Below are 57,671 nucleotides of genomic sequence, written 5' to 3' on the forward strand. Positions count from 1 at the left end.
CGGTAACTCAGCTTGAAGGTGTCCATCAGCACGTAGGTTGGCGGTACCACATTGTTGAGGACATTGGTGGTCACCTGAGCGAAGGCGATGAACAGCAGGGTGGTCATCAGCAGAGGGGTGTTGTCGACGGCGTTGGCAAACACGCGTATCGGATCGGCTACGCCGGTCGCCTCGGACACCATGAAGCCAATCAGACCCATGAACAGCGTGCAGGGCAGTATCGACATGGCGTAGAGGGTGGTCAGCAGGCCGGGACCCGAGCCTTCGACGTGCTCTCGTGAGTAGTCACTGACGTTGAGCATCATGGTCGAGTAGATGCCCAGAAACAGCATGGTAGCCCCCCAGAAGGGCAGGCCCCATGAGCCCTCCATGGTGACCAGGTTGGCTGACAGCGTGTCACCGTAACGGGCCACGGTGCTGTAGAACATGTACACCAGCGACGCCAGGATGAAGGCGCTGCCCACGTTCTCAAGCCACTTGATGCCCTGAAAGCCCAGCACCGAGAGGCCGATCTGCAGAAACTGGAAAGCAATGAAGAACACGATCAGGTTGTCATAGCCGAACAGGGTGGCAGACACCAGATTCAGTGCGCCGGCCCCAATCCAGCTCTGGAAGCCGTACCAGACAATCGCCGGAACGGCTCGCACCAAGCCGGGTAAGCGGGTGCCCTGAAAGCCGAAGGCGCTGCGCGCCTGGACCATGAAAGGAATGCCGTACTTGTATCCAGCGGCACCGTTCAGGGCAAGGGCGATACCGATGATAAAGCAGCCGATGGCAATCGCTACCGTGGCCTGGATCAGGTTGAGCGTGCCGACGACACTGGAACCCATGGTAAAGGTACCAATGGAGACACAGCCTCCGAACCAGGCCAGCAGGTAGGAGGTGCGCCCCATGATGCGGGTTTTCTGAGGCGCAAGAGACTCATCGCCGAGGCTTTTGGTGGCGGCCGGGGCGATGCCTTGGGGGGCGTCCGGCCGAGAGGTGGAAGTGGTCATCGAGGACCTCGCTTATTGTGGATTATTATTGACCGCAGGCAGGGCCCGGAGCGGTAAGGGCCTGGCGGGAAGCAGGTGGCTGGTGCCTATGCTATTCCTGAGCAAATGTGAGGTGTGACAGGTGCTGATAGTGGCCGACGAAGGGCTTGGGCCGGGGGAACGCCAGGTCACCGGTCTTGCTGGTAGCAAGTCTCAGCCCGACCAATGCCTCGGCCAGCTTGACCGCTGACGTCACCCCTTCAACCACCGGCAGGCCGACCTCTCGGCTGATGGTGTCGGTCAGATCTGCCATGCCGCCGCAGCCGAGAACGATGGCGCCGATGCCATCCTCCTGCTTGGCGCGGCGCCCTTCTTCGATAATCTTGGCAAGGGCGCGATCGCCGTCCTGTTCAAGATCCAGCACCGGGATATCGGCCGCACGGACACGCCGACACTGGTGGCGGAAGCCGTACTGGTCCAGCAGGTGTTCGGCGATGATCACCGTGCGTGGCAGGGTGGTGACCACCGAGAAGCGAGTGCTGATCAGGCTTGCCATATGAAAGGCCGCTTCTGCGATGCCGATGACTGGCGCCCGAGTCGCTTCGCGAGCGGCCAGCAGCCCAGGATCACCGAAGCACGCCACCACGTAGGCATCGACCTGGGTCTCACGATCCATTCTCAGGACCTCTTCGACAACCCCGACAGCGCTGATGGCCTCGTCAAAGTGACCTTCAATGGAGACAGGCCCACTGGCGGGCTGCGAGGCAGTCACGCGAGTCGCGGGGCCGGCGATGTCCGTAGCGGCGAGACGGATGGTCTCTGTCATCGCATCAGTCGTATTGGGGTTGATCAGGTGTACGTGCATGCTCGCTACCTTCGTGAACGAATCGATATCTCTTTGTACACAAAATAGTGCTACATCGAATACGTATCAAGTCGAAAGATGCCAGGCAATGCCTGGTTTTAAATTACGTTAAAAAACAATGGTTAAGAGATTTTTTATGGCGCGACCACCGATCTCGCTCCGTCGTTACGGCATATTGATGACGATCTTTGTTAGCATGTGAGGACGAGACTGTTGGGAAAGTGTATACAATTGGTGGCGCAGCCTGGTCGAGGGCCGCTGGGCGCAGCGTTCTCACGGCGCGGCAATCTCAGGTCGCGTCGGCTGGCCCGTCGGTTCAAGCACTTAGGAGAATGCCTGAGAGCGGTGCTGGAGGGTGGCTTGAAGTATGGGTCTGAAGACCGGGATGGAAGACCCGACTGGAGCCGCGTTGTTGACGATGAGCGAGTCCGGTCTTCGACGATATCTTCGACGATAGAGTGGTTGCTCGTGGCTTGAGTACAGTCTATCTTTCTTTTGTATACATAATGAGGCGTGGCCGGGGGTGCCGGGCAGCAGTGCGCCATATCGGTGACATGACGCCCCTGTGTGTTAAGCGCTAGGTCTAAGCGCTAGATCTAACCGTTAGGTCTGCGCGCCAGGTCGAAACACTGTGTCGAAGCGCCTTGCCCCTGGCCCTATGTCCGCTGGACCGATCCGCCCGAGCAAGCGCTGGATGCGCCGACTGGCTTTCAGGAGAAGACATCATGACAACAACCGCCTATCCCAGGGATCTTGTCGGCTATGGCCGCACGCCGCCCCATGCCAACTGGCCAGGCAGGGCGAAGATTGCCGTTCAGTTTGTGCTCAATTACGAAGAGGGTGGGGAGAACTGCGTATTGCACGGTGATGCGGGATCCGAGCAGTTCCTGTCTGAGATCATTGGTGCCGACAGCTACCCAGACCGTCACTTGAGCATGGAGTCGATCTACGAATATGGCTCCCGGGCAGGTGTGTGGCGGGTTCTGAGAGAGTTCGAGCGCCGCGGCATGCCGCTGACGGTGTTCGGGGTCGCCATGGCGCTTGAGCGTCATCCTGAGCTGGCGTTGGCCTTCAAGGAACTGGGCCATGAGATTGCCTGTCACGGCTACCGCTGGATTCATTATCAGCAGGTGTCCGAGAAGGTGGAGCGGGAGCATATGCGCAAGGCCATCGAGATCTTCGAGCGGCTTTACGGCGAACGCCCGCTAGGCTGGTACACCGGGCGTGATAGCCCCAACACTCGTCGCTTGGTGCTGGACGAAGGTGGCTTTCTGTACGACAGCGACTATTACGGTGATGATCTGCCTTTCTGGACCTGTGAAGCGGACAGCCAGGGCCAGCAGCACCCCCATCTCGTGGTGCCCTATACTCTGGACAGCAATGATATGCGCTTTGCGGCGCCGCAAGGCTTCAACACCGCTGACCACTTTTTCACCTACCTGCGTGACGCCTTTGATGTCCTCTATGCCGAGGGTGATGAGTCACCCAAGATGCTGTCGGTCGGTCTGCACTGCCGCTTGATCGGTCGCCCAGGGCGGTTCCGCGCGTTGCAGCGCTTCCTTGACCATATCGAGGCGCATGACCGGGTGTGGGTAACGCGCCGAGTGGACATCGCACGCCACTGGGCTGAGCATTTTCCGGCGCCTTCCCCCGCGCCGATTGGCTGAAGACGTCGGATAGCGTCATGCTGCACGGGCGTTGAAGCCCGCCACGAGACCCAGGAATTCCCATGCTAGAACTGATTGCGCGGCCGCTGACGGCCGAGGCCTTTGCCCCCTTTGGCGATGTCATCGACGCACGCACGTCATCGTCTTTTCCGATCAATGCTGGGCGCACCCAGCGTCATCATGATCTGGTCGCGATCGAGACGCTGGGTGATAACGCCCGGCCCATGATCAGCCTGTTTGTCAGCCAGCCGATCGAGCTGCCGCTGACGCTGAGCTTTCTCGAGCGTCATCCGCTGGGCAGCCAGGCCTTCATGCCGCTGCACGAAGAGCGTTTCATCATTGTCGTTGCTCCCCCAGGGGATGCCATTGAACCTGACCAGGTGCGCGCCTTCGTGACCGACGGTCGCCAGGGTGTGAACTATCGTGCAGGTACCTGGCATGCCATCCAGTCGGTGCTGGACCGGGAAGGGGAGTTTCTGGTCGTGGATCGCGGCGGGGACGGCGACAACTGCGACGAGTTCTCCCTCGACCTGCGCGTGACACTGGACTGACAAGGAAACCAAGATGAGTGACTCTCGTCCCACACGACACTACTACGCGCCTCATGGCGGCCATCCCGGGCAGAAGGTCATGACCACTGACCGAGCGATGTTTACCGAGGCCTTTGCGGTCATCCCCAAGGGGGTGTATCGCGATATCGTGACCAGCAAGCTGCCGCACTGGAACAATACTCGCCTGTGGGTGCTCTCACGCCCCTTGTCTGGCTTTGCTGAGACGTTTTCTCAGTACATCATGGAGGTCGGGCCAGGCGGCGGCAGTGAGCGCCCCGAGTCCAATCCCCAGGCCGAAGGCGTGCTGTTCGTGGTGGAAGGCCAGCTTGAATTGACCCTCGCTGGCCAGCGGCACGTGATGACGCCTGGAGGCTATGCGTTTATCCCCCCCGGCAGTGATTGGCAGCTGCACAACTCCAGCACGGAAGCGGTGCGGTTTCACTGGATTCGCAAGGCCTATGAGGCGGTTGACGGTATCGATCTGCCGGAGCCGATCGTGACCAACGAGAACGACATCGCGCCGACGGTCATGCCTGACTGCAACGAGGTCTGGGCGACCACGCGCTTCGTTGATCCCGAGGACATGCGCCACGATATGCACGTGACGGTGGTGACCTTCCAGCCCGGAGGCGTGATCCCCTTCGATGAGACCCACGTCATGGAACACGGTCTCTACGTGCTGGAGGGTAAGGCGGTCTACCATCTCAATCAGCAGTGGGTCGAAGTGGAAGCCGGTGACTACATGTGGCTGAGGGCGTTCTGCCCACAGGCCTGTTATGCCGGTGGGCCTGGCCCCTTCCGCTACCTGCTGTACAAAGACGTCAATCGCCACATGAAGCTGCCTGTGCTGTCCTGAGGCCTGGTCCACGGATCTTCGTTGTCGGGTCCTGGTGTTGCCGCGAAGGCTAGCTTGTCGGACCTTCGCGGTGATGCTCCTCCCGCAGTAATGCCTCCATGGCGGCGGCTTCCATCGGTCGGTACAGCAGAAACCCCTGCACCAGCGGGACACCTAATGTCGCCAGAAAGGCCTGCTTGCGCTGATCGTCCACGCCTTCGCAGATGACCTGGAGGCGGAGGGTCTGGCACAGCTGGTAAATGGACGCCACGATGCTGGCCTGGCGCGGATGATGGATGTGCTCGATCAGGGTCTTGTCCAGTTTGACGAAATCGACCGTCAGTTGACTCAGATAGTTGAACGATGAGTAACCGCTGCCGAAGTCGTCCAGGGCGAACTGCACGTCCATGGATTGAAACAGGTGGATATCGGACAGTGTCTGGGGCAGGTCCGTCAGTAGCGACTGCTCCGTGATTTCGATACCCAGAGCATTGACGGGGACCTCGTTGAGCGCCGTATAGAAGCAGCGCCGGACGTTGTCGCTGGTAAAGAACAGCGGCGTCACATTGATGAACAGCCGCTTGTTGACCCCTTGTTCGTGCCATCGCAGCGCATGCTGGCAGGCTTCGCGAATCACCCAGCACTCTATGCCCTCCATCACGCCGGGATGATGGCGTAGCACGTCGAGAAACAGCGGGGCGTGGAGTCTTCCCTGGGCATCACGGTAACGCAATAGCGCCTCGACATGACGGATGCGGGACGTTGAGGCGTCAACGACAGGTTGAAAGACCAGCTCCAGTTCTCCCTCGCTCAGCCACTTCAAGGTGCGGTCGGCCTGCTTGACGCGGCTCCAACGGCTGACATTTTCTTCCATCAGCACGATATCCAGCGCATCGTCGCCGAAGGCAGAGTCACTGGCCTTGCGCGAGGGAAAGACGGGATAGTCATCCTGACTTGAGTGCTCTCGATACACGTAGCGTCGCCATGCCACCGTATAGATGGCGACGCCACAGCCGATGCAGGTCAGTTGCAAGAGAATGGACGGCAGGTACAAGCCATCGAAGGCCAGGTAGCTGGAGATCAGGTAAGGCACCGCCCAGTGGACGCTATTGGGGTGTGGTTCCACCCAGCCTGTTGCCATGGCGGTGTAAGCGATGACGGCATTGACAGTGGGCACGGCGATGAACGCCCACGCCATGCGCAGGTTGAACACCAGGGGGATGCCGAACACCAGCGTCTCGCTGATGTTGAACAGGGTCAGCGGCGCCGATATTCGCGCCAGCGCCTTGTACTCCCGGCGTGAACTGACCACCAGCATGACCAGCATGAGGCAGAACACCGAGCCTGCCCCGCCCGGGGTGGCGTACAAGGTGAAGAACTCTGGAGACGGCAGGCCGAGCAGCGCGCTCTTGTGATGCAGGTACTCATAGACGCCGAGCATGGTGGCATAGCCATGGATCGCAAACAGCGATAGCACCTGCAGGAACATCACGAACAGGATGACCTCGACCCCATAGGGAATGCGGTCGACGAGTGCAGCATGAATGCCAGGGGCGAAGCGGTCGGAGAGGGTGACGAAGGCAAGGCGTAGAAGGATCGCCAGTAGTACGCACAGCACACCTGGCAACACATAGCGCAGGTTGAAGGTGATCAGTTGACTCATGACGACCTTGCCTGCGCTCGAGTCACTGCCGTCCCGGCCAAATAGCTTGAACATGACGTGCGTCAACAGCAGGGTCGGATAGATGGCGATGGTCGCGCCCAGACTGCGGCTTTGTGGACCGGCCTCGGTACCCAGTTGGTCCCAACCGCAAAGGATCCAGAACACCGGCAGGGAGACCAGCATGACGGCTGGGGCGCGTACCCGATGATGACTGTTGAGCGACCAGCTCAGGGACAGCAGGATGACCTCGGGAAACAGCTCTCCCAGATAGCGCGCCAGATGGCTGATGTAATAGGCCATCCCGGAATCGATACCGGCAAAATGGAAGAGGTTGGCCGCGACGGTCAGCGCGGCCATGACAATCACATAAGGCAGTATCGACAGGTAGGCATTGCGAATCGCCAGCAGCGTCCGGTGGGCTGCCAGGCTGGAAAAACGCTCATCAAGGTCGCGGAGGTCGGGCATCGTCCGGGCAACTGCCTCCGTGGGTCATGCCGCGATGCATTGGCCCAGACCGCCAGCGACGGTGAGCAGCGCGTCTGGTCTGGACCGCAGCGGCGTGATGGCTCGGGCAGGCCAGCGTCTGTCCCAGAGGGTCCCTGATGTTCCGTCAGCGGCCGGAGTAGCCTGCATAGTTTCTGTCAGTATAGCGACGTCAGCTCTACACATATGTGCCGTTGCGAGCAGGCTCCGGTTGCAATTGCACACTGCTCTATGCGTTCCCTCTTCTCCCTCTTCTCCCTCTTCTCCTTCTTCTCCCTCCCTCCGCGAGGGTCATGTAGGCCGTGATGACGTGATGTTTCTGTCCCGGCTCGCCACTCCCTCTACGGTTTTGTGCGTTCCTGAAAGGTTTTTGGAAAATAATTCCAAATACATTTGCAGCGATGGTGTCTGCCTGCTAAACATAATGGAAAGAAATTCCACAAAAATAGAATTGTCCTTTATTGCGTCGCAACAATGTATACAATTTGATGCCTGGAGGTGTTCCATGACTCGCATGACCGCTGCGGATGCTGCTGTTCACGTATTGCTCAAGGAAGGAATTGACGTCGCTTTTGGTCTTCCTGGTGCGGCCATCAACCCGTTTTACGCCGCGATGCGGAGGGTGGGCGGCATCGATCATGTGCTGGCACGGCATGTGGAAGGTGCCTCGCATATGGCAGAGGGCTACACGCGGGCCCAGCCAGGCAATATCGGCGTCTGCATCGGCACGTCGGGCCCTGCGGGCACGGACATGATCACCGGGCTGTATTCGGCGTCTGCCGACTCGATCCCCATTCTTTGCATCACGGGTCAGGCACCTGTCGCCAAGCTGCATAAAGAGGATTTTCAGGCGGTAGATATCCAGGCCATTGCCGGTCCCGTCACCAAGTGGGCTGTCACGGTTCGGGAAGCGGCCCAGGTACCGCGGGCGTTCCAGCAGGCATTCCAGTTGATGCGTTCGTCACGCCCAGGGCCGGTCCTGATCGATCTGCCGATCGATGTGCAGCTCACCGAGATCGAATTTGATCCTGACACCTATGAACCCCTGCCGGCCTACAAGCCGACGGCCAGTCGTGTCCAGTGTGAAAAGGCGCTGGAGATGCTCAATGCTGCCGAGCGCCCCCTGTTGGTGGCCGGGGGAGGTGTCATCAATGCTGATGCCGCTAGCGAGCTGCAGACCTTGGCCGAATTGCTGGGTATTCCGGTCATTCCGACCCTGATGGGGTGGGGAGTGCTGCCAGACGATCATCCCTTGATGGCGGGCATGGTGGGGCTGCAAACCTCCCACCGTTATGGCAATGCGACCCTGCTCGAGTCGGACTTTGTCATGGGGGTCGGCAATCGCTGGGCCAACCGGCATACCGGTAATCTCGAGACCTACACCGAGGGACGAACCTTCGTCCATATCGACATCGAGCCCACTCAGATTGGCCGTATCTTTGGCCCTGACTACGGCATCGTCTCCGACGCCAAGGCGGCCCTCGTGACCATGATCGAGATTGCCCGGGACTGGGCCAAGGAAGGCCGCCTGAAGGAGCGCAGCAGCTGGGTGGCGGCCTGTCAGCAGCGCAAGCAGACCATGCTGCGAAAGACCCATTTCGATGATGTGCCGGTCAAGCCCCAGCGGGTCTACGAGGAAATGAACAAGGTGTTCGGGCGTGACACGCGGTACGTCACTACCATCGGACTGTCGCAGATTGCTGGCGCCCAATTCTTGCACGTCTACAAGCCTCGTCACTGGATCAACTGCGGTCAGGCAGGTCCGTTGGGCTGGACGATTCCAGCAGCCTTGGGCGTATGCCGGGCAGATCCTGACGCCGAGGTGGTCGCGCTGTCCGGTGACTATGACTTCCAGTTCATGATCGAGGAGCTGGCAGTAGGTGCCCAGTTCCACCTGCCCTATGTGCATGTTCTGGTGAACAACGCCTATCTGGGATTGATTCGCCAGGCTCAGCGCGGCTTTGACATGGACTACTGCGTCCAGCTGTCGTTCGAGAACATCAACTGCGAAGAGATCAACGGCTACGGGGTCGACCACGTGACCGTGGTGGAAGGGCTGGGCTGCAAGGCGCTGCGGGTCACCACGCCCGACGAGATCGGGCCAGCCCTGGAGCGCGCCCGCCAACTGGCCCGAGAGCACCGCGTGCCGGTCGTTGTCGAGATCATCCTTGAGCGCGTCACGAATATCGCGATGGGCACAGATATTGCCGGCATCAATGAGTTCGAAGCCTTGGCCGAGAACCTCGAGGATGCGCCAAGCTCGATCGCTGCCTTGACGTGACACGCCTTCACTTGACCGGAAACCACGTGTCGACGCCGCGTCACGCCAGTTGTTGGCTGGGCGTGGGTCACAAAAGAACATCTTGACGTCCAAGAGGAGCACCACATGGCCAAGTTTGCCGCCAACCTGAGCATGCTGTTTACCGAGTTGCCTTTCCTCGATCGATTCGAGGCAGCCGCGAAGGCGGGTTTTCAAGGGGTCGAGTACCTCTTCCCCTATGACTACTCCGCCGCGGAGATCAAGCAGCGACTGCAGACCCATGGCCTGGTGCAGGTGCTGCATAACCTACCGGCCGGCGACTGGGAGGCGGGGGAGCGCGGGATTGCCTGTCATCCAGAGCGCATCGAGGAATTTCGCGCCGGCGTCGACACCGCGATTGAGTACGCGACGGCCCTGGGCTGCCGCCAGGTCAACTGCCTGGCGGGCATCGTGCCAGAGGGCGTCAGTCAGGCGCAGGCACAGCGGACCCTGGTCGACAATCTGCGTTATGCCGCGGGCAGACTCGAGACAGCCGGCATTCTGCTGCTGGCCGAGCCTATCAATACTCGCGATATTCCAGGCTTCTTCCTGCATCACACGGAGCAGGCGCTGGCGCTGTTCGACGAAGTCGCCAGCGACAACCTGAAGCTGCAGTACGACATCTACCACATGCAAATCATGGAAGGGGACCTGGCACCGACCATGGAGCGTCACCTGTCGCGTATTGCCCACGTGCAGCTGGCGGACAATCCGGGACGCCACGAGCCGGGCACAGGAGAAATCTACTATCCCTTCCTGTTCCAGCACCTTGATCGCATCGGCTATCGCGGCTGGATCGGATGCGAGTACAAGCCGGCCACGACGACCCAGGAGGGGCTTGGCTGGCTCGATAGCGTCAGAGCGATTGCCACCAAGTAGAGCGCCGCGTCAGCCAGCACAGCATTGCGACATGCAGCATCGACGTTGCCGGATGTCGCGATCGCCACAGAGTTACAAGGCACCATGAGGAGCATAACAATGAGCAAGATCGGTTTTATCGGGTTGGGGATCATGGGACGCCCCATGGCAGGGCACCTGCTGGACGCGGGACACGAACTGACCACGGTCAAGCGGGGTACGCTTGATGCCGCCTTGGCCGAGAAGGGCATGCAGGAGCTCGACAGTCCTGACGCCGTGGCCCAGGTCAGTGACGTCATCATCACCATGGTGCCCGATACCCCGGACGTCGAGGAGGTGCTGTTCGGGGAGCAGGGCGTGGTACACGGGCTCAAGCCAGGCACGCTGGTCATCGACATGAGTTCGATTGCCCCTCTGGCCACCCAGGAATTTGCCCGCAGGATTCATGAGGCCGGCGGCGAGTACGTCGATGCCCCGGTGTCCGGGGGCGAGGGAGGTGCCATCAATGCCGCCCTGACCATCATGGTGGGGGCGACCCAGGAGGGCTTCGAGAGAGCCCTGCCGCTACTTGAGATTATGGGCAAGACCATTACGCGGATTGGCGGCCACGGGGCTGGGCAGACCTGCAAGGTCGCCAACCAGATCGTGGTGGCACTGACGATCGAGGCGGTGTCCGAAGGGCTGTTGTTCGCCTCCAAGGCAGGTGCCGACGTCAGCAAGGTGCGGGAAGCGCTGCTGGGCGGATTGGCGCAATCGAAGATTCTCGACGTGCATGGGCAGCGGATGATCGACCGGACATTTGACCCCGGTTTCCGCATCCGCTTGCATCAGAAAGATCTGAACCTGGCCTTGGAAGGAGCCAGAGGCCTCAACCTGGCCCTGCCAGGAACCGCCAATGCCGCCCAGCTGTTTCAATCCTGTGCTGCGCTGGGCGGATCGGAGTGGGACCATGCTGGCATCGTGCGTGCCCTGGAGGCATTGGCGAGTCACGACATTGGCCAATAGCGTCAGCCGAGGCCGTGGTACCACGGCTGACGCTTGGAAATGACAGGGGCGTGACTGCTCCCTGCCAAGCAGGTGATGGCGTTGTCGATACGTCCTGGGGCAGCGCCACGCTGACTCAAGACGTTGCCGGGGAAGCAGCTGGACATCTCTACAGCATCCATGGACCTCCTGGAGAGTTCTACCGCATTCCTGGCAAGTCGTGCACCGCTATTGCCTGCTGGGTCGCGCCTGCGACCCTTGCTCGCCGACGGGGTCCCCCTCCATTGTGTGCCTGTCGGTGGGCCTTTTTGGTGCTCCTGAGTGCCTATTCAGAGGGGCTTGCCGGATCGCTTCACTCCAGGCAGCCTGAGGATGCCAGAGCTGAACGTGTGAGGCCTGGCTGTATAGAGGAGCCACCGGTGCCTGGCTGTATAGAGGAGCCACCGATGCCTGGCTGTATAGAGGAGCCACCGAGGCCTGGCTATACAGAGGAGCCACCGAGGCCTGGCGGTATAGAATCGCCCTACAGAAGAGCCCTCGGTGAATGGCTGGGCCCCCTTCGTGATTTGAGACTCTCGCGCAGAGCTAGTTAGACTGTCGTGAACACACCTTCTGACCGGGCATGCACATGGATTGTCTGCCGGTGGTCGGTTGTTTATCTGTAGTTAAATTACAGGATGGTGCCTTTGCCAGAGGGAATAGCCCAGACGCGGAGCCGTTGCACTACCCTTTTGATCTAGCCGTCGTCAGTATTTGTTGATTTTCAACAAAGGGTTGGCGAGATGGAGTCGCCTGTCGGCGGCGGTAGTCGCTTTGACATATTCCTTGTAGTAAAATTACAGAACTCGGTCGCGCGTCACGTTCTGTGATGATCCGCCCGACCTGCTTGCGTCATTTTCGAACCCGTCGAGGACAGCATGAGCCAATTCCCGCATACCCCCGTACGTCGTACCAAGATCGTTGCCACCCTCGGGCCCGCCAGTGATCGTGAGGGGGTCCTGGAAGAGATGCTGCGAGCGGGGGTCGACGTGGTTCGCCTCAACTTTTCCCATGGCAGCGCCGACGATCACCGCCGTCGACTGACGGAAGTTAGAGCGATTGCCGACAAGCTTGGGCGCAGTGTCGCGGCACTGGGCGATCTGCAGGGGCCCAAGATTCGCATCGCCCGTTTCGCCGATGGTGCCGTCACCCTGGAAGAGGGTGCGAGCTTCGTGATCGATGTGGCGCTGGATGCTCAGTCCGGCGACGCTGCCCGGGTTGGCTGCGATTACAAGGAGCTGGCTGAGGACGTTGCTTCGGGTGATCGCCTGCTACTGGACGATGGCCGCGTCGTGCTGGATGTTCAGCGTGTCGAGGGTAGCCAGATCCACACCCAGGTTGTCGTGGGCGGCAAGTTGTCCAACAACAAGGGCATCAACAAGCAGGGCGGCGGGCTGTCGGCGCCGGCGCTTACTGACAAGGACAAGCAGGACCTCAAGACGGCCATCGATATCGGCGTGGATTACCTGGCCGTGTCGTTCCCACGGACCGCAGAGGACATGCTCGAGGCGCGTCGCCTGTTGGGTGACGCCGGCGCCGAGATCGGGCTGGTCGCCAAGCTTGAGCGTGCCGAGGCGGTGGCGAATGACGAGACCCTGGACGGCATTATCGAGGCCAGCGAGGCGGTCATGGTGGCCCGTGGTGACCTTGGGGTGGAAATCGGTGACGAAAAGCTGATCGGCACCCAGAAGCGCATCATCAAGCATGCGCGTAGCCATAACCGCGCCGTGATCACTGCGACACAGATGATGGAGTCGATGATCGAGTCGCCGTTGCCGACGCGCGCAGAGGTCTTCGACGTGGCCAACGCGGTGCTGGATGCCACCGATGCGGTCATGCTCTCCGCCGAAACGGCGGCAGGGGACTATCCGGTCGAGACGATCGAGGCCATGCACCGTGTCTGTCTTGGTGCTGAACGTGAGCGCATCGCTCAGGAATCCGGCCACCGCATCCATGAAGGCTTCGAGCGGATCGATGAAACCATCGCCCTGTCTGCCATGTATGCGGCCAACCACTTGTCCGGAGTGGCGGCGATTGCCTGCATGACGTCCACCGGCTACACGCCGTTGATCGCCTCGCGCATTCGTTCAGGTCTGCCCATCGTCGGTCTGGCGCACAACCCGATCGCCCAGCGTCGTATGGCGCTGTATCGCGGCGTCATTTCACTGCCCTTCGATACCAGTGACATGACCGCAGCGGAGCTCAATGATCGAGCCCTCGAGCGGCTGGTCAAGCATGGCGTGGCGGCTCCTGGCGACCACGTCATCCTGACCCGCGGCGACCACATGAATGCTCATGGTGGCACCAACACCCTCAAGATTCTCGACGTCAACGAGGGGCATGTCAGCAGCTGATGGCCGCTTGCTAGGTAATACTCGAGATCATTGTCGAGTCAGGATGGCGCCCGGTCCGTATGGACCGGGCGCTGTCGTCTGATCTGCCTCTTCCGGTGTATACATGACATGCCTCTTCTGTGGTGCAATAGGGGAAAACATGAGAAGGTCAAGCTTTCCGCGATAATGGGTAGGCAGCAATGAGCAACGCCTGGCAGCAAGAGGTGATGGCCGAGATCAAGTCCGGTGGACGGATCAGTGATGGCGATATCGTGCGCCAGGTGCGCCGAGCGGTGTTGACCCAACGGCTGCCTCCGGGGACCCGCCTGCCTGAGGTGACATTGGGCGACGTATTTGGTGTCAGTCGTTCGGTGGTGCGCAAGGCGTTGACGCGGTTGGCCTCAGAACACGTGGTAGATCAGCGCCCCAACCAAGTGGCCCGAGTCAGAGCGCCGGATGTGGACGAGACGCGGCAGACCTTTGCGGCGCGCCGATTGGTCGAGGGTGAGGTGGCTGCGCTGACCGCCGGCACACTGGAGGCTCCGGCGCTGGTCCAGCTTGAGGACCGTATCGACCGGGAGCGGGAGGCGTTTCTTGCCAGTGACGAACCGACGCGGATCGAACATTCCTTGGCGATTCATCACCTGCTGGCGGAGCATTCTCCCAATCGGGTACTGGGGGCGATGCTGACAGATCTGATCCTGCGGACATCGATCGTCATTGCCCTGTACAAGCGGCAGGGCGTCGGCAGCTGCTACCTGGAGGGCGATCACACGCGGCTGCTGAGCCATCTGCGTGAGGGCGATGGCGAGGCCTGCCGCCGCGATGTCGAGCTCCACCTGGATAGCCTTCAGTCGTTGCTGGATCTCGGCCCGAGAGACAGCCGCATCGATCTCAGGTCGATACTTGCCGGGGATGCCTGAGTCATCGCTTGACCCTACTGCCACGTGAGTCTTCTGCACCATGCGCGCTATCCTGACCGCCTTGTCCTTGCTGCTCTGCGCCTTCGCCCCTCCTGCGCTGGCGGAGCGGGTCAATGTCGCTGCGGCGTCATCTCTGCAATTCGTCATGCCGCGACTGGTGGAGAGATTTGCCGAGAGGGCGGATGCCGATCCCGCAGAGCCTGTGCAGGTCGTGGTGACCTACGGCGCCTCCGGGAATCTCAAGCGCCAGATCGAGCAGGGGGCTCCCTTCTCACTATTTCTGTCGGCTGACGAACGCCGGGCGCTGGAGCTGGAGCAGTCAGGGTTCGCCGAGCAGCCAGGCCAGGTGTATGCCCATGGGCGTCTGGTCTGGCTGCAGCGCGCCGATCACCCGCTGCCCTCTAAACAGGCGCCGTTGGCGGGAGTGCGTCAGGCCATCGAGGCGCGCCAACGCGGTGACGCTGTACGGCGTATTGCGATGGCCAATCCGCGCCATGCTCCCTACGGCATGGCTGCACAGCAGGTACTCACTCGCGAGGGGTTGTGGGACGCCAGCGAGCCGCTGCGACTGATGGGAGAAAACGTCGCCCAGGCTGCCCAGTTCGCGCTTTCGGCGGAGGCTCAAGGAGGCTTCGCCGCCTACTCTATGGTCAAGGCGCCGGCACTGGCCAAGCGTGCCGGTTGGCGCTTGATACCCGCCTCCTGGCACGCTCCCATCGTGCAGCGAATGGTGCTGCTCAAGGAGGCGGGGCCGGGTGCTACCGCGTTCTATCAGTTCCTGCAAAGTGCTGAGGCCATCTCCGTGCTTGAAGCCGAGGGGTTCGGCTCACCGGCTGATGGTAGGTGATGGCCCATGGATGCACCGGCGCTGATCGTTTCCCTCAAGTTGGCCGTGCTGACCAGTGCGGGGCTGTTGCTTCCAGCGCTCTGGCTGGGGCGACGCCTGGCGCAGAGCCGCACTCGCTGGAAAGTACTGCCAGAGTCACTGATCGCGTTGCCGCTGGTCATGCCTCCCACCGTGATGGGGTTCTATCTCATGCTGGCCTTCAGTGCTGATGCTCCCCTGGGCGGCGTTTGGCAGAGATTGACCGGGACCAGCTTGAACTTCTCCTTCAGCGGTATTCTGCTAGCCTCGCTGATCGTCAATATTCCGTTTGCCGTGCAGCCCATCCAGCGCGCCTTCGAAGCGTTACCGGATCATCTGAGAGAGGCCGCCTGGTGCAGCGGTCTATCGCCATGGCGTACCTTCCTGTCCATCGAGCTGCCGCTGGTGATGCCGGGGGTGGTGTCGGCCCTGGCGCTGACCTTTGCACATACTCTCGGTGAATTCGGGGTCATCCTGATGGTGGGAGGGGCGATCGACGGGGAAACGCGTACCTTGGCTATTTCTATCTACGACCATGTGCAGGCCTTCGATGAGTCCGCCGCAGGCTGGATGTCCGCGCTGCTGTTGGCGATCTCGTTCATTACCATCGCAGTGGTCTATGGGCTGTCTGCGCGTCATCGCTGGCAGGCTGAGCGATGACGTTGGCTGAGCGTCCGGCGGGCCAGCAAGGGGAAGGGCTGGTGGTCAAGCTGTCCCAGCCCGGACCGATTCCGCTGGATGCCGAATTCCACTGCCGGCCGGGCGAGCTACTGGCCCTGGTAGGTCCCTCGGGCAGCGGCAAATCGACCCTGCTCAGAGCCATCGCCGGACTCTACGCTCCCGCCCGTGGCCGGGTCAGCTGCGGGCAGGAGACCTGGTACGACGCTGATCAAGGCCATGACTGGTCGCCCCAGCAACGGCGAGTGGGGATGGTGTTTCAGGACTATGCCCTGTTTCCTCACCTTGATGCAGCGGACAACATTGCCACCGCCATGGGGCACCTGCCACGCAGCGAGCGCCGACGTCGAGCCGCTGACTGGCTGGAAAGGGTCAATCTCGAGGGGTTGGAGCGGCGTTTGCCGCGGCAGCTGTCCGGCGGCCAACGCCAGCGTGTGGCGCTGGCCAGGGCCTTGGCTCGGGAGCCCAAGGTGCTGCTGCTCGATGAGCCGTTTTCGGCGGTCGATCAGGTCACTCGTCGGCGCTTGCAGCGCGAGCTGGTGCAACTGCGCGAGCGGCTCAGCATTCCTATCGTGCTGGTCACCCATGATCTCAATGAAGCCAGCGCGCTGGCGGATCGCCTGTGTGTCCTCCATGCGGGACGCTCCTTGCAGCAGGGGGCGCCTGAAGCACTGTTTCGGCGGCCAGCCAGCCCAGCCGTAGCCAGGCTGCTCGATCGCCCCAATGTGTTTTCGGGGCGCGTGGTGGCGACCTCCCAAGGGCTCAGGCTCAGCTGGGGTGAGTGGTGTCTTGAAGTGGCTCAGGGGCTGGACGCCTATCCGGTGGGCAGTCACCTGACCTGGTATCTGCCGGCATCTGATATTGTGCTGCAACGAAGTGATCGTCCCTCCCGCGGCATTCGCGAAAACCTGGTGACAGCCCGGGTCGACGAGCTGCTGGTGTTGGGAGGGCAGAGCTCGGTCACCCTCAGGGTCCCTCATGAACCGCAGCCATTGCGCTTCGACATCGCGACCCATGCGGCGCGCCGCAATGGTCTGGTGAAGGGCGGCTGGGTCAGGGTGTCGCTGCTTGCCGCTGGTATCCATGTCATGCAAGCAGATATGCTGCCATCCTCACGCGATGACGATAGCCCTTGATTGGAGGCCTGCATGACTCTTTCCCGCCGTCGTTTCCTGGCGTCGCTGGCGTTGACGCCGGTGGCCCTGTCCTCCACCGGGTTGCTGTCACAGGCTCTTGCCAATGCGCCAGGTCTGGAGACGGTGACCCTGGTGATCCATGGGGCCCAGGGCCCGACCCGATTCACGGTAGAAGTGGCTGACGATGCAAAGGAGCGCAATCAGGGCTTGATGGGCCGGGAGCAGCTGGCAGACGATGCCGGCATGCTGTTCCTCTACCAAAGCCCCCAGGGCGTGCACAACGGCTTCTGGATGTATCAAACCCTGCTGCCGTTGGATATTGCCTTCATTGGTGCCGATGGCCGAATTCAGGAAGTGCGTCGCATGGACCCCTGCGAGGGAAGCGCCTCGGGTTGCCCGACCACGCGTCCCGCCGAGCGATATCATGCGGCGCTGGAAGTTCGGGCTGGCACCTTTGATGCCCTGGGCGTTGGCCCCGGCGACTGCGTCAGCTGGCCGGGGAGTGAGGGAACCTGCCAGGGCTAGGTGGTTGACGTGCGGCTGTCCGCCTCGCGGCGCGGTGTGAAGCGGATGACGATCAGGGCGACCCCGGCCACGACCATACCGCCGCCGCCTAGCTTGAAGGGGTCGACGCTATCGTCCAGCAGCAGGATGCCCAGCACCACCGCCAGCACCGGTACCAGCAAGGTCAGTGGTACCACGCGGTTGACGGCGTGACGTCTGACCAGCCCAAACCAGATGCCGTATGCCAGGATGGATGACATCAACGCGGTGTAGAGCACCGCGCCCCATCCCTTGACCCCGGCGTCCAGCATCGCCTGCAGGTGATGGTCCTCGAACCACCAGGAGGCCAAGGCCAGCTGGGGAGTGGCAAACAGGGCAATCCAGCCAGCCATCGCCATGGGCGACACCGAAGGTCCCAGCTTGATCAGCAGCTGCGAGACGGCCCAGCCCAGTGCGCTGAGCAACAGCAACGCTGTTGGCAGCGGCGCGGGCAGGCTGGGGCCGCCCGCCAATACCGCAATCCCGCCGAAGGACAGCAGCAGGCCCACCAGACGTTTGATGCCCAGGCGTTCTTTCAGGAAGATCACGGCCAGTAGCGTGGCGAAGGGCGTGCCCATCTGTACCAGCAGGGCGCCGGTACCGGCTTCCGCTTGGGACAGGCCAATGATCAGCAGGGCAAAGTTCATTACCCCGAAGGTGACGGACAGTAGCAGCAGGAAGGGCAATTGGTGTCGTGACACCGGATGAAAGGGCACCAGCAGGGCGGCGACCAGTGCCAGTCTCAGGGTGGTCAGCAGCAGAGGAGGCATGTCGGTGACTCCAAGCTTGATGACGATGATGTTCAACGCCCAGATGACGATGACGCAGAGCCCGAGAAGAAGGTCACGTAGAGGCACTGGGAATCCTTGTTGGCAAAGCCAGCAGGATAGCAGAGCCCCCCGTCCGGCCGAAGGGGGCGATGACGGGGGAAGCCCAGCAGATGCCTAGAAGGTCCAGCGTACCAGTGCCTGCGGCAGGGATTCGTCGGTGTCCTTCAGGCCGAACTTGTTGTGCCAGTATTGGTATTCGAGACCCAGGCCGACATGCTCGGTGGCGTGCCAGATCAGCTGAGGCTGTGCCAGCACCTGGGACTCCAGGTCACCTTCCTCGGAGGTGATGTCCATGAACCCTTCGAAGCTGAAGTTCTCGTGCCACAGCTGAAATGGTCGGTTCCAGGCCAGCGTCAGTTGCTCCGAACTGCCGTCGGCCTTGTCGTTGTCATCGTCGCGATACATGGCCTGTACCTTGAAGAAGCGAAAGCCCGGCACGTCGAGATCCACGCCAAGCCCCACCATATGAGTGGTCTTGCGGGTGGCGGAGTTGCGGTCCAGGTCGATCTGGCCGTTCAGGTAAACGTTGCTCACTGGGCCGAAGGACAGATCCTGTCCGAGCACCTTGCCGATGTTTCCCCTCACGTTGAATTCCGCATGGGTGCTGCCGTAGTCCTGTTCTTCCTCGGTGCCTCGGTCGTAGTTGGTGAAGTCGGCGAAGAAGAAGCTGTCGGCATAGGTCCAGCCGCTCGCATTGGCGATCGTCAGGATACCGTGGCGGCGGTTGTCGATACCGAAGCCGGCATCGGCCTGGTCCTCATAGTCCCAGCCATAGAGGGCTTCGACCTTGGTCGTGCTATAGAGAGCGGCCTGAGCCGGAAGGCTCAGCGCGGTTGCCGTCAAGGCGGCAAGGCAATAGGGCAGCTGTCGCATGAGAGTCCTCGTTGTCATTGTGGTTGTCGTCATGCATCTAATGGAAAATATTTCCGTAAACACCTAGATCAGCTTTTCCGATGGCCAGCGACAGGTCAATGAGTTTGTATACATTTTTGGCAGGAAGATGTGTGCATGTTCGAGGTGGGTGAAGGAGGTGGCTGCCTCTCCGTTTCCGCTCATGCCGGTGCGAGACCGAAGGCTTTCCTCTTGTGGTGGATTATGGTTTGCAGGCATATTGAACAGCGGTCAGGACCCATGTTGTTCGCCTATCTCCATAATCGACTCCCAGTCGGCCGAGCTGTCGCGTCTCCGCGCTTGCCGCGTGCCGCCAAGGGAGCATCAACGCAAGGACACGTCATGTCTTCTCTGTTTGGCCTTCGAGCGCCCGCTCGTTGTTCCCTCACCTTGGTTGGCGCCGCTCTGGTGCTTGGTAGTCTGGGTGTCTCGGCGGATGCCGAGGCGCGTGAGCTCAAGGTCTCCACGGTGCTATCCGATGCCTTCCCCTGGGGCCAGGCGGCGCAGAAATGGGCCGACCTGGTGGAGGAACGATCCGATGGCGAGCTGACGCTGCGGGTCTTCCCCAACTCCCAGCTGGTCAGCGGTGACCAGACCCGTGAGTTTTCCGCCATGCGCTCCGGCCTGATCGATCTGGCCGTTGGCTCGACCATCAACTGGTCGCCCCAGGTGCCTGAACTCAACCTGTTCTCGTTGCCGTTTCTGATGCCGGATGAGCAAGCGGTCGATGCCGTGACCACCGGAGAGGCAGGCGAGCTGGTGTTCCAGGCGATCGAGTCCCGTGGTGTGGTGCCCCTGGCATGGGGGGAGAATGGCTTTCGTCAGCTGTCCAACTCTCGCGGTGTCATTGACGAACCGGGTGATCTCGAGGGCTTGAAGATCCGCGTGGTCGGATCGCCGCTGTTCCAGGACACCTTCACTGCCCTGGGCGCCAACCCGACGCAGATGAGCTGGGCGGACGCCAAGCCTGCCCTGACCACGGGGGCGGTAGACGGTCAGGAGAACCCGCTGTCGGTGTTTGATGTGGCGCGTATCGACCAGGTGGGCCAAGAGCATGTGACGCTGTGGAATTACATGAATGATCCGCTGATCTTTGCTGCCAACCAGCAAGTCTGGGGCACCCTGTCAGATGACGAAAAAGCGCTGCTGAGGGACACCGCGGTGGAGGCTGGAGCCTGGGAAGTGGCGATGACCCGGGAGCAGGAGAGCGAGCGTCTGGCGGCCATTCAGGAGCGTGGTGTCACCGTCACCGACCTGACCGACGACCAGCATCAGGCCTTCGTTACCGCGACGGAAAGCGTCTACGACAAGTGGGTGCCGAGGATTGGGGAGGACCTGGTGGACGCTGCCCGCAGCGCCATCGAGTCTCGCTGAAGCCTCCTCCGCTGTCCCTTGTCGCGCCGCTGGTGTGACAGGTGGACTGCCATGCCGGCCTATCCTGCGGGAGGGCCGGCGTTGTCCTCACCCCGACCGACGTACCGTTCCAATGAAACGTCCTGATGCTCGACTCGAGCGTATCCTCGCTACCCTGGCGATCCTGATCATTGGCGTGATCAGCCTGGTCAACGTGGTAGTGCGCTACATCACGGGAGGCTCCTTTGCGTTTACCGAGGAGTTTTCTGTCTTCTTGCTGGTGATTCTGACCTTTGCCGGCGCATCCGTGGCGTTGCGACGCCATCGCCATATTCGTATCGGGCTGCTGGAGCGCAAGCTGCCAGCAGCAGGTCAACGTGTGCTGATCCTGTTCCAGGGATGCTGCGGAGTGGTCGTGCTAGGCATGATCACCTGGTTCAGCGGAGTGATGACCTGGCAGGAGTACCAGTGGCAGTCCCTGTCTCCTGGGCTTGGTTTGCCGCAGTGGTGGTACCTGATTTGGCTGCCGCTATTGTCTGCCCTGATGCTGCTGCGCCAGGTTCAAGCCTGCGTCGAGCGCCTGCGAAGGGAGAGTCGCGATGACACCTGATCTTTGGATGCTGGCGGCCTTTCTGCTGCTGCTGGTGGCCGGGGTGCCGGTGGCGTTCTCGCTCGGCCTGTCTGGCGCCGTAGGCATTATCACGGGGCTATCACCGGCGATGCTGGCGACCCTGGGCACCAATACCTACAACAGCGTGGCAAAGTATCCGCTGATTGCGATTCCGCTGTTTATCCTGACCGGCCTCATCTTCGAGCGCGCCGGTGTCGCGGCTCGGCTGGTGCGCTTCGCGCAGGCCCTGGTGGGTCCACGACACGGTGGGCTGGCGGTGGTTGCGGTGGTGGTGTGCATGATCATGGGAGGCATGAGCGGCTCCGGTCCGGCGGATGCTGCCGCTGTGGCCATGGTGATGCTGCCCAGCATGACCCGAGCAGGCTATCCACGACCGTTTTCGGCGACCTTGATTGCGTCATCTGCCTCCACCGCCATTCTGATTCCGCCTTCGGTGGCGTTGATTCTCTACTCCATTGTGGTGCCTGGGGTGGACCTTCGAGCGCTGTTTGCGGCGGGTCTGTTTCCTGGCGTGCTGGCTGGCGCCTCGTTACTGATACCGGCGCTGTGGCTGTCGCGCCACCATGGCTGGGAAGACCCCCGCGACGTCGAGCGCCCGCCGATCGGCAAGAGCTTTCGGGAGGCGCTGCCCGCGCTGTTCGCGCCGGTCATCATTCTAGGAGGGCTGCGCAGTGGGCTGTTTACCCCCACCGAGGCTGCGGTGGTCGCCGTCGCCTATGGTGTCATCGTCGGCCTGGTGGTGACCCGCGAGCTGTCCCTGAAGGACCTCTGGGGGCTGATGGGTGAGGCTGCCATCGTGTCCGGCGTGGTCATGCTGATCATCGCGCTGGCGGGTATCTTCGCCTGGTCAGGCACCATGCTGGGAACCTTCCGCCACCTTGCCGAATGGGTCATCGGTCTGTCTGACAACGGTGCCTTGCTGCTGGTACTGATCATGCTTGCTGTGCTAGCGGCGGGCATGTTGCTGGATGCTATTTCGATCTATCTGATCATGATGCCGATCCTGATTCCGGTGATGCAGCACTTTGGCTGGAACCCTGTCTGGTTCGGCATTCTGCTGGCCATGAATATTGCCATCGGCCAGTTCACGCCACCCGTGGCGGTCAATTTGATGGTGACCACTGAGGTCGCCAAGGTACGACTCGAACAGACCGTCGGCTGGGCGCTGATCTTTGTCGCGGCCATGGCATCGGCATTGGCGTTGGTAGCAATTTTCCCTGAGATCGCCCTGTGGTTGCCCAGGATCCTGGGGTACAACGTCTAGCATAACGTCTAGCGCAGGGGGGGCGGCAGCCAGCAGCGCCCGAGGACGTTACCGGCTGTCGTTGCCGCTCAAGGGTGATCGGTCAGAGTCTCGAGCCAACGCTGGTGGAGGTCGCGGGTGGTGTCGTCGAACAGCACGAAGCGCACCAGGTCGATGCTGTCGTAGCGGGCCAGTTCGCTGAGCACGGTAGTGATGGCAATCTCTGCGGCTTCCTCGACCGGATAGCCAAAGATGCCGGTGGACAGGGCGGGAAACGCCAAGCGGCGGATACCCTGCTCACTGGCCAGCGCAAGCGCCTGTCGATAGCAGCTGGCCAGCAGTTCGGCACTCGGCTCGTCGTGGCCGTAGACGGGGCCCAGGCAATGGATGACCCAGGGCGCAGGCAGGTTGAAGCCGGGAGTTATCACAGCCTGGCCCGGGGCGATGGGGGCCAAGGGCCTGCCTGCCTTGGCCAGTTCCGGTCCCGCCGCTCGGTGCAGCGCTCCTGCGACGCCGCCGCCGCTCTCCAGTTGGGCATTGGCGGCGTTCACGACTGCGTCGACGTCTGACTGCTGTGAAATATCGCCGGTCACGCATTCCATCAACGGGTGAGACATGGGGCCTCCTTGGCGTGGCTAGGGGGTGAGAGGGGGGTGAGAAAGGGTGGCGAAGGGATTGCGAAAGGCCTCACGCAAGAGTGGCGGCTAGGGCCTTCTAGGGCAAGGGGTGGACGGGCAGGCGGTCGATATCGTCGCGGCGGTCGCGGGCCAGCGGTAGGCGCGCACGTGCCTCCATCAGCTGTTGGCGATCCAGCTCCCTGCAGACGATGCCTTCCTGGTGGCTCAATGGTTGGGCTGGGATATCGGCCGTCAACAGGGGCGGACACAGGGTGGAGTGCCCCCAGTCGTCCCCCGCACGATTGAGGCTCAGCCAGTAGCATTGATGCTCCATGGCACGGGTCGTGATGAAGCTATGCCAGCTGGCGAAGGAAAAGTCGCGAGTAAAGGCCACTGGATGGAGCATCAGGTCCACCCCCTGCTGGCGGTAGCGGGCCGCCAGCTCGCCGAAGCGCAGGTCATAGCAGATCATGACGCCGACCCTCCATCCCGCTACATCGAACGTGACCAGGCGGTCTCCTGGGACAAAATGGCCCGCCTCGGCACTCGCGCCGAATTGCGCGCAATGTAACTTGTCATAGACAGCGCTGATCTCGCCGTCTGGTCCGACCACAACCTGGCTGATGTGTCGTCTCAAGCCTGCGGGAGTATCAGCAGCGCGGCGGGCGAGACCAAAGGCGATGAAGCAGCCGAGCTCGGAGGCCAGGTCTCGATGCAGCTGCACCACCGGCCCCTTGAGATCGTCGTCCAGTTGGTCTAGGTGATCAAAGGCGGCATCGCTGTATTCCTGAGACGACAGTTCCGGCAGCACGATGAGATCCGGTTGATGGTGACGGGCCGCCTGGCGCAGGTCTTGCGCGAGCCGTGTCAGGTAGCCGAGCTGTTCGTTGCGGGTCCGGGTGGTGGGGATTGCGGTCTGACAGGCCAGTAGTCGCATCGGATTCTCGTGTCAGGAAATGTCCAAGATTACCTGCCGTGCAGGCGTGACGACAGTCATGGGTGTGGCACCTTTGTCCGCAGCGACTATGCTCACGATGAGTGCTGGTGTCTGCATGGACGCTGATGCAAGGTGGCAGGGCAGCCGCGGCGGCTTTGCTGGATGGGCCTGTCACAGGCTGATGGTCGGGTAAGGAGGAAAGGTCGTCGTAAAATTAACGCCCACTAAACGTTAGCGGTAGCTAAACTCTCGTTTTACAATGGATATGCCTGGACCCTTCAGGTGAATTTCCCGCTAAAGTAGTGACGATTGGACGCTTTGCCGGCCCAGGAGGGGCAGGGTAGAGTTCCATGCTGTCAACGTCGACAATACCAAAAGAGGTGTGACCATGAAGCGCCATGCTTTCTCCGCCGCTGCTCTGTCCAGCGCCATTCTGGGAACTGCCATGTTCGCGTCCCCGGCCATGGCCCAGGATCAGGAACAGTTCATCACCATCGGCACCGGTGGTCAGACCGGCGTGTATTACGTCGTTGGGCAGTCCGTCTGCCGCTTCGTTAATCGCAATAGCGACGAGACGAACATTCGCTGTAACGCGCCCTCTACCGGGGGTTCTGTGGCCAACGTCAATGGCATTCGCAGCGGCGAGTTGACCATGGGTGTGGCGCAGTCTGATGTGCAGTATCAGGCCTACAACGGCACTGGCAACTTCGAAGGTGACGCCTACGAAGATCTGCGCGCCGTCTTCAAGGTGCATGGTGAGCCGCTGACGATCCTGGCCCGTGCTGATTCCGGCATCGAGAGCCTGGATGACCTGGCTGGCAAGCGCGTCAACATCGGTAATCCGGGTTCCGGTCAGCGCAACACCATGGAAGTGGTGATGGACGCCAAGGGCTGGACCGAAGACACCTTCTCCCTGGCTTCCCAGCTGGACGCGGCCGAAATGGCCTCTGCCCTGGCGGACAACAACATCGATGCCATGGCCTATGTGGTCGGCCACCCCAATGGCTCCATCCAGGAAGCCACCACCACGGTCGACGCGCGCCTGGTGCCCCTTAACGATGACGCCATCAAGGGACTGGTCGAGGAATATCCCTACTATTCCATGTCCACCATCCCGGGCGGCCTGTACAAGGGCAACGACGAGGACGTCGAAACCTTCGGTGTCGCGGCCACCTTCGTGACCAGCGCTGAAGCCGACGACGAACTGGTCTACCAGACCGTCAAGGCAGTGTTCGACAACTTCGACCGCTTCAAGCGCCTGCACCCGGCCTTCGAAACGCTGGATCCGAAGGACATGGTCTCCAATGGCCTGTCTGCCCCGCTGCACGAAGGTGCCGCTCGCTACTATCGTGAGCAGGGCTGGATCGAGTAACGGATTACCGTTACACGGATATCCGATGCATTTCTGCGCGGTCAGCCAGTGGGCGGCCGCGCAGTGCGTTGTGGACCGGCGACGAGATGAGCCAGTCACTGTCTCGTCAGCATCTGCAACGCGCCCGTTCATTCGGGCCTCAGGGGATGGTGGCCGCGGCCAACCATCATCACGATTCCTCTCCCAAGGCAGGGCACGCTTATGACTGAGGACAACAAAAGATCCACGGCGGCAGAAGTGGATCTTGAGGACATGGTCGCCTCCAGCGACTCAGGCTCGCGCAATCCGGCGGGTGGACCAGGCAAACTGCTGGTGGGGGTTGCCGCAGCGTGGTCGCTGTTTCAGCTATGGATAGCCTCGCCGCTGCCGTTCATGGCGGGCATTGGCGTCTTCAATGCCACCGAAGCGCGCTCCATACACCTGGCCTTTGCGCTGTTCCTGGCATTCATGGCGTATCCCGCCACCAAGCGCTCGCCGCGCGATCGTATTCCTTTGCAGGATTGGGTGCTGGGCATTCTTGCCGCCTGTGCCGGCGCGTACATGTTTGTGTTCTACGAGCAGCTTGCCCAGCGTCCTGGTGCACCGATTCTGCAGGACGTCATCGTCGGTGTGGCCGGTCTGGTGCTGTTGCTGGAGGCGACTCGGCGCGCGCTCGGGCCGCCACTAATGATCATTGCCTCGATCTTTATCATTTATTCACTGGCAGGCCCGTGGATGCCCGGCATTCTGGCGCATCGCGGTGTCAGTCTGTATGGCTTGGTCAATCATCAGTGGCTAACCACCCAAGGCGTGTTTGGTATCGCCCTGGGGGTGTCGACCAGCTTCGTCTTCCTGTTTGTGCTCTTTGGCGCCTTGCTGGACAAGGCTGGCGCGGGTAACTATTTCATCAAGGTCGCCTTTTCTCTGCTGGGCCACTACAAGGGCGGGCCGGCCAAGGCTGCCGTGGTGGCTTCGGGCATGACGGGGCTGATTTCCGGCTCTTCCATTGCCAACACGGTGACTACCGGCACGTTCACCATTCCGATGATGAAGCGTGTGGGCTTTTCCTCCGAGAAGGCGGGCGCGGTGGAGGTCTCCTCCTCGGTCAACGGCCAGATCATGCCGCCGGTCATGGGGGCGGCCGCCTTTCTGATGGTGGAATACGTCGGTATTTCCTACGTGGAGGTGATCAAGCACGCCTTCCTGCCGGCGCTGATTTCCTATATTGCCTTGATCTACATCGTTCACCTCGAGGCGCTCAAGGCCAATATGCAGGGCCTGGAAAGCTCCAACCCGCCGAAGCCACTGGTGCGCAAGGTGATCGGGTTCCTCGGTGGTCTGCTGCTGATGATGGTGGTGGCGCTGGGCGTCTACTACGGCCTTGGCTGGCTGAAACCGGTACTGGGCGATGCCACTCCCTGGGTCGTTGCGGTGGCGCTGGCCGTGGTCTATGTGGCCCTGCTCAAGCTCGCAGCGGGATATCCTGAGCTGGAGCTGGATGACCCCAACGAGCCTATCTACACCTTGCCGCAGACGCGCCCGACGGTCATGGTGGGTCTGCAGTATCTGCTGCCGGTCATCGTCCTGATCTGGTGCTTGATGGTGGAGCGTCTTTCGCCTGGGCTGTCGGCTTTCTGGGCCACGGTCTTCATGGTCTTCATCATGCTGACCCAGCGTCCGATCATGCACGCCTTCCGTGGCCGCGGCGATTTTGCCAAGGACCTGCGTGAAGGCGGCATGGACCTGTGGAACGGCCTGGTCACCGGCGCCCGTAACATGATCGGTATCGGTATTGCCACGGCGACGGCCGGCATCATTGTCGGTGCCGTGTCTCAGACCGGGGTGGGGCTGGTGCTCGCGGACGTGGTGGAAATCCTGTCCATGGGCAACCTGATGCTGATCCTGTTCTTCACTGCCGTGCTCAGCTTGATTCTGGGGATGGGGCTGCCGACGACCGCCAACTACATCGTAGTGTCGGCGCTGCTGGCACCGGTGATCGTACAGCTAGGGGAACAGAACGGGTTGCTGGTGCCGTTGATCGCCGTGCACCTGTTTGTGTTCTATTTCGGCATCATGGCGGACGTCACTCCGCCGGTGGGGCTGGCTTCCTTCGCTGCCGCGGCGGTCTCGGGAGGCGACCCCATTCGTACCGGGTTCCAGGCGTTCTACTACAGCCTGAGAACGGCCGCACTGCCGTTCTTGTTCATCTTCAACACGGATCTGCTGTTGATTGATGTAGCGCCCCTGCAGGGGGTATTGGTGTTCGTGGTGGCGACGATCGCCATGTTGATCTTTGCCGCGGCCACCCAAGGCTACATGCTGACAAGAAACCGCTGGTACGAGAGCATCCTGTTGCTGCTGGTGGCATTCAGCCTGTTCCGCCCGGGCTTCTGGATGGACATGATCCATGACCCGTACCGCAGTATTGCTCCGTCTGAATTTGTCGAGACTTACGGCAAGGTGGACGAAGACAGTACCCTGCGTATCCAGGTCAAGGGCGAAGATGCCTTCGGTGATCCTCTGACCACCTACATGACTCTGCCCGTTGTCGAAGGTGAGAGCGGAGAAGAGCGGCTGCTCAACCTCGGCCTTGAGCTATACATCGACGATGGGCGTGCCATGGTCGACATGGTGACCTACGGCAGTCAGGCATCGGATCTCGGCTTCGACTTCGATCAGGAGATCGTCGATATTCAGGCGCCGGTGGATCGCTGGCCGAAGGAGTTGATCTGGTTCCCGGCGCTGCTGCTGTTCGCCTTTGTGGTATTGGCGCAGCGCCGTCGTCGCTCGCATGATTCCACCGAGGCTACGGTCTGAGGAGGCCTGACATGTATCAGAAACTGTTGTTGCCGGTCGATCTCAACGAGCCCTCCTCCTGGGAGCGCGCCTTGCCGGTGGCGCTGTCCTTGTGTCGGAACTTTGAGGCCAGCCTGCACCTGGTGACGGTCCTGCCGGACTATCGCATGCCGCTGGTAGGCTCCTATTTCCCCAAGGATTTTGCCAAGAAGGCGCGGGAAGCGTTGCAGAAGGCTCAGAAGGAGTTCATCGACCAGCACGTGCCTGATGACGTCCAGTCTCAGGCCATCATCGTCGATGGGTCCCCATGGGAGGCCATCATCAAGGTCGGCAAGAAGATCGATGCCGACCTGATCGTGATGGCGTCGCATACCAAGCGCAAGTTCTCTGACTACGTGATAGGCCCCAATGCGGAGCATGTGGTGCACCACAGCAAGTGCTCGGTGATGATCGTTCGCTGAGACGCTGGCAGGTCCAGGTGATAGACCGCGATCCGCAGCCCCCTCCTTGTGAGGGGGCTTTTTATTGCACTCTTCCTTGATGTGGCCTCCGCGGTACGGCCTCGAAGACGAGCGAGTGAGTGCCGTCGCAGGCACGTGGCTTTTTCGTAAGCTTGCGTAGGTTCAAGGCGAAGCCCCGGCCCATCAACTACAGTCAAGTGAGAGTCGACCGGCGCCTAGGAGCGCGAAACACCCCTTTGTCAGGCGCTAAGACTCCCATGACGGTTGTGCAACAACCGATGGAATCACTGGTGGCATAACGGGCAGATAGTACAAGCCCTTAGCCGTTGGTAGAGGGGGTGAAGATGATGAGTGCAGCAGCTTCACGGCGGGACAAGCTGGCAAGCGGCGCCAGGGTCAAGATCTCCATCAAGAATGTCGGTATGGGACGGCCAAGAGCATGGCTGGCTTCCGGCTTCGAGGACTTCAGGGCGGCAACGGCCGTCAGCCTGTCTTACGGCATGTTCTGGGTAGGGCTCAGTATCGCCGTCACGGCGGGCGCGTTGACCATGGGCCTGTGGCACTGGCTGTTGCCACTGGTGGCCGGATTCATGTTTATCGGCCCGCTTGTGGCGGTGGGGTCCTACGGGATCAGTCGCGCCCTGGAAGAGGGCCGATCACCGACGTTGGGGGATGCATTTGGCGCCTGGCGCGGTCATGGCGGCCAGCTGGCGATGATGGGCGTGATGATGATGATCTTCTTCCTCGCCTGGATTCGCCTGGCCACCTTGCTGTTCGCGCTGTTCTTCGGTCTGCAGTCTCCTGATCCGGCAACCGTCTATGCCTCCTTGCTGACCACTCCTGAAGGGTTCGGCATGCTGGCCGTGGGGTTGGCGGTGGGTTGTGTACTGGCTTTTGGCGCCTTCTCGATCAGTGTGGTTGCGATTCCGACGCTGATGGATCAGGACCTGACGTTTATGGAAGGGATTGAGGCCAGCATCCGTTCGGTGGCCAGAAACTTCCGCCCGATGCTGCTGTGGGCGGCTATCCTGACCGGCTGTGTGTTGATCGGGATGGCGACCTTCTATATCGGGCTGGCCTTGATCTTGCCGGTGCTGGGGCACGCCAGCTGGCACGCCTACGAGGATCTCGTGGTGTGCGAGATGGTGGACGAGTCCGACGCCTGAGCCTGACGGCAGGCGCCGGCGCAGGGATCAGCGCCCGCATCTGGCGCCTGGGTCTGGCGGCTGAGAGTGATTCGCAGCGGCGAAGGGGCTTGTTTCCTGTTCAGGGCCCAGTTTTCTTGAATCAGCAAAGGCGGGGGCCGCTTGCTGGACTGACCTTTTGTACGCGATGACGTACTCTACACCTGCGTAACGTGTCAGGAGTGGTCATGCGGGTGCAAGGGTGTTTTCGCCAAGTGGTCGTGCTGTTGGGAATGTTGCTGGTAGCGGGAGTGGGGCACGCCCACTCCTTGCCTGCTCCAGAGGGGCCAGTACTGCTGAAGATGTCAGGCGACATCGATAATGCCAATGTGGGAAATCAGCTGTGGCTGGATCGTCAGATGCTCGAGCAACTTGAAGGGCGGGAGCTTACGACCGATACCCCCTGGCACCGTCAGGCGAGTCGTTTCAAGGGCCCGCTTCTGCGCAGTGTCCTCGAATTGGCGGGCGTCAGGGCTGGGCACATTCGGGTGCATGCCTTGAACGGGTTTGTGGCGGATATTCCGGTGTCCGATGCCCAGCGCTACGACGTGATACTGGCGATGTCCCAGGACGATAACGTCATGTCGGTGCGAAATTTTGGCCCGTTGTTTGTGCTCTATCCCTTCGATGACCACCCTGAGTTGCACAACGAAACCATCCAATTTCGCTCGGTGTGGCAAGTGGATGCGATCGAGGTGCCTTAAGGCCCATGCGCTGTGGTGACAAGCCTCGGGCGGGTACGTCGAACGCCAGGCAATGAGGAGTCGGTGGTGCAAAGTGTGGTGGGAGGTGGTTTGCAGACCTGCAAGGAGGCAGTGCCGCGCGTGCACGTCGTTGAGGTAACCGCAGTCAGAGCAGCAGCCAGCAGAGGCATCGTCGGCTCGTGTCGTCATTCGCTGCGGCGTAGGCGTGTGCGCCCGTGGCGGGAGGAGGGCGTCTTGGGCGTCCGCGTTGCATGAGGCGTTATCCGCTTCGGCTTGTCTTCAGCGCCGTGGCCGCGCTGGCCTTTTTTGCCGCCGCCATGGTGGTGATCGGGCTGGTTGCGTGGCGCCAGGACAATCTGGCCCACCGGGTGATGGAAGACGTGACCTGGCACAGTTACAGGCTGGACCGGGACACCGTACAGCTTCGCAACCTTCTGCTGTTTGGCGAACATGGAGCGCATGGGGTCGCCGATTTCAGGCTGGAGTTTGATCTGCTCTACAGCCGTTTAAACCTGTTTCAGCATAGCGATATCAGTGAGTTGTTGGAGCAAGCGCCAGCGGCACGCCGTCAGTTGTCCTTGATCACTGACCTGATGAAAGACCTGGACGCAGAAGTGAGTGTGCTGTCAGCACTGGACAGCGATACCGTGGCCCTCCTCGATCAGCGACTGGTCCGCCTGAGTACGGAGACCGAGCGCTTGATCATGGCCGTCAACGGCTACCTGGCCGAGGTCAATACCGGGGAGCGTCAGCGGCTCCAGTGGTTGTATGTGCTGTTGCTGGTGATGATTCTGGGCATGACCCTGGCAGGGGGCGTCATGCTTACTGTGCTGCTCAAGGAAGCGCGGGACAACGAGGCGTCTCGCAAGGCCTTGGAGACCTTGAGCGGTGAGCTGGAGATCAGTGCACGGCGGGCCCAGTCTGCCAGCCAGGCCAAGTCGGATTTTCTGGCCACCGTCAGTCATGAGATACGCACCCCGCTCAACGGCGTCATCGGCATGAGTGAGCTGTTAAGCGACCTTGATCTGCCTGAACGCGCCGATCACTACTCTCGCACGATCCATTCCAGTGCCCGTCAGTTGATGGGCATGATCGATGACATTCTGGACTTTTCCAAGATCGAAGCCGGCCGCATGGAAGTGGACGTGCAGCCGGTGCAGCTGGACCGGCTGGTGGAAGAAACCCTCGATCTTTTCCGTCCCAAGGCCCTGACCAAACGGCTGAAATTACTGAGCCACATGGATGACACCTTGCCGCCGTGGATTGAAGGCGATCCCGGGCGGCTGCGTCAAGTGGTGCTGAATCTGCTGGCCAATGCGATCAAGTTTACCGAACGCGGCATGGTGCGTCTTTCCGTGACGCGGCTGGACGATGAGCGGATCCAGTTTGATGTGGTCGATACCGGTCAGGGTGTGGATGCCTCGCTGCTGCCCCAGCTGTTCGAGCCGTTCAGGCAAGGTGACGCGTCGGTGGCACGGCGTTACGGGGGGACAGGGCTGGGGCTTGCCATCTCCAAACGGCTGGTGGAGTCGATGGGCGGAGAGATCGGCGTCGATAGTCGCTGGGGCAAGGGCAGCCGATTCTGGTTCAGCTTACCTCTGGTGGCCTGTGAGCAGGACGAGCGTGCCATGCCGGCGGCCCCCACCGGGCGCCCGCGGGTGGCCCCGAAGCAGCTGGCCGAAGCGGATCTGCTGGTGGTCGAAGATAACCTGGTCAACCAGGAGGTGGCCATGGCGATGCTCGAACGCCTGGGTTGCGCCGCGACCCTGGCGGCCAGTGGCAAGGAAGCGCTGGCACTGTGCGGCGAGCGTCGCTTCGATCTGATTCTGATGGATATTCAGATGCCGGACCTTGATGGTCGAGAAGTGACGCGGCGCTTGCGTAGCTTTGCCGACTGGCGGCGGGACGTACCGGTCGTGGCCATGACCGCAGGTGGAGCCAGCCATGATGAGGCAGACTGCCTGGCTGCCGGTATGAATGACTACCTTAACAAGCCGCTGCTGATGGGCACCTTGCTCAGCGTTCTCAAGCGCTATCTGCAAGGAGAGGGGCATGCTGTCGAGGGAGCGAGCGCGGCGACCTCGCTGATCAACGTCAAGACACTGGATGCGTTGGACGAGGGCCTGGGCGGCGAGCGCAGAAACGCCTTGGTCAAGCTGTTCGGGCGTCAGGCGCGAGCCCGGCTGCCGGATATCGAGCGGGCCTATCGCGAGGGCGAAGATGAACCCTTGGCGCGACTTGCCCACCAGCTTCGCGGCGAAGCCGCGGGAGTCGGAGCCCAGGCCGTGGCGGAAGCCGCCCAAGCCCTGGAATTCTGGGTCAGGGAAGGGCGACCCACGGAAGCGCGGGGTGTGATCGACAGCTTGCCCGATCTGCTGGAGCGAACCCTGGAGGCCTACGCTCAGAGCCAGTACCGCTTCCCGTTGGCATGACATTGGCTCCGGCATGGCCCTGGCTCTGACATGGCATTGGCTAGGGCGCGAGCGACAGTGGCGTTACGCCCCAAGGGCAAGTCATCCTTGAGGAGTGATCCGCGTATCGCGCAATGACCTGGACGCTGTCAAGAGCGGTAACTGGTGGGCAACGGCCGCCGCCAGCGCGGATGGCGCGGTACGACGGTGCGCTGGGGATTATAGCGTCCATTGACCGCTTCCAACGCCAGATCCAGGGCCTTGTGGGCGATGGTCTGGTGATCCTGGACGGCGGAGTTGACCGCCAGCGGCAAAAAGTCCAGCAGCCGGTTGTCACCGAAGCTGGCCATGGCCAGGCGAGAGGGAAGCCCTCCGCGGGCGATCAACTCGTCCAGCGCACCCTCCAGCAGAATGTATGAGGCGGTAACCAGCGCATCCGGCAGTCCGTTGGCATCCATGTACTCGCCAAGCATTCTGGCGCCTTCCTCCCGGGCATACTGGTGGCCGCTGGCCAGCGTGCACTCCAGCTCGCGCCCTTCGATGCCGCGGTGGAAGCCGGCGCGACGCTCGGCGGTGATCGACAGGTGGGGCACCGCGTCCAACCACAGAATGCGTTTTACCGAGGACGTCATCAACGACCGCGTCAGCTGTTCCGCTGCATTGGCGTCATCACTGACGACGCTGGCGAACTGGTCAGCCGACAGTCCTCGGTCAATGGCGATGACGGGCAGGCCCTCTGCCATCATGTCGGCGTAGAAGATTTCCGGCTGCTCCAGACAGCTTGCGACGATAAGTGCCTCGCAGCGCTGAGCCCGAAGCGCCAGGGCCAGGTCCTTCTCACTGTCCGGCTGGTCGTCGGAGCCCACAATCAGCAGCTGGTAGCCCGCGGCCCTGGCACCTCGTTCCAGATGCTTGGCGAGCCTGGCATAGCTGGAGTTCTCCAGGTCAGGAATGATCAAGCCAAGAATGCGGCTGGTCCCTCTGCGCAAGGCGGCGGCCTGGGCGTCAACACGATAGCCATGCTCGCGGACCACGGCCATGACGCGATCCACCGTGTCCTGACGAATGCGACGCTCCTTGGCCTTGCCATTCACGATGTAGCTGGCGGTGGTGCGAGAGACGCCTGCCAAGCGAGCGATTTCGGCCAGGGTCATGCGGTTTACTCCCTCTTGTGGATGCCACGGTATCGGCGTAGGTGTTGCCGGGAAGACGGCGGCGCCGGTTCATGCCTGCGCTGTCACGTACCTGCGCGAGATGCGCGCAGGGATAGTCTACCTGTTGGCGGTCGCGGTGCCCCCTGCCAAAGTCTTAACAAACGCGACTTGCCTTATGCGCTGAATCGTACCAGCATTGTGCCATGGTGAGGTGACACGATTCAGCTTTGTGGCAGATCAAACGCCAGACCTGGTCGAGCAGGGGCAAGGCTCGCTGGCCCAGCAACGCCATGGTCCCGGCGATCCCGCCTGTCTCGTATCACCCTAGTGACTGTTCATTACCGGTGGGGCCCGCAGGTGCCTCGCCCAGGAGAACTTCAGATGCTGACGCTGAATGCCGACGACGTCTTGCTGGACTGTCGTGCCGAGAGCTGGCGCCACGCCCTGGATACCGCCTTCGACGCGCTGAAGGCGGCCGATCTGGTAGAAGATGGCTATCGCCAGGGACTGCACGACAGGGAAGCCCAGTCGTCTACCTGGTTAGGCAACGGGATTGCGATTCCCCATGGAACTCCCGCCAGTCGCGAGGCTGTGCGGCAGACAGGGGTACAGGTATTGCAGTTTCCCGAGGGGGTCGAGTGGCACGATGGCCAGCGGGTGCACGTGCTGGTGACGATCGCTGCCCAGAGCGACGAGCACCTCGATATTCTGCGTAGCCTGACCCATGTGCTGGACCAAGAGGGAGTGTCGCAGCAGCTGGCGGCGGCGACCACCGCCGCTGAGGTGGTGGCACTGCTTGGACGCAAGGTGGTGAGCGCCCGGCTCGACGCAAAGACGTTGGTGCTCAACCAGGCCGGGCAGGACATGTTTGACCTGCTGTTGGCGGGCGCGCAGCGACTCAGGCATCTCGGCCTGGTCGATGGCCGCTTTGTCGGGGACGTGCTTGAGCAAGCGCCTGCTGCCCTCGGCCATGGTCTGTGGCTGTATGCCAGCGACACCGGGGTGGCGGAGCCAGGCATGGCTGTGGTTACCCCTGCCGCGGCCATCGAGCATCAGGGTGGCCGGATCAAGGCCGTGCTGTGCCTTGCGGCCCAGGGGGAGGCGGGTCGGCCACTGGCAGACGCGGTCCTGTCCTTGGTCGACGCCCTGGCGTCGACCCCGGCACCTGAGCTGGACGAGGGTGATGCCGATGCCTGGCTGAGCCTGCTGGCTGGCGAAGGCGGTGGCGTGGCTAGCCGGCGGGTGCAGCTGCTCAACGCTCATGGGCTGCATGCGCGCCCCGCCAAGGTGCTGGTGCAGAAGGCCCGTGAAGCGGGGGTGGCAGTGCAAATACGCCTGGCCGACGGAGGTGGCCAGCCGGTCTCGGCGGCGTCCTTGACCAAGGTGATTGGCCTGGGTGCGCGTCGCGGCCAGGAACTCGTGCTGTCAGCGCGAGGCGATGGCGCTGAAATGGCCCTGGAGCAGCTGGCCGAGGCCATCACGGACGGCCTTGGCGAGCACGTTACACCGCTGACTGCCACCGCGACAGCGACACCCGCGGCGACGGCGGCAGACACGCTGGACAGTGAAGTCCCGACAGTGCCCCAGGAGGATGAACCTGTTACCGCGGTTGCCGCCTCTCCGGGGCTGGCGGTGGCGCCGCTGTACGTGCTGAAGACACCGCGCTTCGACTATCCCGAGCATGCCGCCGACCCTGCCGCGGAAAAGGCCCGTCTGGCCGATGCCATTCAGCAGGGTGCCGATCAGCTCGAGGCATTGATTCGCAGTACCGCAGGCGGCGAGGTCGCGGCAATCCTCTCGATGCACCAGGAAATGCTGGATGATCCCGAACTGGCCGAGGCCTCGCGCGAGGGGATCGATGAAGGGTTGTCCGCTGAGGCGGCCTGGTGGCAAGCGATCGACGTGGCCGCGCGGGCCCAGGAGCAGCTGGCGGATCGGTTGCTGGCCGAACGTGCCGCGGATCTGCGCGATGTTGGGCGGCGCGTGCTGGGCATTCTGTGTCAGATCGAACTACCTCAGCCGCCGGATGAGCCTTACCTGCTCGTCACCGATGATATCGGCCCGTCAGATGTGGCTCGCCTGGACACCCAGCGGGTGAGGGGCATCGTCACGGCACGTGGTGGTGCGACGGCGCATAGCGCCATCCTGGCAAGAGCGCTGGGGATACCCGCGGTGGTGGGGGCTGGCGCTGGCGTGCTGCAGCTGACCAGCGGCACCGACATGCTGTTGGATGGCGACGAGGGCTGGGTCGTGGCGGCCCCGACGGCCGAGCGCCGCGAGCGCTTCGCGTCGCGCATGGAAGAGCTCGAGGCGCTCAAGGAAAAGGCGTGGGAGGCCCGTTTCAGTGAGGCGCGCACAGGCGATGGCCAGCGTATCGAGGTGATGGCCAATCTGGGTAATACCGCCCACGCACATGACGCCGTCTCCCGCGGCGCGGAAGGCGTCGGGCTGCTGCGTACCGAGTTTCTGTTCATGGCCCACGCCTCGCTGCCCGATGTGGCCACCCAGGAGCGCGAGTATCGTGAAGCGATGGACGCCCTGGACGGTCGTCCGCTGGTCGCGCGCACGCTGGACGTGGGCGGTGACAAACCCCTGTCCTATTGGCCGCTGCCCCAGGAAGATAATCCCTTCCTGGGACTTCGCGGCATTCGTCTGGCCCTCAAGCGTCCCCAGGTCTTGCGCGATCAATTTACCGCGTTGATCAAGGCCGCCGCAGGCCGTCCGCTGCGCATCATGCTGCCGATGGTCAAGGATGTGGCGGAGTTTCGCGCTGCCCGCGCCATCTTTGATGAGGTGCTGGAGACGCTGGGGGTGAGTCATGACGGGGAATCGCTCCAGCTGGGCGTCATGATCGAGGTTCCCTCATGCGCCTTGCTGGCGCCGAGCCTGGCCCCAGAGGTCGATTTCTTTTCGATCGGGACCAATGACCTGACCCAGTACACCCTGGCGATCGACCGGGGCCACCCGGAGCTGTCTGCTGACTCCGATGGCCTGCACCCGTCGGTATTGAGGCTGATTCGAATGACCGTGCAAGCCGCTCATGACCATGGCAAGTGGGTCGGTGTATGCGGCGAGCTGGCCAGTGACCGCCAGGCGATCCCGGTGCTCGCAGGCCTGGGCATTGACGAGCTGTCGGTCAGCGCGCGCCAGGTACCCATGGTCAAGGCCAGACTGGCGAGTGTGACGATGGACAAGGCGCGCGAGCTCGCCGCCCTGTCTCTGGCACAGCCCACCGCCAGTGACGTGCGCCGCGCGCTGGAGGCCCAGCAATGAGCCGGAACCAGGACGAGGCCCACAAGGCCCCGGTGCTGACGATCTCGGCCAATCCCGCGCTGGATCTATCGGTAGGGCTGGCGCAGCTGGTGCCGGGCGCCCTGCATCGCGCTGAATCGGTGGAACTGACAGCGGCGGGCAAGGGCGTCAACATGGCGCGAGTGCTGGCCGCGCTGGGCCATCCGGTGTGTGTGACCGGCTTCCTTGGCAAGGACAACGACGCCGCCTTTGTCGACGCCTTTGCCGACATGGGGGTCGAAGACGCCTTCGTGCGGCTGCCAGGGGCTACCCGTATCAATACCAAGCTGACCGAGCAGGATGGTCGCGTCAGTGACATCAATGCGCCGGGGCTGGCGCTCGAGGAAGAGCACTGGCAACGCTTGCTCGACACCCTGGATCAGCGCCTGAGCCAGCCTCAGCTGCGGCCTGCGGCAGTCATGATTGGAGGGAGTCTGCCTCCGGGAATTGCCCCCCAGGCCCTGGGTGAGTTGATCTCTCGGGTCAAGGCCGCCGGGATCCCGGTGTGGGCAGATACCAGCGGTGAAGCTCTGCGAGTCGCGGTCAAGGCCGGCGCCGATGCGGTCAAGCCGAATGTGGAAGAGCTGGCTGATTGGGCCGGGCGTGCGCTGCCCGGTGATGACGCCATCCACCAGGCGACCTTGGAGTTGTTCGCTGCCGGCGTCGGCGATGTGGTGGTCTCGGCCGGGGCTTCTGGAGTGACCTGGTTGGGTCAGCAGGGGCTGTGGCAGTCGCTTCCCCCTGCCGTCAAGGTCAGCAACACCGTATGTGCCGGAGACACCCTGTTCGCCGGACTGCTCCATGGGGTGCTGTGCGAGTGGTCTGCCGAGCAGGCGTTGAGATTCGCCACGGCGCTGTCCGCCGAAGCGGTGCGCCATACCGGTGTCGGATGTAGCGATGCCGGCGACTTTTCCGATCTTCTTTCCGACACCAGGGTGCGACGCCGCAATGACGTCGAAGCCCGGGGAGTAATGGCATGAATGTGATTGTGCTGACGAACTGCCCGAGTGGCAGCGTCACGAGCTATCTGGCGGCTCAGCGCCTGGAGCCTGCAGCCAAGGCCAAGGGCTGGCAGGTATCCGTCGAGATGCATTCGAACCTGGCCAAGGTCGAGGCGCTGTCCAATGACACTCTGGCCGCGGCTGAACTGGTCATCGCCGTCGGCGAGCCGCTGGCAGGGGCGCATCGTTTCAGCGGCAAGCGGCTGTATCGCGGCCAGCTGGCCGACGCGCTGGGCGATCCTGATGCCTTTCTCGACAAGGCGGCGCGTGATGCGCAGGTTTTTACACCGCTCAATGACGGCGCCGAGGGGCAGTCAGCGGGCGCTGTCGCGGAGCCGGGAAGCAGTGCGCGTATTGTGGCGGTGACCGCTTGTCCCACCGGGGTGGCGCACACCTTCATGGCGGCTGAGGCACTGGCGGAGGCCGGGCGTGCCTCGGGTCACCAGATTCGCGTCGAGACTCAAGGGTCGGTGGGTGCTCAGGACCAGCTGACGTCCGAGGAAATCGCCAGCGCCGATGTGGTCATTCTGGCCTGTGATATCGAAGTGGACCCCAGTCGTTTTGCTGGCAAGCGGATCTATCGCACCTCCACCGGCAACGCCCTGAAGAAGTCTCGTCAGACGATCGAGGCTGCCTTGCAGGAGGCGAGCCTTGAAAGTGGTGGCGAGCAGGCCAAGGCCGAGTCCGCCAAGAGTTTCAAGGAAAAGGGGGTCTACAAGCACCTGTTGACCGGTGTGTCCTTCATGCTGCCCATGGTGGTGGCTGGCGGTCTGCTGATTGCATTGTCCTTTGTCTTCGGGATCGAAGCGTTCAAGGAAGAGGGCACACTACCGGCTGCGCTGATGGAGATAGGTGGTGGCACCGCCTTTGCCCTGATGGTGCCGGTGCTGGCCGGCTACATCGCCTATTCCATCGCCGATCGACCCGGCATTGCACCCGGCATGATTGGCGGCATGTTGGCCTCGAACATTGGCGCGGGGTTTATTGGCGGCATCCTTGCCGGCTTTCTGGCCGGCTACGTGGCCAAGGCGGTGACGCGCTACGTCAGGCTGCCCTCCAGCGTCGAGTCGCTCAAGCCGATCCTGATTATCCCGCTGGTCGCGAGCCTGGTAACGGGGCTGGTGATGATCTACGTGGTCGGCGAGCCGGTGGCACAGCTGCTGACAGCCCTGACCTCGTTTTTGGAAAGCATGGGATCCACCAACGCGGTGCTGCTGGGAATTCTGCTCGGCGCGATGATGTGCTTTGACCTTGGCGGACCGGTCAACAAGGCGGCGTATACCTTCGGCGTGGGTCTACTGGCCTCGGAAACCTATGCCCCCATGGCGGCCATCATGGCGGCTGGCATGGTGCCTGCGATTGGCATGGGGATTGCCACTTTTGTGGCCGGGCGAAAGTTCGCAGATGCGGAGCGTGAAGCGGGCAAGGCATCCTTTGTGCTGGGCATGTGCTTTATCAGTGAAGGCGCCATTCCCTTTGCGGCCAAGGATCCGCTGCGAGTGATTCCGGTCAGCATGCTGGGTGGAGCCATCACCGGGGCCATCTCCATGCTGGTGGGGGCCAAGTTGATGGCACCTCATGGCGGCGTCTTCGTGCTGCTGATCCCTAACGCCATCACGCCGGTGTTGTGGTACCTGCTGGCCATCGTCGCCGGATCGCTGGTGACAGGCCTTGGTTATGCGGCGATCAAACGCAGTGAGGTGTCTGCCATGCCCGTCGGCGAAAGCAGCTGATGGAAAGGTGACACGCTGCACAGGTGTGGTGCATTGATGTGACCCGAAGGGTCCTGTCGGTGCGATGGTCAGGCTCGGCCCCTTGGTGGGTCGGGCCTTTTTTCTGTAAAAGTGATTTTTTTCGAGAAGATAAACTGTCATTTGACGAAGGTGCCAAGAGAAAGATGACGCCCACCGGCGCTGTGTCATAATGGCTTGGATTTTGCTTGATAAAGCATGTACCGACGTTGCCGCTGCCGCTGACTACCCTAGCCGCCGCGGCGTGGGCCTTACCGGGCCCGTAGTAACCCCTACCCTGGGTATCTGGAGGCGTTCGGCGCTGATCGCGCGGCGACTCCGGTTGATGAGGAGATCCCATGTCAAGCAAACCTGTCACATTGATGGTGGCACGCCGCGTCGCACGAGGCCGCTACCACGACTTTACCGTCTGGCTCGACGAAGGCCGTGAACTTGCCGCGGATTTTCCCGGTTACCTTGGTTCCGGCATCCTGGCACCGCCTCCCGGGGACGACGAGTACCAGATCATCTTTCGCTTTCAGGACTCCGACACCCTGGCCCGCTGGGAGCATTCGGCCTCTCGCCGCGCTTGGCTTGAGCGTGGTGCCGGGCTGTTTGATGCTCCGCTAGAACGCCGCGCGGTGGGACTGGACAGCTGGTTTTCGTCGCCTGGACCGAGAGTCCCCCCGCGCTGGAAGCAGGCCATCGCCATCTGGCTGGCGTTTTTTCCCGTGTCGCTGATGTTCCAGTGGGGGTTGGGGGATGCGCTGGCGACACTGCCGATGGTGCCTCGTGTGCTGGCCAGCACATTGATGCTGACGCCGGTCATGGTGTTCCTCTTCATCCCCCTATCCACGCGCCTGTTGGCGCCTTGGCTGCAGGCCCCCACGCGGCGCCTGCCGCGGTTCAAGCTACGCCGAAGCTGAGCCAGCCGAGTTCACACCAGAGCATTGAGTCGTGACCCTGGCGGCACCTACACTCAAGGGAGCGCGGTGCGACACGCCGTGCGCCCCTGTGTGCAGGAGCCGAGGACCTTCAATGGCGGATAGGAATAGGGTTCTGGACGGTGAGACGGATCGTGGGACGGATAGCGGGATATCCGCCCCGGTCGCGCGCGACCACGAGGCGCTTGGCCTGAGCGTCGCATGTAGTCGCGATCCCCGGCCTGGGGTTGCGGCGCAGGAGTTGAAGCAAGGACTCGATCACCCCGATCTTGGGTTCGTGCTGTTCTTCGTCAGTGCCGAATACCCGCTGGACGAGCTGGCCGAGGCGATCGACGCCAGGTTTGGTGAACTGCCGGTGGCCGGGTGTACCAGCGCAGGGGAGATTACGCCAACAGGCTATGCCCGCGGCTCCATCGTGGCCATCGGCTTTGATCGTCGGCACTATGGCGTCGCCACGACCCTGATTGAGGAGCTGGACGACGTCACATTGCCGGACGCGCAGCGTCGGGTCGAGGCGCTCTTGAGCAGCGCGCGACGACGCCTGCCGGGAGAGGCGTTTGCGCTGACACTGCTCGATGGTCTGTCGGCCAGTGAAGAGCAGGTGCTGGCGACGCTCGACGCCGCACTTGGCGGTATCCCGAGCTTTGGCGGCTCAGCGGGCGACGACAATCACCTGGCCCATACCCATGTGTTTACGGCGGGGCGCTTTCACAGTGGTGCTGCGGTTGTCGTGCTGATAACCACTCACCACCCCTTCGAGGTGTTTTCGTCCCACCATCTCAAGGCCCGCAGGGAGAAGCTGGTGGTGACCCTTGCCGACGCCGAGGGGCGGCGCGTGCTGGAGCTCAATGCGCTGCCCGCTGTCGATGAGTACGCGCGGTGGGTGGGCGTGCCAGCCAGCCAGCTCGATGAAGGGGTGTTCGCCCGCTTCCCGCTGGCGGTCAAGCTGGGGGATGCCTACTACGTGCGCTCCATCCAGCGTGCCAATGCCGACGGCAGTCTCAGCTTCTACTGTGCGGTGGAAACCGGCATCGTGCTGACCGCGATGGCTGCCGAGCCCATTCTCACCGCGCTGGAGCACACCCTGAGCGGACTGCGGCAGCGGCTAGGCAGCCCACAGTTGATCATCGGCTGCGACTGCTTTCTACGTCGTCTCGAGATAGAAGCCCTCGATCAGGTGGCAGAGGCCTCCCGCCAGCTGTCCGGGGCATCGGTGCTCGGCTTCAACACCTATGGCGAACAGCACCATGGCATGCACGTCAATCAGACCTTCACGGGGGTGGCGATTGGATCTGGCCGGTGAGCGACAGCCGAGTACCTTGACGACGGCGCTGGAACACGAGCTGGAGGAAGAGAACCGGCGACTGCGCAAGATCTGCCAGGCGTTGATGGAACGCGTCGAGTCGGCGGGCATGGGGTCGGCGCCCTATGGCGCCTTCGAACACGCCGTATTGCTGGCGGAGCAGGTGCGCGAGCGTACCGAGACGCTGCACCGCACCCTCGATGAGCTGGCAGAGGCCAATGCGCGGTTGGAGGAGGCGCGGCGCGAGGCAGAAGCGGCCAATGCCTCCAAGACACGTTTTCTTGCGGCGGTCAGCCACGATCTGCTGCAACCCTTGAACGCAGCCAGACTGTTTGCCAGCGCTCTGGAAGAGCAGCAGCTAGGCCATGAGCCCGGGCGCCTGGTCCACCGCATCGATCGCTCCCTGGCGGATGTGGAGTTGCTGCTGGGGACGCTGGTGGATATCTCGCGGCTCGATGCGGGCGTGCTGACGCCGGATATCGCCCCCTTTTCAGTGACCCAGCTGCTGGACGTGCTGGCGGAAGAATGCCGCCAGATGGCGGGGGCGCGGGGGCTGGCGTTGCGCTACGTCGCCAGCAGCGCCTGGGTCGCCTCGGACCTGGCCCTGCTGGCCCGCGTCATCCGTAACCTGATGTCCAATGCGGTGCGCTATACCGAGTCCGGACGCGTGTTGCTGGGCTGTCGGCGTCGGCAGATCGGTGGAGCGGCCTGTCTCGAGATTGTGGTCGGCGATACCGGACCAGGCATCGATGCAGCACGCCAGCAGGACATCTTCCTCGAATTTCGGCGTGGTGATGCCGACGCCAAGGCGCAGGAGCGCGGTCTCGGTCTTGGGCTTGCGATTGTCGAGCGCATCGCGCGCTTGCTGGATCATCCCATTCGGCTGGTCAGCCGGCCCGGGCATGGCGCCTTGTTCTCGGTCACGGTTCCCCTTGTCGAGTCGGTGCCGACGCCGCTGGAGACGCCCGACAGACAGCGCCTGCCCGGGGAAGAGGTGCTGGCGGGCAGCCTGGTATGGGTACTGGACAACGACCCCGCCATTCTCGACGGGATGCGGGCGCTGCTGGGCGGATGGGGCTGCGAGTCGCGGCTGGCGCTTGAAGTCAGCGAACTTGAGCAAAGCCTGGACAGTGCAGAGGCGGCGCCTGATACCCCTGCGGGGACCAGGGTGGTGATGATCGATTATCACCTGGCCGATGACGAGGAAGACGGGCTCTCCCTGGCCCAACGTCTTGCCGCCAGCGGGCGCGGTATCGTCCCGATTCTGATCACGGCCAACCACGACGCCGCCATCAAGCGCCGCTGTCGCGAGCAGGGCATCACCTGCTTGTTGAAGCCGGTGAAACCGCTACGGCTACGTCAGGCATTGGTGCATCTCTTGAGTTGAGTCGAGCGTGGGAGCCACTGGAAGGTTCGTGTCGCGACGGTAGGGAGGGGGTGTGTCGGTAGCACTTTATTTGGGTGAGTGAAGTGACGCAGCTGACTTGGCGCACGGTGTGCTGTCCTTCCCTACGTCTTCTTCCGGACCCTGGTCACGGCTGTCTGAAAACCTGGCTGCGTCGTAGTCGGCGCCTTAGCGGGTCCTTCGGTTTGCCAGGCAGGTCAAGAGGGTGGACTCGTCGGCGGCCAGGATGGCCTGCACTCGACTACTGACCCCGAGCTTCTTGAGAATGGCTGAAACGTGGGTCTTGACGGTGGTCTCGGCGATCTCGAGCTCCCGTGCGATGACCTTGTTGGAGGCTCCGCGAATGACCAGTGAGAGCACCTCTAGCTGCTTTATCGTCAGCTGGTTCAACACGTCCACGGGAGTGGCCGTGCTCTGCGCGGGGGCGGGAGAGGGCCTGACGGCAGACAGCTCAGCTGGCCGACGCATGATATCCGCAGGCAGATAGATCTGCCCGTCAAGAATCTGCTTGATCGCCGCCAGCAGGTCCGGGCGAGGCGTGGATTTGGGCAGGTATCCAACCGCGCCTAGATCCAGCGCCCCCAGTACCGTGGCTCGGTCACTCTCGGCCGATAGCACGGCCACTGCCACGCCAGGGAACGCACGCCTGAGGGTATCGAGGCCATCGAGCCCCGAGGCATCGGGCAGGTTCAGGTCCAACAGCACCAGGTCGACATTGTCATCGGCATCCAACCCCTGGGCCAGAGCGGCGAAACAGTCCGCCTCGCGCAGCGAGGCACCGGGTAGTCCTGCCTGGATCACCGCGGTGATGGCGTCGCGAAACAGAGGGTGATCGTCAGCCACCATCAGGCTGTACATGTCGGGCTCTCCGCGTTCTTCACGATGAGCCTCCTACCGAAGGAGGAGGCACTCTCCTGCCAGGGCAGTATGTCGCATGCCGGGTCCGTGACCAAGACTGGAATGGCGTACAACGACAACATCCTGACAAAGGAGACACGCCATGATCTATCAAAACCCCGGACAGCCCGGCGCCGTCGTCAGCTTCGACGAGCAATACGGCAACTACATCGGCGGTGAATTCGTCGCTCCGGTGAAGGGGCAGTACTTCGACAATGTCAGTCCGGTCAACGGCCAGGTGTTCTGCCAGATCCCACGCTCAACGGCGGAGGACATCGACAAGGCGCTGGATGCCGCCCATGCCGCAGCGCCGGCCTGGGGGCGCACCTCTGCCACGGAGCGCTCGAACATCCTGCTCAAGATAGCGGATCGCATCGAGGCCAACCTGGAAGCCTTGGCGGTGGCAGAGTGCTGGGACAACGGCAAGGCGGTTCGCGAAACCCTGAACGCCGACATCCCCCTGGCAGTCGACCATTTTCGTTACTTCGCCGGCTGCATTCGCGCTCAGGAAGGCACTGCTGCCGATATCGACGCACACACCGTGGCCTACCACTTCCATGAGCCGCTAGGGGTGGTCGGCCAGATCATCCCCTGGAACTTTCCACTACTGATGGCCACCTGGAAACTGGCCCCGGCGCTGGCGGCAGGCAACTGCGTAGTGCTCAAGCCGGCAGAGCAGACCCCCGCTTCCATTCTGAAGCTGATGGAAATCATTGGGGATCTGTTGCCTGCCGGGGTGGTCAATGTGGTCAATGGCTTTGGTGCCGAAGCCGGTGAGGCCCTGGCGACCAGCAAGCGGATCGCCAAGATTGCCTTTACCGGGTCGACACCGGTGGGGTCGCATATTCTCAAGTGCGCCGCCGACAACATCATCCCCTCGACGGTGGAACTGGGTGGCAAGTCGCCCAACATCTATTTTGCCGACATCATGAATGCCGAGCCGGAATTCATCGACAAGGCGGCCGAGGGCCTGGTGCTGGCGTTCTTCAACCAGGGTGAGGTGTGTACCTGTCCGTCGCGGGCGCTGATTCAGGAAAGCATGTATGAACCCTTCATGGCCAAGGTGATGGAGCGGGTCGCCACGATCAAACGTGGCAACCCGCTGGACACCGATGTTCAGGTGGGTGCCCAGGCCTCCAAGGAGCAGTTCGACAAGATCATGTCGTATATGGACATCGCCCGTGAGGAGGGAGCCGAGTTTCTGACCGGGGGCAACCAGGCCAAGGTCGATCCGGCCCTGGATACCGGGTACTACATCGAGCCGACGCTGCTCAAGGGCAACAACCAGATGAGGGTGTTCCAGGAAGAGATCTTCGGCCCGGTGGTGGCTGTGACCACCTTCAAGGACGAGGAAGAAGCCCTGGCCATCGCCAACGATACCGAGTTTGGCCTTGGTGCTGGCGTGTGGAGCCGTGACATCAACGTGGCCTTCCGCATGGGTCGCGGGATTCAGGCCGGCCGTGTGTGGACCAACTGCTATCACCAATATCCCGCCCACGCCGCCTTCGGCGGCTACAAGAAATCCGGTGTCGGTCGCGAGACCCACAAGATGGTGCTCGAGCATTACCAGCAGACCAAGAACCTGCTGGTGAGCTACGACACGAATCCGCTGGGTTTTTTCTGATCCAATGACACTTGGCCAGTGGCAGCGCCGCTGGCCAAGTGGAGAGTCCGAGTGATCGCGCCGAACCTGGCGCATGTTACCGGCGCCTGTTGGGCGCCCATTGCCTGGTCGTCAATGTCGTGTGCGTGGTGATGAGTGTGGTGTATCGCGGGTCCTCGACATGGGCGTACCAAGGTCTTCTCATGCCTGAAACAAGGCAAGGAGTCATGCCATGCAACGCACTATGGAAGCCGCCGTCGTTCGTCAGTTTGGTCAACCCCTGAGCATCGAGGAAGTCGAGGTACCGCGTCCTGCCAGAGGCGAGGTGCTGGTCAAGATTGCGGCATCGGGTGTGTGTCACACCGACTTGCACGCGGCTCACGGCGACTGGCCGGTCAAGCCCAATCCTCCCTTCATTCCTGGCCATGAAGGTGTCGGCCAGGTGGCGGCGGTCGGCGAAGGGGTCACCCATATCAAGGAGGGTGATCGCGTCGGTATTCCCTGGCTGTACACCGCCTGTGGGCACTGCGAACACTGCCTGGGGGGATGGGAAACGCTGTGCGAGTCGCAGCAGAACACCGGGTATTCGGTAAACGGCGGGTTCGCCGAGTACGCGATCGCCGATGCTGGCTTCGTCGGTCATCTGCCGGACAGTGTGGGCTTTGTCGAGATCGCTCCCGTGCTGTGTGCCGGGGTGACGGTGTACAAGGGGCTGAAGATGACCGATACCCGCCCGGGGCAATGGGTGGTGGTGTCAGGGATTGGCGGACTGGGCCATATGGCGGTGCAGTATGCCAAGGCCATGGGGCTGAATGTGGCAGCCGTTGATGTCGCGGATGACAAGTTGGAGCTGGCCAAGAAGCTGGGTGCCACGGTGACCGTCAACGCCCTCAAGGAAGACCCTGTGGCAGCGCTCAAGCGCGATATCGGCGGTGCCCACGGAGCCTTGGTCACGGCGGTGTCGCCTAAGGCCTTCGAACAGGCCCAGGGCATGGTTCGGCGCGGCGGTACCATTGCCTTGAACGGCCTGCCGCCAGGGGACTTCCCGCTGCCGATCTTCGATACCGTGCTTAACGGCATCACCGTGCGTGGTTCCATCGTCGGCACCCGTCAGGACCTGCAGGAAGCACTGGATTTCGCCGGCGAAGGCAAGGTCAAGGCCACCGTTTCCACCGATCGCCTGGCCAATATCAACGACATCTTCGGGCGTATGCTGGATGGCAAGATCGAGGGGAGGGTGGTGCTCGATATGCAGGGCTGACGATCCCTTCCTTTACAGAAGGGTGGTCCCGTAAGGGAAAGCGGTGGAGCCCAGGTATCCAAGGCCCAGGTGCTTGCGTTCTGCCGCTCAGTCGCGGTGAAACACGTCGAGGTTCAACGTTTGGCTCTGGCCCAGCCAGATGACCCCCTGAGTGTGGTCAAACAGGTCATCGCCGGTACCCAGGTGCACAAAAATGTCCATGTCGCCCCGGTGGATGGCGAGCCAGGGCACAATGGCACCGAAGTCTTCAGCGGCGAAGGAGAGCTGGCAGCTCCAGCGTGGGTGTGGGCCCACCGGTTGTTGATGAAAGCGCCCGACCTGCACGGCAAAGCGTGCCTGGCAGGCGTCTGCCAACGTCTGCGCCTGGGCAAGCCCGGAAGCATCGTCGTAGTAGAGGTGGGCATGGTAGTAGCGAATCTGATCGACATCGGGCATCGGTAAGCTCCTTGGTAGTCCTTGTAGCATCGCGCCAATGGAGGGATGGAGCAACGGTGGTGGGCTGGCTTGCAGCTTCACGACCGGGCCAGCACCACTTTTCGCCAGTCTCAGTCCTGGCCAGCCCCACAGCACTCTCACTGCACCACTTTAATCAACGCACAAGAAAGCGGCGGCCCCTGGGGCCGCCGCAGTTGATGCTGATGTTGCAGGGTTATCTGAACGCCAAGGTGTTCAGGGATCTTGAGTCGCCCCTTCCGGTGGCTCGCCGATGAAGCCCGGCATGGCCGGTGTCGGCGTGCCCTGGCGGGCAATGGCCAGGAACTGCAGATGACGCTCGTATTCGCCGAGCACGTCGTCGATGACCTGGCCGCGGGTGTAGCCGTTGAGGTTCTGCCCCAGGCCGCCTTCCGCCAGATGGACGTCCAGACGCAGGTAGTAGTCGTCATCGGCGGGCAGGAAGCTCGGCGTACGCATGCGGTGTGGTCTGACCTGATAGACGAAGCTCTGCATCTCATCGAAGTCCACCTGCAGGGTCAGGCGCGGCAACGGCTCGCCGTCGATCTGCTCCTCACTCAGGGTGGCGGTCTGGCCACGGCGCTCGAGCTCTTCCACAAACTGGGCGAGGCCGGGACGCAAGGCGTGCTTGATGGTGGACTCCGCGCCGGCGCGATTGGAGGTGTCCAGCGCGCGATCCAGGCGCTCCTTCCAGTTGCCTCCTTCACCGCTGGCCGCTACCAGCTTGCGCGCGTCGGCCTTTTCCTTCTCCGTGCGCAGCGCACGAGTCAGCCCGACCATGATCGCAAACATCACCAGCGAGAAGGGCAGGGCTGTGATCACTACCGCACTTTGCAGAGCGTCCAGACCACCGGCCATCAGCAGGGCAATGGTAATCAGACCAATGATGGCAGACCAGAAGATGCGCAGGCGAATCGGTGCATCATGGTTCACGTCACGCAGGATCGAGGTGAAGTTGGCCAGGACCAGAGCCCCGGAGTCAGCGGAGGTCACGAAGAACACCACACCCAGCAGCGTCACCACCGAGGCGGTAATGCTGATATAGGGATACTGCTCCAGGAAGGTATAGATGGTGGTCTGCGGCGTGGCCAGAGCCTGCTCGCCCAGCACCGTCAGACCGTCATTGGCGACCATGTCGATCCCGGAGTTACCGAAGATGGACATCCACGCCATCATGAAGCCCAGTGGAATCAGCAGGGCACCCATGGCGAACTGGCGAATGGTGCGCCCACGCGAGATACGAGCGAGGAACAGGCCAACAAAGGGCGTCCAGGCAATCCACCAGCCCCAGAAGAAGATGGTCCACCAGCCCTTCCACTGCTGTGCGTCGCTGCCGGCGAACGCATAGGTGTCGAAACTCTTGCCGACAAAGCCACCCAGATAGTCCCCGACGTTAAGCACCAGGGCATTCAGCAGATGAAGCGTATCGCCCTGGAACAACACGAACAGCAGCAGGGCAGCAGCCAGCAGCATGTTGAACTCGGACAGGCGACGGATGCCTTTCTCTACACCGGTCACCACGGAGATGGTCGCCAGTATGACCACCAGTACGATCAGCACGACTTGCGTCGAAAGGCTCTCAGGCACGCCGAACATGAACGTCAGGCCGTAATTGAGCTGGATGACGCCGATGCCCAGGCTGGTGGCGATACCGAACACCGTGGAAATGACCGCGGTGATGTCCACGGCATTGCCGATCGGGCCGTAGATGCGCTTGCCCAGCAGCGGATAGAGCGCGCTCCGGATGGCCAGCGGTAGGCGGTGACGATAGCTGAAGTAGGCCAGAGCCATGCCCATCAGGACGTACATGCCCCACCCGGTCAGGCCCCAGTGCAGGAAGGTCTGGGGGACGGCCTGGCGCAGCGCAGCGGCACTTTCCGGTGCCATGTCCGGAGGGGTCAGGTAGTGCGACAGCGGCTCTGCCACGCAGAAGAACAGCAGGTCGATGCCAATGCCTGCAGCGAACAGCATGGACGCCCAGGAGAGTAGCGAGAACTCTGGGCGGGAGTGATCCGGGCCTAGCCGAATGTTGCCGACGCGGGACAGGCTGATCACCAGCACGAATACCAGATAGGCCACGGCGGCCAGCATGTAGTACCAGCCAAAGGTATCGTTGACCCAGGCGAGCCCTGCATCGAACAAGGCGCCTGCCTGCTCGGTCAAGGTCATGGTGAAGATGAGAAAGACCACGATGCCTGCCACGGCGCCATGAAAGACGACGGGGTTGAGACGATCGCGGGAGGCGTTTTCATGTTGTGACATGCACGTGCTCCCTAGAGGATGAAATGAGACTGAGCCGATCCGGCAACTTGCTGACCGAGGCCCTGCTGTGCCGGTCTCCGTAGCGCCGTCCTGGCATCTCCCAGCGGGCATTCCTTGCTGCTACGCCATTTCGTTAATTGGATGAGCAATTAACGAAATGGTGGTGACGGAGTGTCGCGATCAATGCCGTCTGGCCGAAGGCTCATTGTGCTGCTGCCGATAGGGCAGGTCGCCAGCACAGCGAGTGTTCGCGAGACAGCAAGCGCGACCCCAGCGGCGGCTCTTGGATGGGGTCGCTGACGATCCTATCCAGCCGTTGGAGGCTCACATTTTATTGATTGAACGTTCAATAAAATACAGAGTCCCGATGCATCTTTCAAGGTCGTCACCAAAAGACCGTGGAGAAAGCGTTGGGCATGGTGCGCAGGAACCGGGTCAGAGAACGGGGACGAAGGGTGGGGCCAAGGAGCGGGGCCGAAGAACGGGGCCAGAGAACGGGACTAAGTAGCGGGGCCAAGGAATGGGAAAGAAAAACGAAGACGAGAAGCGCGGCCGAGGAACCCACGCCACGAGGGGACGATACCCATGAAAAAGCCCCATGCCGGGCGGCATGGGGCTTACGAGGGGCTGCCGGAAAGCGATTCCGGCGCCTAGGGAAACACGGCATCGATGATGACGCTCAAGAGGCTACGGTGACTGCAGCACACGATCCTGGTGACCGTCAGTCATTCCGAGGCCGCCTGCTGCGGTGGCGTCATCAGCTGCAACAGGCTGTCAGTGTTTCCTTGTGGGCGGGGATCAGGCCTCGGGAGCGTGGCGCTTGCCATGCTCGTGAGGATGACGCTCGCCGTGGCCGCGAGGACCTTGATCATGGCCCGGCATCAGGGCGTGCTTGAGCTCACGCATCTGCTGCTCGTCGAGGATGTTGGCCATCTGGTCCCTGGAGGACGTCATCAGCTCGCGCCATGCATCGTGTCGCTGTTCGTCACTCTCGAAGTCCTGGGCCTTGAGAGCCTCGGCACCTTCCTTGAAGGACTCACGGGCAGCATTAAAGGCCTCGCGGTCTTCAGCGGACAGCTCCCACTTGTCGACCAGCGCATTGACGCGCTCTTCGCGCAGTTCATGACGGGCGCGCTCCAGCGCGGCCATGCCATCTTCCCCGAGGATCTCCTGGCGCTGTTCGCGGAAATCGGCGTTCAGTTCCTCGATGGCCTCGTGATGCTCGATACCTGCCTGCTTGAGTGCTTCGCGGGTGTCGGCGTCGATGCCGGCACGCTCATACAGCTCCGCGCGCATATCAGGGCCAGCGTGACGCGGTCCTTCGTGGCGATCCGGAGCCGCGCTAGCGCTCATCGCGATCGGCAGCAGGGCAGCGGAGATGGCGGCAGACAGCAGGGCCTTGCGAGCAAACGTGGTTTTCATGTGTGACTCCTTCAGCGTTGATGACCCTTTACCAAGGGTGATGTTGTCCGGGCGATGCCCTTGTTGACGTGATTCATCTTGGCGGGGTGTCGTGCAACTGACATGCAGCCAATGTGCAGAGAAGCGGCAAGCGCAGCCGACGTTATGCAACACGCTGTTCCAGTTAAAGCCGCCGTGGCAGGCGGAAGGCTCCAAGACGGTGGACGTGGCTGGTGGCGAGACAAGCTCAGGAGGCTGGCGGGACAGTGGGTGAAATTTTCTTCAATACCCGCACCAGCAGAAGCCGCAGGCTGAGGCTTTCCCCTGGGTGCGGAGTACGACATGACGTTTTCTGCTGATGAACTGTTGGCGATATTGGGATTTGCCTTGGTGGCGTCGCTTTCGCCGGGTCCCGTGAACCTGCTGATACTGACCGCCGGGATCGGCCACGGTGGCGCCCGAGCGATGCGCCTTGCGGTAGGCTCATGTGCTGGCTTCACGCTCTTGCTAGGCGTATTGGCGGCCGGACTTGGCAGCGTCTGGCAGGCGCTGCCGGTATTGCAGTGGGTGTTGAAGGCGGCGGGTGGAGGGTTCGTGGCGTGGCTGTCCTGGAAACTGCTGCAGGACCGCGGCGACTGGGGAGCAGAGGCCCATGGCACAGCGCCAGGGTTGATGACGGCGGCACTGATGCAGTGGCTCAATCCCAAGGCGTGGATCGCCTCCATGGCGGGGCTCGGGATCTTTACTGCGGGGCGAGGAGGGCTAGATATGGCCGTGTTTACCCTGACGTGGGGGACGGTCTGCTTTGCCAGTGCCTGCGTATGGGCATGGTGCGGGTCGCATGCGGGGCAGTGGCTGGCCGATGCGGGACGTCGCCAGCTGCTGCAGCGCGGCTTGGCGGTGACGCTGATGTGCAGTGGCGTATTGATGCTTCTGCCTTGAACGGGGTGGCCCCTCTATCATCCGCGGACGTTGCTCGCCCTTGGCCATCAACACGCCCAGAGCCGCCCCGAGGGCGGCAACAATCCGGCGGGAGATAAGCCGACTATGCGTGGCGGGGGAGGGAACCCTCGGCGTAGTGCCCCGGTGTGGTCGCCAGCAGTTTCTTGAAGGTTCGCTGCAGATGCGCCTGGTCGGCGAAGCCGCAATCGCTGGCGACTTGCGCAATCGGCTGGCCCTGGCGCAGCCGATCGCGAGCTTCGCGCACTCGCAGATCGATCAGGGCCGCATGGGGCGTGGTGGCATAGTGGCGCCGAAAGCCTGCGATCAGGCTGGTGGTGCGACAGCCCGCCTCCTGGCACAGGTCGGCGAGGCTCAGGTCATGTTGCCAGTCATCGTTCAGACGCTGCCAGGCACGGGCCAGGGCGTCGGGCGGAGCATTGCGCAGAGGCTCGGCTCGTGCCATCTGCTTGGCCAGCTCAGCCACCAGCAAGGCCAAGGCGGCGTCCCGCTCCAACCGGTCGGCATCGGCGGAGGCAAGGGTGTCAGTCAGGACCATGATGGAGCGGTGCAGCACGGGATCGCGACTGATCTGCCGAATCAGAGGCGGCAGGTCGTCCGTCGTTACATCCAACTGGACGGCCAGCCAGGCGCTGTCGAGATAGACCATATCGTAGCCCCAGTCAGCGTCGCTCAGGGCATTGCAGGCATGCATGGCGCCGGGCTCTATCATCACCACGTCGCCTTGGGTGACTTCAAGGGAGCGGTGGCGATGGCGGAACTGGGAGTGTCCTTGAACGATGGCACCCAGTGACAGGGTGTCATGGCTGTGGGCGGCGTGACTGAGGCGATGCCCCCCTCTCACCCGCCTGGCCTCGAGCTGTGGCAGGTCAGGGGCGCGCAGATAGCGGGACAGGGTGGCCGGAATAGTGCGCATGACGGATCTCGCTGACGGGCTCTCTATCAATAAGGGCTCTGTAGTTAACAAGGACGTCTCGTTGATGAGCCGCAAGGGAGAGCAACGATAGCTACTGTTATCCATCTTCCCGCGGCAGGCAAGTGCCGTGGAGCCTGAGCTGGGTCAAGGGATGCACCCTGAGCACAGCTTGGCCGCCAGGGGCGGGGAAAAGGCTGACGGCGATCAACGAGCATCGCCACTCAGATGGATAAGGTGACTTACCTTTTTTGCTGAAACGATCCATTGGCTGACAAGGCCGTCGGACACGACGCTGCGTGGCAAGAGCAGTGGGTCGATTTCCTCTGACAAGTGAGATCACCATGACGGACACTGCCACGTCCCGGGCGCAATCGCCCGAGGCGCTCAGCTATCGTGAGCTGCATCGGGATGCCAGCGAGTTTGCCAGCCGCTCCGACTATCTGGAGCACGAACTCAAGATCATGCGTCCCAGGCGCTTCAGCCTTAACTTGATCGGACGTGACTTCAATTTCGAGATCGAGGATCTGGTGCCGGCGATCGCAGGCACCATCGGTATCATCGCGATGTACTCGGCGGTGATGATGTCCTGGGCGGATGGGCTGTCGGCCGCCTGGCCAGGTGTCCAGCTGGGCAAGGATTTCGCCATCGCCGTGTCACGGCTCGAGATGCTGCTCCCGGTGCTGCTGTTCTGCGTGCTGGGTTCGGGGATCTTCAATCCCCGTGCCAACCTGGCCGGCAACCATGGACCGATGATTCCGCTGATCGGCAGCATGGCGTTGGCCGGGGCGCATCCCCTGGCGCTGGCGCTTTGGATCGGCGCCTTTGGTCTGGGGCTGTCGTGGATCAAGGGCGGGTCGCGGCTGGTCAACCTGACGTCTCAAGGGACCGCTGGGGGGCTGCTGATCTTCCTCGGATTTTCCGGGGCCATCGGCCAGATCAGCAATCTTAAATCTTGGGGCCTGGGCCTCTCCGGCGACATGGGGTACGTCGCTCTGATCGTGCTGGCGGTGAACATTGTGCTGTATGCGGTGCTGGCTCGCCTGGGCAAGCGCTGGCTGGCCATTCCTGCCTGTGCGGTCACTGGACTGCTGGTGGCGCTCGCCCTGGGCGCAGGTGGTGACCTTGAGTTGACCACCGAAGTAGGCCTTCCGCCCTTGAGCCCAAGCTACTGGTGGGGCAGCACCGAACAAGGCTGGATGATGGGGCTGCCCAATGTGCAGCACTTTATCGCCTCACTGCCGTTTGCCATTCTGGCGGTGGCCATGTGGTCCCCCGACTTTCTCGGCCATCGCATCTTTCAGGAGATGAACTATCCCAAGGGGGCCGACAGGGTGCTGATGGACGTCGATGACACCATGACCATGTGCTCCATCCGCCAGGTGGTCGGCACTGCCCTTGGAGGAGGCAATATCACCTCTTCCTGGGGCACTTACATGATCCCGGCAGCGATTGCCAAACGACCGATTCCGGCGGGGGCGATCCTGCTGGGCCTGCTGACCATCACCATTGCCATTCTAGGGTTCCCCATGGACATCGCGGTGTGGCCACCGGTCATGTGCGTGGCGCTGTTGGTGGGGGTGTTCCTGCCGATGCTCGAGGCCGGCGTACAGATGATCAAGGAAGGGAAGGACGCCCAGGCGGCCGGGGTATGCCTGTTTGCCGCTGCGGTGACCAACCCTGTTCTTGCCTGGGCTGCGACCATGCTGCTCGACAATAATGGCTGGATCGGTGACCGCGAGCGTTCCGGGCGGCTGTCGCTGGCGGATCGGCTGGTCATTCCCGCCGCGGTGCTCGGTATCTGTCTGTTCGCCATGCTGGCGGTGGGCATGTTCGAGGGACAGTACGGGATTCCCGCGCTGTTCTAGATCGAGCGCACGTGCCAGACGCAAGAGGCCGCCCTTGGGCGGCCTCTTGCGTTGTCGGCGGGTGATCGGTGTCACTCTTCCGGCTGGTACTTGTAGCCGACGCCGTAGACCGAGCGGATGATTTCTCGTTCTGGCCAGATGTCCGCGATCTTCTTGCGCAGCTTCTTGATGTGGCTGTCCACCGTGCGCTCCGAGACGATGCGATGGTCGCGGTACATGTGATCCATCAGCTGCTCGCGGGCAAAGATGCGGCCCGGCGAATGCATCATGACCTTGAGCAGCTGGAACTCCACCGCGGTGAGGCCGAGATCCTGGCCGTTGGCCAGGGCGCGCCAGCCGCTCTCATCCAGGATAAGGTCGTGATTGGCCTGGCTGTCAGTGTGCCGGGCTTGGCTGCGACGCAGCACGGCCTTGACCCTGGCCACCACCTCTCGTGGGCTGAAGGGCTTGCAGATATAGTCATCGGCACCCAGCTCCAGCCCCAGCAGTCGGTCGACTTCCTCGACGCGGGCGGTGAGCATGACCACGGCAATATCGGGCCAGCGCTGGCGGATCTCGCGACACAGGGTCAGGCCATCGGTGCCCGGCAGCATCAGGTCCAGCAGTACCAGGCTGGGGCGTGACTCGACCTCGCTCAGGTAGCCCACGACCTGATCGCCGTGGTCAATGTGGTGGGTGGCATAGCCACTGCCCTGCAGATAGTCCGCCACCAGGCGTGCAATCTTGGGCTCGTCCTCGACGATCAGGATCGTGTCGGTGGCGGCGTCGTTATCAGTCATTCGGTGTCCTCGTGCTGCTGCAGGTGGTCGGGCAGGGCCGGAAAACGCAAGGTCCAGCATAACCCTCCGAGAGCGGAAGGAGAGGGAGTCATCTCGGCGTCGTGGGCCCGTGCCAGGGCGGTGGCGATGGACAGGCCAAGGCCACTGCCTCCGCTGGCGCGGTTGCGGGAGCCTTCAACGCGGTATAGCCGCTCGGTCAGGCGGGGCAGCTCGCTGGCCGGGACGCCAGGGGCGCTATCTTCCCAGCGCAGCAGCCAGTCGTCGGCGTCGCGTTCGAGTCGGACCCTGAGCTGCCCAGGAGCCTGAGTATAGGCGCAAGTGTTGTCGATCAGGTTATTCCAAAGCTGGCGCAGGCGCTGGATGTCACCACGAATCCAGGCAGGCTGCTGGATATCATGCTCCAGGCTGATGCCGTGGTCACTCAGCCAGCCCTCCGCCTCATCCAGGCGAGAGGACAGCTGCTCGCCCAGATCCAGCGGGGCTAGCTGCACTTCGAGCGCGCCAGCGTCACTCTGTGACAGCAGGCGCAGGTCGGCGACCAGTCGTTCCAGCTGGCCCACTTCCTGGGACAACGAGTGCAGATTGTCCTGATCGAGGGCGCGAATGCCGTCCTGCATCGCCTCGATCTCCCCACGCAGCACCGCCAGGGGCGTGCGCAGCTCGTGGGCGATGTCCGATACCCAGCGGCTTCTTGCCTCACGACTGGCCTCCAGGGTTTCTGCCAGCACGTTGAAGTCATGTGACAGGCTCGACAGCTCATCGCGGCCCCGCTCGGGCAGGCGAATGCTGTAGTCGCCTTCGGTCAGGCGCCGGGTGGCCAGCGCCATGCCACGGGCGCGGCGTCCCATCCACCACGACAGCGCGGCTGCCAGCAGCAGCGACGTCAGCGCCAGTGCGATCACGATGATCGTCAGGTTGCGCTGCTGCTGGGCCAGAAACAGTCGATCCATGCGGGCCATCAGCTGTTCCGGAGGCCGATACCCCAGGGTCCCGACCTGGCGCCCGGCACTCATGACCGGCAGCCAGCGAAGCTCTGCCGCCATGTCATCCTTGTCCGGTGGCAGGCCGATGACCGGCAGTCCGTTCTCGTCGTGCAGTACGAAATCCCGTGGATCCCCCAGGTCACCTTCAATCGACAGCGGTGGCAGGTTGTCGCCGGGCCATAGCTGTCGCCGCACCAGATGATGCCAGGCCCGCGGTGACTGGCGTAGCCATTGCCAGTTCTGTCGCCGCGCCCAGGCTTCGCCCAGCCCCTCCGCCAGGGTTTCGGCACGCCGGGTCTGGGAACGATCCAGGTATTCGATGAAGCCCTGATCGAGACTACGAGAAATGGCCACGAAG

At 62.3% G+C, this 57,671-nt stretch carries 47 protein-coding genes (2 of these 47 cut by a window edge); 31 read left to right on the forward strand and 16 right to left on the reverse strand.

Annotation, left to right across the window (positions count from 1 at the left end; translation table 11 throughout):
* Window positions 1-995, reverse strand: the 5' portion of a protein-coding gene (locus KUV86_RS02900; protein WP_222483508.1) for an NCS1 family transporter. It extends 367 nt beyond the left edge of the window; the window shows 995 of its 1,362 coding nt (coding positions 1-995); the start codon lies at window positions 993-995; the stop codon falls past the left edge of the window.
* 91 nt (window positions 996-1,086) lie between these two features.
* Window positions 1,087-1,839, reverse strand: a complete 753-nt coding sequence (locus KUV86_RS02905; protein WP_222483509.1) for an aspartate/glutamate racemase family protein — start codon at window positions 1,837-1,839, stop codon at window positions 1,087-1,089.
* Window positions 1,840-2,564: 725 nt separating this feature from the next.
* Between KUV86_RS02905 and puuE the strand changes: the two genes are divergently transcribed.
* From puuE to KUV86_RS02920, 3 genes are all read left to right on the forward strand, one after another.
* Window positions 2,565-3,506, forward strand: a complete 942-nt coding sequence (gene puuE / locus KUV86_RS02910) for an allantoinase PuuE (protein ID WP_206939844.1) — start codon at window positions 2,565-2,567, stop codon at window positions 3,504-3,506.
* Between the two features lie 62 nt (window positions 3,507-3,568).
* Window positions 3,569-4,057: an ureidoglycolate lyase gene (locus KUV86_RS02915; RefSeq protein ID WP_222483510.1), complete on the forward strand. Its 489-nt coding sequence runs from the start codon at window positions 3,569-3,571 to the stop codon at window positions 4,055-4,057.
* Window positions 4,058-4,070: 13 nt separating this feature from the next.
* On the forward strand, window positions 4,071-4,913 hold the full coding sequence (locus tag KUV86_RS02920) for a bifunctional allantoicase/(S)-ureidoglycine aminohydrolase (RefSeq protein WP_206939840.1): 843 nt from the start codon (window positions 4,071-4,073) through the stop codon (window positions 4,911-4,913).
* Window positions 4,914-4,962: 49 nt separating this feature from the next.
* Here the strand turns inward: KUV86_RS02920 and KUV86_RS02925 are convergent, their stop codons facing one another.
* The gene (locus tag KUV86_RS02925) at window positions 4,963-7,020 is read right to left on the reverse strand and encodes an EAL domain-containing protein (protein WP_222483511.1); all 2,058 of its coding nucleotides are present in this window, start codon (window positions 7,018-7,020) and stop codon (window positions 4,963-4,965) included.
* Window positions 7,021-7,543: 523 nt separating this feature from the next.
* Here KUV86_RS02925 and gcl point away from each other — a divergent pair.
* The 3 genes from gcl to KUV86_RS02940 all read left to right on the forward strand — a co-directional run bounded on the left by gcl (window position 7,544) and on the right by KUV86_RS02940 (window position 11,200).
* Complete coding sequence (gene gcl / locus KUV86_RS02930; RefSeq protein ID WP_222483512.1) at window positions 7,544-9,319, forward strand: glyoxylate carboligase; 1,776 nt, start codon at window positions 7,544-7,546, stop codon at window positions 9,317-9,319.
* Window positions 9,320-9,424: 105 nt separating this feature from the next.
* The gene (gene hyi / locus KUV86_RS02935; RefSeq protein ID WP_222483513.1) at window positions 9,425-10,216 is read left to right on the forward strand and encodes a hydroxypyruvate isomerase; all 792 of its coding nucleotides are present in this window, start codon (window positions 9,425-9,427) and stop codon (window positions 10,214-10,216) included.
* 84 nt (window positions 10,217-10,300) lie between these two features.
* Window positions 10,301-11,200, forward strand: coding sequence for a 2-hydroxy-3-oxopropionate reductase (locus KUV86_RS02940; RefSeq protein WP_222483514.1), 900 nt, complete (start codon window positions 10,301-10,303; stop codon window positions 11,198-11,200).
* A gap of 2 nt (window positions 11,201-11,202) precedes the next feature.
* Here KUV86_RS02940 and KUV86_RS02945 read toward each other — a convergent pair whose 3' ends face one another.
* Window positions 11,203-11,361, reverse strand: coding sequence for a hypothetical protein (locus tag KUV86_RS02945; protein WP_222483515.1), 159 nt, complete (start codon window positions 11,359-11,361; stop codon window positions 11,203-11,205).
* Between the two features lie 735 nt (window positions 11,362-12,096).
* Here KUV86_RS02945 and pyk point away from each other — a divergent pair.
* The 6 genes from pyk (at window position 12,097) to KUV86_RS02975 (ending at window position 17,678) form a co-directional block, all read left to right on the forward strand.
* Complete coding sequence (gene pyk / locus KUV86_RS02950) at window positions 12,097-13,572, forward strand: pyruvate kinase (RefSeq protein ID WP_206939830.1); 1,476 nt, start codon at window positions 12,097-12,099, stop codon at window positions 13,570-13,572.
* A gap of 179 nt (window positions 13,573-13,751) precedes the next feature.
* Window positions 13,752-14,474, forward strand: coding sequence for a GntR family transcriptional regulator (locus KUV86_RS02955; RefSeq protein WP_206939828.1), 723 nt, complete (start codon window positions 13,752-13,754; stop codon window positions 14,472-14,474).
* Between the two features lie 40 nt (window positions 14,475-14,514).
* Window positions 14,515-15,321: a molybdate ABC transporter substrate-binding protein gene (gene modA / locus KUV86_RS02960; protein WP_222483516.1), complete on the forward strand. Its 807-nt coding sequence runs from the start codon at window positions 14,515-14,517 to the stop codon at window positions 15,319-15,321.
* Between the two features lie 6 nt (window positions 15,322-15,327).
* On the forward strand, window positions 15,328-15,999 hold the full coding sequence (gene modB / locus KUV86_RS02965) for a molybdate ABC transporter permease subunit (RefSeq protein WP_222483517.1): 672 nt from the start codon (window positions 15,328-15,330) through the stop codon (window positions 15,997-15,999).
* Window positions 15,996-17,153, forward strand: coding sequence for an ABC transporter ATP-binding protein (locus KUV86_RS02970; RefSeq protein WP_222483518.1), 1,158 nt, complete (start codon window positions 15,996-15,998; stop codon window positions 17,151-17,153). The genes modB and KUV86_RS02970 overlap by 4 nt, the downstream gene beginning before the upstream one ends.
* 12 nt (window positions 17,154-17,165) lie before the next feature.
* Window positions 17,166-17,678, forward strand: a complete 513-nt coding sequence (locus KUV86_RS02975) for a DUF192 domain-containing protein (protein WP_206939814.1) — start codon at window positions 17,166-17,168, stop codon at window positions 17,676-17,678.
* On the opposite strand, the gene KUV86_RS02980 is transcribed toward KUV86_RS02975, so the two are convergent.
* Together KUV86_RS02980 and KUV86_RS02985 are read right to left on the reverse strand one after the other, a co-directional pair.
* Window positions 17,675-18,553, reverse strand: a complete 879-nt coding sequence (locus KUV86_RS02980; RefSeq protein ID WP_206939813.1) for a DMT family transporter — start codon at window positions 18,551-18,553, stop codon at window positions 17,675-17,677. The genes KUV86_RS02975 and KUV86_RS02980 overlap by 4 nt on opposite strands.
* Window positions 18,554-18,640: 87 nt before the next feature.
* Window positions 18,641-19,399, reverse strand: a complete 759-nt coding sequence (locus KUV86_RS02985) for an outer membrane protein OmpK (RefSeq protein WP_222483519.1) — start codon at window positions 19,397-19,399, stop codon at window positions 18,641-18,643.
* 360 nt (window positions 19,400-19,759) lie between these two features.
* Between KUV86_RS02985 and KUV86_RS02990 the strand changes: the two genes are divergently transcribed.
* The 3 genes from KUV86_RS02990 to KUV86_RS03000 all read left to right on the forward strand — a co-directional run bounded on the left by KUV86_RS02990 (window position 19,760) and on the right by KUV86_RS03000 (window position 22,665).
* A complete protein-coding gene (locus KUV86_RS02990) occupies window positions 19,760-20,791 on the forward strand; it encodes a DctP family TRAP transporter solute-binding subunit (protein WP_374107036.1) in 1,032 nt (343 codons plus the stop codon).
* A 112-nt stretch (window positions 20,792-20,903) separates the two neighbouring features.
* Entirely contained in the window at window positions 20,904-21,380 is a 477-nt protein-coding gene (locus tag KUV86_RS02995; protein ID WP_222237200.1) for a TRAP transporter small permease, read from the forward strand.
* On the forward strand, window positions 21,370-22,665 hold the full coding sequence (locus KUV86_RS03000; protein ID WP_206939810.1) for a TRAP transporter large permease: 1,296 nt from the start codon (window positions 21,370-21,372) through the stop codon (window positions 22,663-22,665). Before KUV86_RS02995 ends, KUV86_RS03000 begins: the two co-directional genes overlap by 11 nt.
* A 68-nt stretch (window positions 22,666-22,733) precedes the next feature.
* On the opposite strand, the gene KUV86_RS03005 is transcribed toward KUV86_RS03000, so the two are convergent.
* Both KUV86_RS03005 and KUV86_RS03010 read right to left on the reverse strand, forming a co-directional pair.
* Window positions 22,734-23,261, reverse strand: coding sequence for a macro domain-containing protein (locus tag KUV86_RS03005; protein WP_206939809.1), 528 nt, complete (start codon window positions 23,259-23,261; stop codon window positions 22,734-22,736).
* A 97-nt stretch (window positions 23,262-23,358) separates the two neighbouring features.
* Complete coding sequence (locus KUV86_RS03010; RefSeq protein ID WP_206939808.1) at window positions 23,359-24,198, reverse strand: carbon-nitrogen hydrolase family protein; 840 nt, start codon at window positions 24,196-24,198, stop codon at window positions 23,359-23,361.
* Between the two features lie 388 nt (window positions 24,199-24,586).
* Here KUV86_RS03010 and KUV86_RS03015 point away from each other — a divergent pair, with 388 nt between their 5' ends.
* The 6 genes from KUV86_RS03015 (at window position 24,587) to KUV86_RS03040 (ending at window position 33,126) form a co-directional block, all read left to right on the forward strand.
* Entirely contained in the window at window positions 24,587-25,570 is a 984-nt protein-coding gene (locus tag KUV86_RS03015) for a TAXI family TRAP transporter solute-binding subunit (protein WP_206939807.1), read from the forward strand.
* Between the two features lie 201 nt (window positions 25,571-25,771).
* A complete protein-coding gene (locus KUV86_RS03020; RefSeq protein ID WP_206939806.1) occupies window positions 25,772-28,366 on the forward strand; it encodes a TRAP transporter permease in 2,595 nt (864 codons plus the stop codon).
* Between the two features lie 11 nt (window positions 28,367-28,377).
* Window positions 28,378-28,806, forward strand: coding sequence for a universal stress protein (locus tag KUV86_RS03025; RefSeq protein ID WP_206939805.1), 429 nt, complete (start codon window positions 28,378-28,380; stop codon window positions 28,804-28,806).
* A 347-nt stretch (window positions 28,807-29,153) separates the two neighbouring features.
* A complete protein-coding gene (locus KUV86_RS03030) occupies window positions 29,154-29,972 on the forward strand; it encodes a DUF2189 domain-containing protein (protein WP_206940798.1) in 819 nt (272 codons plus the stop codon).
* A gap of 206 nt (window positions 29,973-30,178) precedes the next feature.
* The gene (locus tag KUV86_RS03035; RefSeq protein ID WP_222483520.1) at window positions 30,179-30,694 is read left to right on the forward strand and encodes a molybdopterin-dependent oxidoreductase; all 516 of its coding nucleotides are present in this window, start codon (window positions 30,179-30,181) and stop codon (window positions 30,692-30,694) included.
* Between the two features lie 251 nt (window positions 30,695-30,945).
* Entirely contained in the window at window positions 30,946-33,126 is a 2,181-nt protein-coding gene (locus KUV86_RS03040) for an ATP-binding protein (RefSeq protein WP_222483521.1), read from the forward strand.
* 128 nt (window positions 33,127-33,254) lie between these two features.
* Here KUV86_RS03040 and cra read toward each other — a convergent pair whose 3' ends face one another.
* Window positions 33,255-34,259 (reverse strand): catabolite repressor/activator, encoded by a 1,005-nt coding sequence (cra, locus tag KUV86_RS03045; protein ID WP_206939788.1) that lies wholly within the window; start codon window positions 34,257-34,259, stop codon window positions 33,255-33,257.
* A 381-nt stretch (window positions 34,260-34,640) separates the two neighbouring features.
* On the opposite strand from cra, the gene ptsP reads away from it, so the two are divergent.
* The 6 genes from ptsP (at window position 34,641) to KUV86_RS03075 (ending at window position 43,915) form a co-directional block, all read left to right on the forward strand.
* Window positions 34,641-37,532, forward strand: coding sequence for a phosphoenolpyruvate--protein phosphotransferase (ptsP, locus tag KUV86_RS03050; protein WP_222483522.1), 2,892 nt, complete (start codon window positions 34,641-34,643; stop codon window positions 37,530-37,532).
* A complete protein-coding gene (locus KUV86_RS03055; protein WP_222483523.1) occupies window positions 37,529-38,530 on the forward strand; it encodes a 1-phosphofructokinase family hexose kinase in 1,002 nt (333 codons plus the stop codon). Before ptsP ends, KUV86_RS03055 begins: the two co-directional genes overlap by 4 nt.
* Window positions 38,527-40,284 carry a PTS fructose-like transporter subunit IIB gene (locus KUV86_RS03060; RefSeq protein ID WP_222483524.1) on the forward strand — a complete coding sequence of 586 codons (1,758 nt, stop codon included), beginning with the start codon at window positions 38,527-38,529 and terminating at the stop codon, window positions 40,282-40,284. The genes KUV86_RS03055 and KUV86_RS03060 overlap by 4 nt, the downstream gene beginning before the upstream one ends.
* Before the next feature lie 356 nt (window positions 40,285-40,640).
* Window positions 40,641-41,207, forward strand: a complete 567-nt coding sequence (locus KUV86_RS03065) for an antibiotic biosynthesis monooxygenase (protein ID WP_206939784.1) — start codon at window positions 40,641-40,643, stop codon at window positions 41,205-41,207.
* 112 nt (window positions 41,208-41,319) lie between these two features.
* Window positions 41,320-42,528 carry a nitric oxide-sensing protein NosP gene (nosP, locus tag KUV86_RS03070; RefSeq protein ID WP_222483525.1) on the forward strand — a complete coding sequence of 403 codons (1,209 nt, stop codon included), beginning with the start codon at window positions 41,320-41,322 and terminating at the stop codon, window positions 42,526-42,528.
* Window positions 42,512-43,915, forward strand: a complete 1,404-nt coding sequence (locus KUV86_RS03075) for a hybrid sensor histidine kinase/response regulator (RefSeq protein ID WP_315900955.1) — start codon at window positions 42,512-42,514, stop codon at window positions 43,913-43,915. Before nosP ends, KUV86_RS03075 begins: the two co-directional genes overlap by 17 nt.
* A 186-nt stretch (window positions 43,916-44,101) precedes the next feature.
* On the opposite strand, the gene KUV86_RS03080 is transcribed toward KUV86_RS03075, so the two are convergent.
* Window positions 44,102-44,791 carry a response regulator gene (locus tag KUV86_RS03080; RefSeq protein ID WP_222237212.1) on the reverse strand — a complete coding sequence of 230 codons (690 nt, stop codon included), beginning with the start codon at window positions 44,789-44,791 and terminating at the stop codon, window positions 44,102-44,104.
* A gap of 142 nt (window positions 44,792-44,933) precedes the next feature.
* Between KUV86_RS03080 and KUV86_RS03085 the strand changes: the two genes are divergently transcribed.
* Window positions 44,934-46,454: an aldehyde dehydrogenase family protein gene (locus KUV86_RS03085; protein ID WP_206939779.1), complete on the forward strand. Its 1,521-nt coding sequence runs from the start codon at window positions 44,934-44,936 to the stop codon at window positions 46,452-46,454.
* A 211-nt stretch (window positions 46,455-46,665) separates the two neighbouring features.
* A complete protein-coding gene (gene adhP / locus KUV86_RS03090) occupies window positions 46,666-47,694 on the forward strand; it encodes an alcohol dehydrogenase AdhP (protein ID WP_222161743.1) in 1,029 nt (342 codons plus the stop codon).
* Window positions 47,695-47,781: 87 nt separating this feature from the next.
* Here adhP and KUV86_RS03095 read toward each other — a convergent pair whose 3' ends face one another.
* The 3 genes from KUV86_RS03095 to KUV86_RS03105 form a co-directional block, all read right to left on the reverse strand.
* Window positions 47,782-48,129 (reverse strand): DOPA 4,5-dioxygenase family protein, encoded by a 348-nt coding sequence (locus KUV86_RS03095; RefSeq protein ID WP_261395937.1) that lies wholly within the window; start codon window positions 48,127-48,129, stop codon window positions 47,782-47,784.
* Window positions 48,130-48,363: 234 nt separating this feature from the next.
* Window positions 48,364-50,409: a choline BCCT transporter BetT gene (betT, locus tag KUV86_RS03100; RefSeq protein WP_206939767.1), complete on the reverse strand. Its 2,046-nt coding sequence runs from the start codon at window positions 50,407-50,409 to the stop codon at window positions 48,364-48,366.
* Between the two features lie 798 nt (window positions 50,410-51,207).
* Entirely contained in the window at window positions 51,208-51,831 is a 624-nt protein-coding gene (locus KUV86_RS03105; protein ID WP_206939765.1) for a hypothetical protein, read from the reverse strand.
* Between the two features lie 321 nt (window positions 51,832-52,152).
* Between KUV86_RS03105 and KUV86_RS03110 the strand changes: the two genes are divergently transcribed.
* Window positions 52,153-52,752 carry a LysE family translocator gene (locus tag KUV86_RS03110; protein ID WP_206939763.1) on the forward strand — a complete coding sequence of 200 codons (600 nt, stop codon included), beginning with the start codon at window positions 52,153-52,155 and terminating at the stop codon, window positions 52,750-52,752.
* Window positions 52,753-52,855: 103 nt separating this feature from the next.
* Here KUV86_RS03110 and KUV86_RS03115 read toward each other — a convergent pair whose 3' ends face one another.
* Window positions 52,856-53,686, reverse strand: a complete 831-nt coding sequence (locus tag KUV86_RS03115; protein ID WP_222483527.1) for a helix-turn-helix transcriptional regulator — start codon at window positions 53,684-53,686, stop codon at window positions 52,856-52,858.
* A 341-nt stretch (window positions 53,687-54,027) separates the two neighbouring features.
* Between KUV86_RS03115 and KUV86_RS03120 the strand changes: the two genes are divergently transcribed.
* Window positions 54,028-55,551 carry a DUF3360 family protein gene (locus KUV86_RS03120; protein ID WP_222483528.1) on the forward strand — a complete coding sequence of 508 codons (1,524 nt, stop codon included), beginning with the start codon at window positions 54,028-54,030 and terminating at the stop codon, window positions 55,549-55,551.
* 71 nt (window positions 55,552-55,622) lie between these two features.
* Here the strand turns inward: KUV86_RS03120 and KUV86_RS03125 are convergent, their stop codons facing one another.
* Window positions 55,623-56,330, reverse strand: a complete 708-nt coding sequence (locus KUV86_RS03125; protein ID WP_206939757.1) for a response regulator — start codon at window positions 56,328-56,330, stop codon at window positions 55,623-55,625.
* Window positions 56,327-57,671: the 3' portion of an ATP-binding protein gene (locus KUV86_RS03130; protein WP_206939755.1), read on the reverse strand. The gene runs 98 nt beyond the window's last position; the window shows 1,345 of its 1,443 coding nt (coding positions 99-1,443); its start codon lies off the right edge, out of view; the stop codon is at window positions 56,327-56,329. Before KUV86_RS03130 ends, KUV86_RS03125 begins: the two co-directional genes overlap by 4 nt.

The organism is Halomonas sp. DP8Y7-3 (assembly GCF_019801675.1).
Classification (GTDB): Bacteria; Pseudomonadota; Gammaproteobacteria; order Pseudomonadales; family Halomonadaceae; genus Halomonas; species Halomonas litopenaei_A.

What these genes read in the sequence shown, in the direction of transcription:
- puuE (WP_206939844.1), top strand. Translation starts at nt 2,565, where the DNA reads ATGACAACAACCGCCTATCCCAGGGATCTTGTCGGCTATGGCCGCACG.
- KUV86_RS02975 (WP_206939814.1), top strand. Translation starts at nt 17,166, where the DNA reads ATGACTCTTTCCCGCCGTCGTTTCCTGGCGTCGCTGGCGTTGACGCCG.
- KUV86_RS03030 (WP_206940798.1), top strand. Translation starts at nt 29,154, where the DNA reads ATGAGTGCAGCAGCTTCACGGCGGGACAAGCTGGCAAGCGGCGCCAGG.
- KUV86_RS03000 (WP_206939810.1), top strand. Translation starts at nt 21,370, where the DNA reads ATGACACCTGATCTTTGGATGCTGGCGGCCTTTCTGCTGCTGCTGGTG.
- pyk (WP_206939830.1), top strand. Translation starts at nt 12,097, where the DNA reads ATGAGCCAATTCCCGCATACCCCCGTACGTCGTACCAAGATCGTTGCC.
- hyi (WP_222483513.1), top strand. Translation starts at nt 9,425, where the DNA reads ATGGCCAAGTTTGCCGCCAACCTGAGCATGCTGTTTACCGAGTTGCCT.
- KUV86_RS03020 (WP_206939806.1), top strand. Translation starts at nt 25,772, where the DNA reads ATGACTGAGGACAACAAAAGATCCACGGCGGCAGAAGTGGATCTTGAG.
- KUV86_RS03085 (WP_206939779.1), top strand. Translation starts at nt 44,934, where the DNA reads ATGATCTATCAAAACCCCGGACAGCCCGGCGCCGTCGTCAGCTTCGAC.
- betT (WP_206939767.1), bottom strand. Translation starts at nt 50,409, where the DNA reads ATGTCACAACATGAAAACGCCTCCCGCGATCGTCTCAACCCCGTCGTC.
- nosP (WP_222483525.1), top strand. Translation starts at nt 41,320, where the DNA reads ATGGCGGATAGGAATAGGGTTCTGGACGGTGAGACGGATCGTGGGACG.
- KUV86_RS03040 (WP_222483521.1), top strand. Translation starts at nt 30,946, where the DNA reads ATGAGGCGTTATCCGCTTCGGCTTGTCTTCAGCGCCGTGGCCGCGCTG.
- KUV86_RS02945 (WP_222483515.1), bottom strand. Translation starts at nt 11,361, where the DNA reads ATGGATGCTGTAGAGATGTCCAGCTGCTTCCCCGGCAACGTCTTGAGT.
- adhP (WP_222161743.1), top strand. Translation starts at nt 46,666, where the DNA reads ATGCAACGCACTATGGAAGCCGCCGTCGTTCGTCAGTTTGGTCAACCC.
- KUV86_RS02985 (WP_222483519.1), bottom strand. Translation starts at nt 19,399, where the DNA reads ATGCGACAGCTGCCCTATTGCCTTGCCGCCTTGACGGCAACCGCGCTG.
- KUV86_RS03015 (WP_206939807.1), top strand. Translation starts at nt 24,587, where the DNA reads ATGAAGCGCCATGCTTTCTCCGCCGCTGCTCTGTCCAGCGCCATTCTG.
- modB (WP_222483517.1), top strand. Translation starts at nt 15,328, where the DNA reads ATGGATGCACCGGCGCTGATCGTTTCCCTCAAGTTGGCCGTGCTGACC.
- KUV86_RS03005 (WP_206939809.1), bottom strand. Translation starts at nt 23,261, where the DNA reads ATGTCTCACCCGTTGATGGAATGCGTGACCGGCGATATTTCACAGCAG.
- KUV86_RS03105 (WP_206939765.1), bottom strand. Translation starts at nt 51,831, where the DNA reads ATGAAAACCACGTTTGCTCGCAAGGCCCTGCTGTCTGCCGCCATCTCC.
- KUV86_RS02915 (WP_222483510.1), top strand. Translation starts at nt 3,569, where the DNA reads ATGCTAGAACTGATTGCGCGGCCGCTGACGGCCGAGGCCTTTGCCCCC.
- KUV86_RS03110 (WP_206939763.1), top strand. Translation starts at nt 52,153, where the DNA reads ATGACGTTTTCTGCTGATGAACTGTTGGCGATATTGGGATTTGCCTTG.
- KUV86_RS03010 (WP_206939808.1), bottom strand. Translation starts at nt 24,198, where the DNA reads ATGCGACTACTGGCCTGTCAGACCGCAATCCCCACCACCCGGACCCGC.
- KUV86_RS02955 (WP_206939828.1), top strand. Translation starts at nt 13,752, where the DNA reads ATGAGCAACGCCTGGCAGCAAGAGGTGATGGCCGAGATCAAGTCCGGT.
- ptsP (WP_222483522.1), top strand. Translation starts at nt 34,641, where the DNA reads ATGCTGACGCTGAATGCCGACGACGTCTTGCTGGACTGTCGTGCCGAG.
- KUV86_RS03080 (WP_222237212.1), bottom strand. Translation starts at nt 44,791, where the DNA reads ATGTACAGCCTGATGGTGGCTGACGATCACCCTCTGTTTCGCGACGCC.
- KUV86_RS03060 (WP_222483524.1), top strand. Translation starts at nt 38,527, where the DNA reads ATGAATGTGATTGTGCTGACGAACTGCCCGAGTGGCAGCGTCACGAGC.
- gcl (WP_222483512.1), top strand. Translation starts at nt 7,544, where the DNA reads ATGACTCGCATGACCGCTGCGGATGCTGCTGTTCACGTATTGCTCAAG.
- KUV86_RS02940 (WP_222483514.1), top strand. Translation starts at nt 10,301, where the DNA reads ATGAGGAGCATAACAATGAGCAAGATCGGTTTTATCGGGTTGGGGATC.
- KUV86_RS03095 (WP_261395937.1), bottom strand. Translation starts at nt 48,129, where the DNA reads ATGCCCGATGTCGATCAGATTCGCTACTACCATGCCCACCTCTACTAC.
- KUV86_RS02995 (WP_222237200.1), top strand. Translation starts at nt 20,904, where the DNA reads ATGAAACGTCCTGATGCTCGACTCGAGCGTATCCTCGCTACCCTGGCG.
- KUV86_RS03115 (WP_222483527.1), bottom strand. Translation starts at nt 53,686, where the DNA reads ATGCGCACTATTCCGGCCACCCTGTCCCGCTATCTGCGCGCCCCTGAC.
- KUV86_RS03025 (WP_206939805.1), top strand. Translation starts at nt 28,378, where the DNA reads ATGTATCAGAAACTGTTGTTGCCGGTCGATCTCAACGAGCCCTCCTCC.
- KUV86_RS02970 (WP_222483518.1), top strand. Translation starts at nt 15,996, where the DNA reads ATGACGTTGGCTGAGCGTCCGGCGGGCCAGCAAGGGGAAGGGCTGGTG.
- KUV86_RS03055 (WP_222483523.1), top strand. Translation starts at nt 37,529, where the DNA reads ATGAGCCGGAACCAGGACGAGGCCCACAAGGCCCCGGTGCTGACGATC.
- cra (WP_206939788.1), bottom strand. Translation starts at nt 34,259, where the DNA reads ATGACCCTGGCCGAAATCGCTCGCTTGGCAGGCGTCTCTCGCACCACC.
- modA (WP_222483516.1), top strand. Translation starts at nt 14,515, where the DNA reads ATGCGCGCTATCCTGACCGCCTTGTCCTTGCTGCTCTGCGCCTTCGCC.
- KUV86_RS03065 (WP_206939784.1), top strand. Translation starts at nt 40,641, where the DNA reads ATGTCAAGCAAACCTGTCACATTGATGGTGGCACGCCGCGTCGCACGA.
- KUV86_RS02925 (WP_222483511.1), bottom strand. Translation starts at nt 7,020, where the DNA reads ATGCCCGACCTCCGCGACCTTGATGAGCGTTTTTCCAGCCTGGCAGCC.
- KUV86_RS03125 (WP_206939757.1), bottom strand. Translation starts at nt 56,330, where the DNA reads ATGACTGATAACGACGCCGCCACCGACACGATCCTGATCGTCGAGGAC.
- KUV86_RS03035 (WP_222483520.1), top strand. Translation starts at nt 30,179, where the DNA reads ATGCGGGTGCAAGGGTGTTTTCGCCAAGTGGTCGTGCTGTTGGGAATG.
- KUV86_RS03120 (WP_222483528.1), top strand. Translation starts at nt 54,028, where the DNA reads ATGACGGACACTGCCACGTCCCGGGCGCAATCGCCCGAGGCGCTCAGC.
- KUV86_RS02920 (WP_206939840.1), top strand. Translation starts at nt 4,071, where the DNA reads ATGAGTGACTCTCGTCCCACACGACACTACTACGCGCCTCATGGCGGC.
- KUV86_RS02905 (WP_222483509.1), bottom strand. Translation starts at nt 1,839, where the DNA reads ATGCACGTACACCTGATCAACCCCAATACGACTGATGCGATGACAGAG.
- KUV86_RS02990 (WP_374107036.1), top strand. Translation starts at nt 19,760, where the DNA reads ATGTCTTCTCTGTTTGGCCTTCGAGCGCCCGCTCGTTGTTCCCTCACC.